The sequence below is a fragment of the Paenibacillus sp. TAB_01 genome (genome assembly GCF_043945595.1).
In the GTDB taxonomy this organism is placed as follows: domain Bacteria; phylum Bacillota; class Bacilli; order Paenibacillales; family NBRC-103111; genus Paenibacillus_S.
On record NZ_JBIFNP010000001.1, the window covers coordinates 6,322,844 to 6,380,514 of the forward strand.

Consider the following 57,671-nt stretch of genomic DNA (forward strand, 5'->3'; position numbering starts at 1 on the left):
AGACGCTAGGAGAACGAACCAGCTGACTGACGATTACCCGTTCGGCACCATTGATAATAAATGTCCCTGTTTCTGTCATTAACGGGAAGTCTCCCATAAATACTTCCTGCTCTTTAACTTCGCCAGTTTCTTTATTGATCAAGCGCACTTTCACACGAAGCGGAGCTGCGTAAGTGACATCGCGTTCTTTGGACTCATCGACAGAATACTTGGGCTCTCCCAAGCTATAATCGATAAACTCCAACACTAAGTTCCCCGTAAAATCCTGTATCGGGGAAATATCCTGAAACATTTCGCGCAATCCTTCTTCCAAAAACCACTCATAGGATTTTTGTTGGATTTCAATCAGGTTCGGTACCTCCAGAACCTCATCGATCCGAGCGTATGACCTGCGTTTGCGTCGACCAAATTGAACAAGATGACCCGCCAACTTTGATTCACCCCTCATGTCTACTCAATAGAACAAAATAAAAGCCTCTCCTGAAGCCTTCTCGAGTAAATACTGTTGAAGTGATACTTCTTATGGAAGCTTCCGAATACATTGACTTTCATGTTACCATAAATTTCTTCATACCTAGTATCGTTTACCTAAAATTTAAACATTATACGTCGAATGCTTAAATTTTATTCATACCGGCCAAAAAAATCTTCTTGACATTTTAGCAAACTAAAGACATATAACCCAATCTTAATGCTGACATTTTATTATGATATCACATACGAAATGTCAAGTCAAGAAATTTGTATTGCATTCCACTTATTTCTCTGCTTTAAGAATGCGGTAGCCTTTATCCTTTCCAAGCTCCTTCACTTTTGAAAACAAGGATTCCAGCTTGGCGAACGCGGAGGGCGCACCCTGCTTTTTCTGAATGATCACCCATAAGGAGCCACCCGGTTTCAATACCTCATATGCCTGCTCGAAGATACTGTGGACGACTTCCTTGCCCGCACGGATCGGCGGATTGGTCAGCACCACATCATATCGGCTTCCCATCACCTCGGCCAATCTGTCGCTTTGCTTGATTTCCACATTGGAGATTTGATTCCTCACCGCGTTCTGCTTAGCCAGTTCAACCGCTCTCTCATTAATATCCACCATGGTCACATGACCCTCGGGGACCAGCGCAGCAGCAGCTAAACCGATAGGACCATAGCCGCAGCCCACATCCAACACCCTGGCATCAACAGGAAGCTCCATAGCTTCAATCAGCACTTTCGATCCGTAATCCACCCCCTTTTTCGAGAATACTCCCGCATCGGTAACAAAGGTGAACTTACGCCCGCGCAGCTGTTCTTCAATTGTATGTAAATCATGCGCCACAGTCGGCTTTTGCGTATAGTAATGATTGCTCATTGGATTCACCTCCCACCTCGTTTCCGGCGATACTTTCCGTCCGTCACCTTCCGCTAAAATTACCCGATCAATAAACAAGGAAAACCCCCTGAAGTATAGGCTCCAAGGGGTCTTTGGGGTAATTAAAATTACTTCACTTCTACAACTGCGCCAGCTTCTTCAAGCTTAGCTTTAACTGCATCAGCGTCTTCTTTACCCACTTTTTCTTTGATCGGTTTTGGTGCGCCGTCTACCAAGTCTTTAGCTTCTTTCAAGCCAAGACCAGTGATTTCGCGAACAACTTTGATAACGTTGATTTTGGAAGCACCAGCGCTAGTCAAGATTACGTCGAACTCAGTTTGCTCAGCAACTTCTGCTGCGCCGCCGCCAGCTACAACAGCTACAGGAGCTGCAGCAGTTACGCCGAATTCTTCTTCGATTGCTTTAACCAGATCGTTCAGTTCCAAAACAGTCATACCTTTAATTGCTTCCAAGATTTGCTCTTTACTCATGGTATATAAACCTCCATTAATTTTAGTTGTATGGTCTTGCTAATCAATCTAAACGCAGACAAGATTAAGCTTCTTGTGCGCCGCCTTCTTGCTTCTCGGACACAGCTTTAACCGCAAGGGCGAAGTTGCGAACAGGAGCTTGAAGAACGCTGAGCAACATGGAAAGCAAACCTTCTCTGGAAGGAAGCTCAGCCAGTGCTTTGATTTGATCAAAGTCAACGACTTTACCTTCTACCACGCCTGCTTTAACGCTCAGATGTTCATTTTTCTTTGCGAAAGCCGTCAAGATTTTCGCTGGAGCAATGATATCATCTTTACTGAATGCGATGGCTGTAGGACCAGTCAAATGTTCATCCAGTGCAGTCAATTCAGCGCTCGCAGTTGCGCGTCTAGCCAAAGTGTTTTTCAATACTTGGAACTCTACGCCTGCTTCGCGAAGTTGTTTACGAAGCTCAGTTACTTGAGCCACATTCAAACCACGGTAGTCCGCAACGATAGTGCAGGAGCTGCCTTTCAGCTTCTCCGTTACTTCTGCAACCTGTTGAGATTTAAGCTCGATTGTTTTTGCGTTTGCCATTTTTGCACCTCCTATGTGCTTTCGCGCGGAAAGCATTTTACAAAACTAATTCAATTCCCTAACGGGAAGACAATACTCGATCGATCAACTTATCTCGTAAAGCGCTGCGAGGGTCTCCCATAAAAAGCAGAAATGCCTTCGCAGACACTGCGAAGGCATGATGATTTCACATAATCTTTGTACGTGCAAAGAAAAGGATCTATATCATAACACCTCGGCGGGATATTAAGCTCCAGTGGAGCACCTGCTGTCTACGGTAAGTCATATTCGTTTGTCAACTTAGATAGATTAGCATGCGTGACTGTAAAAGTCAACTGCCAAGCTTATCCTTATCTAAAGGTTTGTACGTTTACACGGGCAGCTGGACCCATCGTCGAGGAAACAGCGATGTTCTTCAGGTATACACCTTTAGCAGCCGCAGGTTTCGCACGGTTCAAAGCATCCACCAAAGCGCGGAAGTTGTCAGCCAGCTTCTCTGCATCAAAGGATACTTTACCGATAGGAGCATGGATTTGACCAGCCTTATCCAGACGGTATTCGATTTTACCAGCCTTAATCTCTTGAACTGCTTTTGTTACATCAAATGTAACAGTACCAGCTTTAGGATTCGGCATCAAACCTTTACCACCCAAAATACGGCCCAGTTTACCCACTTCACTCATCATGTCCGGTGTCGCTACGCACACGTCAAAGTCGAACCAACCTTGTTGGATCTTGTTGATCATGTCTTGATCGCCTACGAAATCAGCACCTGCCGCTTCCGCTTCTTTAGCTTTTTCGCCTTTAGCGAATACAAGGACACGCTTCGTTTTACCAGTACCGTGAGGCAATACAACAACGCCACGAACGGCTTGGTCTTGTTTACGAGGGTCTACACCCAAACGAACTGCTACTTCAACGGTTTCGTCGAATTTTGCAGTCGCTGCTTTTTTTACAAGCTCAATCGCTTCTGCCGGCTCATAAAGAGCTTCAGGATTGACAAGCTTAGCAGCTTCAAGATATTTCTTACCGTGTTTAGCCACTTCTTTCTTCCTCCTTTGTGGTATTAGCGGAATATCCTCCCACTGGTAGTGTAACCGTTGCATTATGCGAAGCAATGCCGGTTATCACTGGCAGCGCAACTATTACATTGTGCAGAGCAAATGTCAGTTATCGCTGAATATACAACCATCAATCAGGCATGGCCGGAATGGTTGCTATACAAAACAGACGTAATCGCAGAAATTAGTCCTCGATTACTACGCCCATGCTACGAGCTGTACCTTCGATCATACGCATTGCAGCCTCAACGGAAGCAGCGTTCAGGTCAGGCATTTTTTGTTCAGCGATTTCGCGAACAGTAGCACGTTTAACAGTTGCAACTTTCTTTTTGTTAGGCTCGCCGGAACCTTTCTCGATCTTAGCAGCAACACGCAGCAATACAGCAGCCGGTGGAGTTTTGGTAATGAACGTGAAAGAACGGTCCTCGAACACGGAGATTTCAACAGGGATAATCAAACCTGCTTGATCAGCTGTACGAGCGTTGAACTCTTTACAAAAAGCCATGATGTTAACACCTGCTTGACCCAAAGCCGGACCAATCGGAGGCGCCGGATTCGCTTTACCAGCAGGAACCTGTAGTTTAACAACCTTGATAACCTTTTTTGCCATTGTGTGACACCCCCTTGCATGTAGTGTGGGCTACGCGATTCTTAAAGTTTTTCCACCTGATGATAGTCCAACTCCAGAGGCGTCTCCCGGCCGAACATGTTCACGTGTACCTTCAGCTTGGCTTTGTCGACAAGAATTTCTTCTACCGAACCGACAAAATTCGCAAAAGGGCCCACTTTAACACGAACGGTTTCTTTCAGATCGAAGTCAATCTTCGGTTTAGGTTCTTCCATACCCATATGCTTGAGAATGGACTCCACTTCATCAGGGAGCAGTGCGGTCGGCTTGGAGCCAGAACCTGTCGATCCGACAAATCCCGTCACGCCCGGCGTATTGCGCACAACATACCACGAGTCATCGGTTTGAATCATTTCGACCAAAACATAACCCGGATATACTTTACGCATAACCGTCTTCTTCTTGCCGTCCTTATTCACCAGCTCCTCTTCCATAGGAACCAGAACGCGGAAGATCTTGTCCTTCATGTCCATTGATTCAACGCGCTTTTCCAAGTTCGCCTTGACCTTATTCTCATACCCGGAATAGGTATGCACGACGTACCATCTTTTTTCCATTTCCATATCAGCCACCTACACTCCCGCTTATTTGAAAACAAGACGAAGCAGCTCAGAAATACCCAAATCAAGTACGTAGAAGTAAATGGTCACGAAGGCAACCGTGAAGAGTACAACCAGCGTATAGCTGATGAGCTCTTTACGACTTGGCCATTTCACTTTCTTTAATTCGGACCAGCTGTCCGTAAAATAAGAAAATGTGTTGCCGAATCCCTGCTTCATCCTTGCCAAAAAGGACACAACTACACCTCCAAAAAGCTACCTAGTTTCGCGATGAGCGGTATGTTCATTGCAAAACCTGCAAAACTTCTTCAACTCCATGCGGTCTGGATGGTTGCGCTTATTTTTATTGGACGTATAGTTTCTTTGCTTGCAGTTCGTGCACGCTAACGTGATAATAACCCGCATGATGTACACCTCCTACGGACCAGCCTCAAATTTTTGAAAACCTTAAAGGTTCAGCAAAAAAACGCCTTACAGTTTTAAGGCTACCTGAATACTTTAGCATAACGCTAGTAGTGTGTCAAGGAGAACCTATGAATATAGCCCGCTCATCTATACGACCAGTATTAACCTAGAACTAGGCGAATAAACGTTTCGACAAAAAATAAAGCACCTCCGCATACCCGCGAAAAGGTGCCGTTCTTATGCATCTCTAACTTCCAAATACCGTTCGAGCTTTCGCTTGACCCGCTGAAGCGCATTGTCTATCGACTTCACATGCCGGTCCAAATCTACCGCAATCTCCTGATAGGAGCGTCCGTCCAAATAGAGCATGAGTACCCTTCGCTCCAAGTCGCTGAGAATCTCGCCCATTTTATCTTCCAGCCCGCTGAATTCCTCTTGATTGATAATCAGCTCTTCCGGATCGGTTACCCGGGAACCGCAGATGACATCAAGAAGCGTACGGTCGGAATCTTCATCGTAAATAGGCTTGTCCAGCGATACGTAGGAATTCAAAGGAATATGCTTTTGGCGGGTGGCGGTTTTAATGGCCGTAATGATCTGACGAGTGATGCAAAGCTCAGCAAAGGCTTTAAAGGAAGCCAGCTTATCGCCGCGAAAGTCCCGGATCGATTTATATAAACCTATCATTCCTTCTTGTACGATATCTTCCCTGTCGGCTCCTATCAGAAAATAGGAGCGTGCCTTGGCACGGACGAAGTTCTTGTACTTGTTAATCAAGTACTCCAGTGCGTCGCTATCCCCGTCGCGGACCGCTTCCACAATGTCTTCATCTGCCTTGAGGTCATATTCGTACATTCTCAACTCTTTGAGGTCGACACTCACCAACAATCCCTCCGGCCCGGCAAGACTACCTTCCTTGTGCATGGCTCTTCCCTGATACACGTTGAAAAGATACGATAAGTATACATTATGTAATCTATTATCGTCAACCAAATTCCAGCCGTCCAAAGCTTGCTAATCCATATATTACTGGCCTCTGCGCCACTTTTCGAACAGGCCCTTGACTTCGCCGGACAGCTTGCTGTCGAATGTGTTTCTGCGGCTTTCCGGCTTTTCCTCGATCTTGTGCTGAATGTCCCGCTTCACCTGACCAACCTTAACGAGCAGCTCTCCGGCCGGTACCCGGAAGGCGCCCTTGCCGAAGATAACATGCTGCTCGGTCATGTCGGAGGTCGCGACGTAAATCTGCTTACGCCGTCCGATATTTTCCGTAACCAGCCGCTCGATCAATTCGTCGGCGGTTTCTTTTTCCTTCGTGTAGTAGATGCGAAGCTTGTTCTGCACATATTTGCCGCCCAGCCCTGGGACGTAATAGGCGTCAAAAACGAGCAGCACCTTCGTTCCCGAGAAGGACTGATATTCAGCCAATTGCTGAATCAGTCTGTCCCTCGCTTCTTCCAAGCTAATATCTTTTAACTTCTGCAGTTCCGGCCAGGCACCGATAATATTATAACCGTCTACTATAAGAATTTCCTGGATCATCCGGTGGTCCGTCTATTTCGCGGCGATCCGTTGGCGTACTACCTCATACATAAGCACGGATGCCGCCACCGATGCGTTCAATGAATTGATTTGCCCGAACATCGGAAGCTTCAGCAGAAAGTCGCACTTCTCCTTGATTAAACGGCCCATCCCTTTGTTCTCATTGCCGATAACAATGGCCAGCGGCATATTCAGATTGGTTTGGAATACCGGCTGGCTTGCCGCCACATCGGTACCGGCCACCCAAACGCCCCGCTCCTTGAGCTGTTCGATCGTCTGCGCAAGATTGGTCACGCGGGCGACCGGGACGTATTCCACCGCGCCTGCCGACGTTTTGGATACGGTTGCCGTCAAACCGACGGATCGGCGCTTGGGGATAATAACCCCATGCACGCCGGTACAGTCGGCGGAACGTAAAATTGATCCCAAATTGTGCGGATCCTCAATCTCGTCCAGTATCAGAATGAAAGGCTCCTCCCCGCGGCTCTGGGCCCGTGCCAGGATGTCCTCCACTTCTACGTAATCATATGCAGCAACCTGCGCTACGACGCCCTGATGCTGCACGTTTTCAACCATCTGATCCAGCTTGCGCTTGTCCGCAAACTGGACGATAATACCGTTTTGCTTAGCTTCTGCAACGATAGGCTGCGTCAGCTGTTTTTGCGCATTTTCGGCAATCCAAATTTTATTAATCGTTCGTCCCGAACGTAAAGCCTCGAGCACCGAGTGCTTGCCGGCGATAAAATCTTCCATAGGTGTTTCTCTCCTTAGCCCTTATCCAGGGATAGCATTAGCAAATACTGCAATCGTTCCCACTGCTTCGTATAGTACAAATATCCAATCAAGCATTCAAAAGCCGTGCTGTGCCGATACTCCAAAATATCCGCATTTTTGGCCGAAGTGCCCGATTTTGCATTGCGGCCTCTTTTTACCATATCCGTTTCTTCTTCCGTAAGATAAGGAAGCCACACCTGAAGCGCCTTGGCCTGAGCCTTGGCCGATACATATTGTGTCGACAGCCGGTGCAAATGATTCGGGCGCTGGTTCGGAAGGGACACCACATATTGACGGATAAATACCTCGTAAATGGCGTCCCCTATATAAGCCAGCACGATAGGACTCAGCAGTCTCGGCTCTTTGGCCGGCGGAAAGCTGAACAAATTCAAATCGAGCGAAAACGAAGGCTGCTCTTCCATTATTTCCTCCGCCAGCGGATACCTTGAGCCGTATCCTCTAAAATAATGCCGCGCTCCGTTAACAAATCGCGGATCTCGTCGGCCCGGGCCCAGTTCTTCGCTTTACGCGCTTCGGTTCTTTCCACGATCAGCTGCTCGATCTCCTCGTCCAGCAGCCCTTCCTCCGCTTTGGCTAGTATGCCCAAGACATTATCCATCGTTTCAAAACGGGAAAGCAGCAGCTCCAGGGAGCTCAGTGTTACCGATTCCTGCTGCAGATATGGATTCGCTGCATTGACCAGCTCGAATACGGCTGTAATAGCATCAGGCGTATTAAAGTCATCGTTCATTTTCAGCTCAAACTGACGATGCACCTCTGCAACCGCATGTACAATTTCCTCCGCGGGCTCCCCAGGGACAGCAGTGGACAGCCGGTGTCTGATGCCGGCAATACAGTTCTCAATCCGGGCCAAGCCGTTTTTCGCCTGCTCGATCGCTTCCTCGCTGAAGTTCAACGGATTACGGTAATGCGCTGAGAGCATGAAATAACGAATGACCTGCGGCGGGATCGTCTTCAGCATTTGATTGACATTGATGCCGTTGCCCATCGATTTGGACATTTTCTCGTTATCGATGTTAATGTATCCGTTATGCATCCAGTAGTTTGCCATCGGATGACCGGTGAAGCATTCCGATTGGGCGATCTCGCATTCATGGTGAGGAAACTGCAGATCCTGGCCGCCGCCGTGAATATCGATGGTATCGCCAAGATATTTACGAGCCATTGCGGAGCATTCGATATGCCAGCCCGGACGCCCGGCGCCCCATGGACTTTCCCATGCGATCTCACCCGGTTTCGCGCCTTTCCACAGAACGAAGTCCTGTGGGTTCTCCTTCCGATCGTCTACCTCGACGCGGATGCCGAACTGCAGCTCTTCCAGATTTTGATGCGACAGCTTGCCGTATTCCGCAAAGCGGGTCGTACGGAAGTAAACGTCGCCGCCGCTTTCATAAGCATATCCTTTATCCACCAATCCTTGAATGAAATCAATAATCTCCTGGATATTTTCCGTTACGCGCGGGTTCAGCGTTGCCTTCCGCACGCCCAAGCCTTCCGTATCCTCGTAAAACTTCTGGATAAACAGCTCGGCGATTTCCGGAACAGTCGATTCCATCTGTGCCGCTTTGCGGATCAGCTTATCATCCACATCCGTAAAATTAACGACATAGGTTACATCGTAGCCAATGGATTCCATATATCTTCTCACGACATCAAAAAAGATAACCGGACGCGCGTTGCCGATATGAATGTAATCATATACGGTCGGACCGCAAACATACATTTTCACTTTACCCGGAGTGATCGGTTTGAACTCGTCCTTGGACCGGGTCATTGTATTGTAGATTTTAAGCGCCATACTGTTGGCACCCTCCATTCTTTGAGTTAAAAAGTGAGTTCACACTTTATTTTTACTTAAATCATCTACTTGCTGCTTCAGTTCTTCGATTTGCTGCTGCATCTGACGGAACATGTCGATAACCGGGTCTGGCAGATTGTTGTGATCCAGCTTTCCGATACGAACGCCATCCCGCTTCACGATTCGTCCCGGAATGCCGACCACGGTGCTGTTCTGCGGCACCTCGCTCAATACTACCGCATTCGCGCCGATTCGAGAATTGTCGCCTACGGTAAACGAGCCAAGCACCTTGGCGCCGGAAGCGATGACCACATTATTGCCTATGGTAGGATGGCGTTTGCCTTTCTCCTTCCCTGTTCCGCCCAGGGTCACTCCTTGATACAATACCACATCGTCCCCGATTTCGCAGGTTTCCCCAATAATGACGCCCATTCCATGATCGATGAAAAACCGGCGTCCGATAACCGCTCCCGGATGGATCTCGATCCCCGTCATAAAACGGCTGACCTGAGAAATAATCCGCGCAGTCGTAAACCAGCCGTTTTTATAAAACTTGTGGGCTACGCGGTGCGCCCAAAGAGCATGCAGTCCCGAATACGTAAAAGCTACCTCGAACCAGCTGCGTGCTGCCGGATCATTCTCAAATATGGTTTCGATATCTTCCCTCATCGACTTAAACAAGCTGTTCACCCGCTCCCCCTGATGCTTCCTCTGCCTAACATAAAAAGCCCCCGCAGCCCAATTGGCTGCAGAGGCGAAAATGTCGCGGTTCCACTCTGCTTGAGCATGCCAAAGCATACTCATCTCGTGCGTTCGTAACGTGAACGTAAACGGTATGACTACCTTGCCTATGACCCTAACAGGGAACGATAGGCCGCTCGTCGATACGGCTCCCAGGTGCATTTCCAACTGACGGCCATGGCGCAACTTTCAGCTCAAGCGGTCACCCGCCGGTTGCCCTCTCTGTGAAGCCCTGCTCCGTTGTACTCTCCTGCTCAACGCCTCGGTCATTTATTGTTAATTAGTATAACGCTAAATAAGGGGGTTTACAATAATTTGTTCAGCCGGTCTGCAACCTTTTGCTTGCCCAGCAAATACAAGGTCATATTCAAGTCCGGCCCATGCGTCTGACCTGTCAGCGCTACGCGAATCGGCATGAAGAGCTGCTTGCCTTTAAAGCCCGTCTCCTTCTGTACCGCCTTCAGCATCGGAGCCATATTCTCCGGCGCGAAGGACTCCGCCTGCTCTACTTCTGTCCAGAAAAGCCTTCAGCACGACGGGAACGGACTCCTCGTTCAGCACCGCCTTGGCCTCTTCGTTCTCGAATACTACATCCGCTTGGAAAAAGAGCTCGGACAGCGGTACGATCTCCGCAGCGTACTGCATCCTCTCTTGGTTCAGCCCAATCAGACGGGCCACCCATTCCTGCTGTTCTCCGCTCAGCGTTTCCGGAACGAAGCCGGCCTTTTGCAGATGCGGCAGCGACAGCTCGACCACGTGAGCCGGATCTGCCTTCTTCAAGTAATGGTTGTTCATCCAGTTCAGTTTATCCATATCGAACACGGCAGGGCTCTTCGACACCCGGTCCAAATCGAATTGAGCGATCAATTCTTCCTTGGAGAAAATCTCTTCTTCTCCTTTAGGCGACCATCCGAGCAGCACGATAAAGTTAAGCACCGCTTCCGGCAAATAGCCGAGCTCTTTATACTGCTCGATAAACTGAATGATCGATTCGTCCCGTTTGCTCATTTTTTTACGGTCCTGGTTCAAAATAAGCGACAGATGAGCGAATTGAGGCACCGGCAGGTTCAGCGCTTCATACATCATAATCTGCCTTGGCGTATTGGATAAGTGCTCCTCGCCGCGGATGACCAGCGTAATTTTCATGAGATGATCGTCCAGAATGACCGCAAAGTTGTAGGTCGGAATGCCGTCTGGACGCACGATAATGAAATCGCCGATACCGTTCGTCTCAAACTCTATGTGATCCCGCACCCGATCATCAAACGCGATGATCTTATCAGCTGGTACGCGGAACCGGATCGACGGCTTGCGTCCCTCCGCTTGAAACTGCGCAACCTGCTCCTCGGTCAAATGACGACAGCGGCCGGAATAGCGCGGCATTTCGCCTTTGGCTTCCTGCTCTGCCCGTTCCCGCTCAAGATCCGCTTCCGAGCAGTAGCAGTGGTATGCGTGTCCGTTCTCCAGCAGCTGCTCCACGTAGGGCTGATACAAGCCAAGACGCTCCATTTGCCGGTAAGGACCGTAAGGACCGCCGACATCGACGCTTTCGTCCCAATCCAGTCCGAGCCATTTCAAGCCGTTCAGCTGGTTGTCGATGCCAGACTCCACATGCCGAGTCTGGTCGGTATCCTCAAAACGAACGATAAATTGACCGTTGTTTTTACGTGCCAACAAATAATTAAGTAACGCCGTACGTGCACCGCCGATATGAAGATGCCCCGTCGGACTTGGCGCATAACGCACCCGAAAATGACCTGACATAAGCTGACGCCCCTCTCCTGTTAAACCGTGAACCGAATATTAGTTGTTATGATAGCACATCTTGAATCAGACAAACAACCGATTGTGCGGCAATTCCTTCGCCACGCCCCGGGAACCCTAGCTTTTCGGTTGTCGTTGCTTTAACGTTCACTTGAGACGCCTCCGCCTCCAGCGCTTCGGCAATCCGCTCGACCATGGCCGGAATATAAGGAGCCATCTTCGGCCTCTGGGCAATAATGGTCGAATCGATATTTCCCAGCTTATAGCCCGCTTCCTTGGCCAGCTTCCAGACATGCAGCAGCAGCTTATAGCTGTCCGCATCTTTGAATTCCGGGTCCGTATCCGGAAAATGCTTGCCGATATCTCCAAGCCCCAAAGCGCCTAATATTGCATCGCTGATGGCATGGAGCAGCACATCCGCGTCGGAATGTCCCAGCAGCCCCAGTTCATATGGAATCTCAACCCCACCTATAATGCACTTGCGGCCTTCCACCAATTGATGCACATCAAAACCTTGCCCCACACGAATCATGCTTTGCTCTCTCCCCTGACATTTTGAATAATCCATTCGGCCCAAGGTAAATCCTCCGGGGTCGTAATTTTAATGTTATAATAGTCCGATTCCACAACACAAACATTCGTTCCCATCCGTTCTACCAGCATCGCATCATCCGTCCCGGTAAATCCTTCCTGCTCCGCCTGCTCGTAAGCCTGCAGCAGCAAAGAAAAACGAAAAGCTTGTGGGGTCTGAATCGCCCACAAGCTGCGCCGGTCCGGTGTGGAAACGATCGTTCCTTCCGAATCGACTACTTTGATTGTGTCTTTCACCGGTACGGCAAGCACAGCAGCATCGGTCTCCATCGCCTTGTGCCAGCAAGCCGCAATCCGGTCGGCCGCAGCAAAGGGCCGGACACCGTCATGAACCATAATCCATTGTACCCGGTCCTTTAAAACGGTCAGGCCCTTGTGCACTGAATCCTGGCGTTCCTTGCCCCCGGCCACGATATGCTCTACCTTCGAAAGTTTGTAGCGCTCCACATAATCCCTGCAGCGTTCCACATCCTCCGGTCCGGTTACCAGCACAATCGTGTCCACCTGCTCCATCCTCTGAAACAGCAGTAATGTATGTACGAGAATCGGCTTTCCAGCCAATTGCAAATACTGTTTGCTTTCCTGTGTCCGCATCCGCGAGCCCTTGCCCGCGGCAACGACCACTACCCCTAACTGTTCCATACGCTCTCCACCTATAACTGTTCGCATGATAGCAAGTCCCTCGTACCGGCGGTTGCCCCATAAGCGGAGCACGCCTGGTACGGCTCCCTTTATCATATACGTTTTAGAGCGCTTTTTCCAATAATTTCGGCTTGGCAAAAATCATCCGGCCTGCAGACGTCTGCAGCACACTGGTTACCAATACATCCAAGGTGGTCCCGATAAACTCTCTGCCGCCTTCCACGACAATCATTGTGCCGTCGTCCAGGTAGGCCACACCTTGTCCATGCTCCTTGCCGTCCTTGATGACCTGCACCAGAATTTCCTCTCCAGGGAGCACAACCGGCTTCACCGCATTGGCAAGATCATTGATATTGAGCACGGAAACGCCTTGCAGCTCACATACCTTGTTCAGGTTGAAATCATTTGTAATGACCTTGCCCTGAAGCACCTTAGCCAGCTTCACCAGCTTGCTGTCCACCTCGGAAATTTCTTCAAAATCCCCTTCATAAATAAGGACGCGGACATCCAGTTCCTTTTGAATTTTATTCAAAATATCGAGCCCGCGGCGCCCGCGGTTTCTTTTCAACAAATCCGAGGAATCGGCGATATGCTGAAGCTCCTCCAACACGAATTCCGGGATGACCAGAGTCCCCTCAATAAATCCGGTTTTACAAATATCCGCTATGCGGCCATCGATAATGACGCTCGTATCTAAAATTTTGTGTTCCTCAAACCCTTTGACTTCCCCGGGACCGCCGCGCTCCTTGGACGCGCTTCGCTTGGAGAGCAGCGCAATAAATTCTTCCTTCTTGGCATATCCCATCCGGAATCCGGCTGCGCCCAGCATCATCGTTACGATAACCTGAAGCGCCGGCGGCAGCAAGCCTGCCTGTTCGAACGGGCTCAGCAGCATGACCGACAGCAGCAGCCCAACTACCATACCCATGGTACCCGCCACTAAATCGGCCATCGGCACCTGATTTACTCGTTCTTCCCCTGCCAGAAGCCATCGGGTCACATACGGAGCCAACCATGCTCCAACTCCGTAAAAAACGATTCCACCTAGCAGCATCACCCAAACGGCCCCGCCCTGAACACGTTCCAAACCGAAAACCGTTTCTATGAGAGTAAAAAATGGCCGTCCGACGGTATCACTCCATTCAAAACACAACACGCCTCCGATAACTGCAAATACATACTGGAACCATTTCTTGATCATAGAATCACCTCCAACCTCTTTTCATAAAAGTTTCTTCGTTACAATTATGAACCAAAAGTTTCCTGCCTAATCCTCCGGACCGCATAAAAAATAAAAAAAGCACTTACTTTCCTTGGAATCAAGGAAAATAAATGCTTTTCATTTTCACTATTTACATCGAACGGGTCTCCGAATTGACATCTTCCAGAGATTTCCCTTTTCTTCTGCGTTTTGGAAGAAGGCGTTCAACGTTTTTTTTTAGGCCGTACAGCGCATAGACCAGCAGCGGTACAAAGATCATCTTGGAAAGCGTGCCAGGGTACCTATAAGCTACGAACACGGCAATCGCGATAACGATTGGAGTAATCCAGATAGCTTTCTTCGGAATGCCGATCTTTTTGAAGTTGGGATATTTCACGGTGCTAACCATCAAATACGAAAGCAGCAGCGTGCTGAGCACGAGAATAATGCTGTTCAATTCATTATGGAACAATGCCAATGTACACAGGACACCGCCGGCCGCTGGAATCGGCAGCCCGATGAAATAACCCGGCACCCCTGCGACGACATTAAATCTGGCCAGCCGAAGCGCTCCGCAAATCGGGAAAATAGCGGTAATAATCCATGCAGCGGCCGCATTCATACCGGTAAAAGCAACAACGTACATAATAAAAGCAGGAGCTACCCCAAAAGAGATGACGTCAGACAGCGAGTCCAATTCTTTACCAAACTCACTCTGCGCGTTCAAAGCGCGTGCCACACGTCCGTCCAAGCCGTCGCACAGCATAGCGATTACGGACCATGATGGCAGCCAGTTCCGCTTTCTGATTAAACGCGAGGATAATAGAAATAAATCCTAAAAACAAGTTCCCTACTGTAAATAAATTGGGAAGAGATTTAGTTAACATTCGTTTTGTCCACCTCTGGTTATACTGTACCCTAATACAACTTATTATATTAGGGTACCCTCTGATTGTATGCAAGTTAAATATGTCTGTCAATGAGTACTTGATCTTGAATTCGTTTCAAGCCTTCTTTAATGGTTCGGGCGCGTACCTCCCCGATGCCGTCCACTTCATCCAGCTCGTCTATCGTGGCCATCATCAAATGAGGCAGCTGCTCAAAGCGTTCGACCAAATTTTGAATAATCACGGAAGGAAGCCGTGGGATCTTGTTCAGCACCCGGTAGCCTCTCGGGGATACGGTCTCCTCCGCACTGCTCTGGGCTACGGGGTAACCGAGCAGCTTCGCGATATGGTTATGATCCAGCAGCTCGTCGGCAGCAAGCTTGCGGAATGCATGGCCAAGATCCTTCAGTTTATCCTCATGCAATTCCTTTACGTAATCCTTCAGCAAAAGTTGCGCTTCCAGATCAACCATGCCCGCCAGCTCATCAAGCTGCATACTAATTAATCGGCCTTCGGTGCCTAATTCGTTAATGTATCTTTTGATTTCCGCTTTGATTTTAAGCACCATCTCGATACGTTGGATGACATTCGTCACATCATGCAGCGTCACCAGTTCTTCAAATTCCGACGCCCCCAGATTCGTCAAGGCCTGATCCAAGACGGACTTATACCTTTCCATCGTCTGAATAGCCTGATTGGCTCTAGTCAGAATGACGCCCATATCTTTCAGAGAGTACCGCAAATTGCCTTGATACAAAGTAATGACGTTACGACGCTGGGAGATGGACACCACGAGCTTGGAAGTTTGCTTGGCGACCCGCTCGGCCGTACGGTGGCGAATTCCCGTCTCCGACGAAGTAATTGAGGAATTGGGAATCAGCTGCGTGTTCGCGTACAAGATTCTTTTCAAATCCTCGCTTAAAATAATCGCTCCGTCCATCTTCGCGAGCTCGTACAAATAGTTGGGGGAGAAGTCGCAGTTGATGGAAAACCCTCCATCCACGATCTCCATTACTTCCGGGCTGTAGCCCACAACAATCAGGGCTCCTGTCTTCGCTCGCAAAACATTCTCCAAGCCATCGCGGAAAGCGGTTCCGGGCGCAACCATTTGTAATAGTTGGCTCATGACGTCTCTTTTTATTTCTTCCTTGCTCATGTTGTCCCTCCAGTCCGCAACTCTAATCCGTTCGCTTCCTTAACCTAATGCGGCCTTCAACGCTTCAGATACCGTGCTTACACCAATAATTTCGATTCCTGAGGGCGCTGTCCAGCCCTTTAAGCTTTTTTCCGGTAAAATGACGCGGCGGAAGCCCAGCTTCTCCGCTTCTTTCACTCTTTGATCGACACGGGAAACCCCGCGCACCTCGCCTGTCAGGCCTACCTCGCCGAAAACCACATCAAAAGGCTGGGTCGGCTGCTCACGCAAGCTCGATGCTATGCTGACGGCAATAGCCAGATCGACGGCCGGTTCATCCAGCTTCACCCCGCCGGCTACATTCACATAGGCATCCTGATTGGCCAGGAACATGCCCATGCGCTTCTCCAGCACCGCAATAATCAGCGACAGCCGGTTATGATCAATCCCTGTAGCCATTCGTCTCGGAGATGGGAAGTTCGTGGAGGAAACAAGTGCCTGCAGCTCTACCAGCACAGGACGGGTTCCTTCCATACTGGCGACGACCGTAGAACCGGATACGCCAAGCGGACGCTCGGAGAGGAACAATTCGGAAGGATTGCTCACCTCGACCAAGCCGCTCTCCTGCATTTCGAAAATACCGATTTCGTTGGTCGCTCCGAAACGGTTCTTAACCGCCCTTAACAGCCGGTATGAATGATGCCGTTCCCCTTCGAAATAAAGGACGCAGTCCACCATATGCTCAAGCAGTCTAGGTCCAGCAATGGCCCCTTCCTTAGTAACATGGCCTACCAGCACCGTGGCGATACCTTTAATTTTGGCAATGCGCATAAAATGCCCTGTACATTCCCTTACTTGAGATACGCTTCCCGGCGCAGAGGTGACTCCCGGATGGTAAACCGTCTGGATGGAGTCGATGACCAGAAAATCCGGCTGCACTTCATCAATCGCTGCTTCGATCTGTTCCAGATTCGTCTCGCACAGCACATACAGCAGCTCTGATGAAGCGTTTAACCGGTCCGCCCGAAGCTTCGTCTGACGTACGGATTCCTCACCGGAAACGTACAGTACCTTCTTGTCGCTTCCCGTTAAATCATGAGATGTTTGCAGCAGCAGGGTAGATTTGCCGATTCCCGGGTCTCCCCCTACTAACAACAGGGATCCGGGGACAAGTCCGCCGCCCAGCACGCGGTTTAATTCTTTATTGCGGGTAACAATACGCTGTTCTTCACTGCTTTTTATATTTATGATGGAAACCGGCTTTTCTTTCGTACGCAGTAAAGAAGAATGCACGCCCTGCGTCTTAGAAACGGTCTCCACTTCCTCCACAAAGCTGTTCCACGATTGGCAGCCCGGACATTTTCCCAGCCATTTCGGGGATTCATAGCCGCATTCCTGACAGCAGAATTTTGTTTTCGTTTTTACCATAACGTCTCTCCTAGCTGTTCCATCCGAACCCATAATTCTCATCTATCAAAGTTTACCATTTTGTAACAACAAAGAAAACCCTGCATCCTTCATAATACAAAAAAACATCCTGTACCCGATCAAAGGCACAGGATGCTGTTTATGGTTTCGTCTATTTACGTAGTTGTGACCCCTTGGGTCTTCTCGACCGTCAGTTCCCCATCCTTTTCATCGATGGTTAACGTGTCGCCCTTCGAGATCTGACCGCGAAGCAATTCTTCGGACAAACGGTCCTCGATATGCTTCTGAATGGCGCGACGCAATGGACGCGCACCGTACGTAGGGTCGAAGCCCTCTTTGGCCAGGAATGCCTTAGCTCTATCCGTAAGCACAAAATCGACTTCTTGTTCTTTCAGACGTTTGCGCAGATCGTCCGCCATCAGCGTCACGATTTGAGCAATGTGCTGCTCTTCGAGCGAGTGGAACACAATGATCTCGTCGATCCGGTTCAGGAATTCAGGGCGGAACGATTTTTTCAGCTCGCCCATCACTTTATCCTTCATGTTGGAATAATCTTTGCCTGCGTCTTGAGCCGCCGTGAAACCAAGCGATGAATTTTTCTTGATCGTATCGGCCCCTACGTTGGAGGTCATGATGATCAGCGTATTACGGAAGTCTACCGTACGTCCCTTGGAATCGGTCAGACGGCCATCCTCCAGCACTTGAAGCAGGATGTTGAACACTTCCGGGTGAGCCTTCTCAATTTCGTCCAACAGCACTACGGAGTAAGGCTTACGGCGTACCTTTTCGGTTAATTGTCCGCCTTCTTCATAACCCACATATCCTGGAGGCGCCCCAACGAGACGGGATGTCGAGTGCTTCTCCATATATTCCGACATGTCGATACGAATGACGGCATTCTCATCACCGAACAAGGATTCGGCCAATGCGCGGGCAAGCTCCGTTTTACCGACCCCGGTAGGTTCAAGGAAGATGAAGGAGCCCATAGGGCGCTTCGGATCTTTGAGGCCCGCTCTCGCGCGGCGGATAGCCCGGCTCACGGCTTTAACCGCTTCTTCCTGGCCGATCACGCGATCGTGAAGAATGTCTTCCATTTTGAGCAGACGCTGCGTTTCTTCCTCGGCCAGCTTCACCACAGGAATCCCCGTCCAGCTTGCTACGACTTGAGCGATATCATCCGGCGTTACCTCGGAATCCGTACGGCCTTGTTTTTCTTTCCATTCGTTTTTCGTCGAATCCAGCTCTTCGCGAAGCTTTTGTTCCGTATCGCGGAGGGAGGCGGCTTTCTCAAACTCTTGGCTTTGGACCGCGGCATCCTTCTCTTTACGGATATCCTCCAGCTTGCTTTCCAGCTTCTTCAGATCAGGCGGTACCGTATACGAGCGAAGCCTTACTTTGGAGCTGGCCTCGTCGATCAGGTCAATTGCCTTATCCGGCAGGAACCGGTCTGTAATGTAGCGGTCGGACAGTTTAACGGCTTGTTCAATCGCATCGTCCGTAATTTTCACACGGTGGTGGGCTTCGTAGCGGTCACGCAGGCCGTGCAAAATTTGAATCGCTTCTTCCGGAGACGGCTGATCCACCGTAATCGGTTGGAAGCGTCTTTCCAGCGCAGCGTCTTTCTCGATATATTTGCGGTACTCATCCAGGGTAGTAGCCCCGATGCACTGCAGTTCGCCACGAGCCAAGGCAGGCTTCAGGATGTTCGAGGCATCGATTGCTCCTTCTGCGCCTCCGGCTCCGATCAGCGTGTGCAGCTCATCAATGAACAAAATGATGTTACCGGCTTGACGGATTTCATCCATAATTTTTTTCAAACGGTCCTCGAATTCGCCGCGGTACTTCGTACCTGCAACGACAGAACCCATATCTAAAGTCATCACCCGTTTATCGCGAAGCGTTTCGGGAATTTCGTTGTTAATGATTTTTTGAGCTAAACCTTCGGCAATCGCCGTTTTACCAACCCCAGGCTCCCCGATAAGAACCGGATTGTTCTTGGTTCTGCGGCTCAGCACTTGAATAACGCGCTCAATTTCCTTGCTGCGTCCAATGACAGGGTCCAGGTTGCCGTCCTTGGCATAGGCCGTTAAATCACGAGCCAGCCCATCCAGGGTAGGTGTATTTACGTTCGCGGTGTTACCATGGTTCGTAGACACCACCTCGCTGCTGCCCAGAAGCTGCAGCACCTGCTGACGGGCCTTGTTCAGACTCACGCCCAGGTTGTTCAGGACACGGGCTGCAACGCCCTCGCCTTCGCGAATCAGACCCAGAAGGATATGCTCCGTACCGACATAGGTGTGGCCCAGCTTACGAGCCTCATCCATGGACAGCTCAATCACCTTCTTGGCTCTAGGAGTGTAAGCGATATTCGTCGGTTGTTCTTGCCCCCGGCCGATCAAAGCCTCCACTTCGTCTTGAATCTTCTCGAGACCCAAGCCCAGAGCAATGAGCGCTTTGGCGGCAATGCCGTCTCCTTCTCGGATCAGCCCCAACAAAATATGCTCTGTGCCAATATTATTATGACCTAAACGGACCGCTTCCTCTTGTGCTAAAGACAATACTTTTTGTGCGCGTTCTGTAAATCTTCCAAACATCATGCGTAACACCTCCATAATAAAGTAAGAATTAGGTGATTTTGCTTTTGAGGAAAGAGGAACTACCAGCTCGGAATTTATTCTTGGTTGAATTTCTCACGTATGAGCTGTGCCCTTCTTATGTCTCTTTCTTCAGCCGTCAGCTTTTCTCCTGCATATTGCTGTAAAAAACCCGGCTGCGTCATCACAAGCAGCTCGTTTAACACCTGTGGCTGGACATTTTTGATAATACCCAAATCCACCCCAAGGCGAACGTCGGACAGCCGCTGTGCTGCTTCCTTTGAATCCATAATTGCTGCATAGGACATAATTCCGAAGGAACGGCTGATTCTGTCAAGCAGCTTCGCCTTCGTTTCATACTGCAGCTTTTGGCGTGCAGCCCGTTCATGCTCAATAATTTGCCGGACGACGCCATATAAATTATCAATGATTTCCTGCTCCGATTGCCCCAAAGTAATCTGATTGGATATCTGGAACAGGTTGCCCAACGCCTCGCTGCCTTCGCCATATAACCCTCTCACGGCTAACCCTACCTGAGTAATCGCCGAAAGGATCCGGTTAATCTGCTGCGTCAGCACAAGCGCGGGCAGATGAATCATAACGGAAGCGCGAATGCCGGTTCCCACATTGGTCGGGCAGCTTGTTAAATAACCCCGCTTCTCGTCGAAAGCATAGTCGAGATGGCCTTCGAATAAATCGTCTATCTGGCTTGCCGTATCCCATGCTTCTTTAATTTGAAAGCCTGGGCACAAGCATTGTATTCGTAAATGGTCCTCTTCATTCACCATGATGCTGATGGACTCATTATTATTTAAAATAACTGCGCCGTTGCGCGATTCGTTCGCAAGCGCCGGACTGATCAAGTGCTTCTCGACCAATACCCGCTTCTGCAGCTCATCCAGCTCCGACAAAGACAGCATTGAAAACGGTCCGATTTTTTGCAGCTCTTCATCCTGAAGCACTTGAGATACCTGGTCCAAAACTTCTTTGGACTGCTGGTTGGTCGACAGCATCGGGAAAGGATACGACTGCAGGTTCCGTGCTATACGGATACGGCTGCTGATCACAATATCGGAGTCGGGGCCTTCCCCTTTCATCCAGTCACTTAATGCTTGCTCTGTAAAGCGATTTACTGTCATCATTATGCCTCCTTACCCATACGTTAGCTTTCCGCAACCTTCTTCTCCAATTCCCGGATCTCATCCCGAAGCTGCGCCGCTTTCTCAAATTCTTCGTTCTCAATGCGCAAAAGCAGTTCCTTCTTCAAGCTTTCGATTTCCCTCTTATGTTTTATTAACCCGCCGGAGCGTTTAGGAACCTTACCGGTATGAAGCGTACTGCCATGCACCCGTTTGAATAAAGGATCTAACTTCTCTCCAAAGTGCTTGTAGCACGAGCTGCAGCCAAAGCGTCCGATCTTGCTGAATTGACTGTAAGTCAGTCCGCAATGCTCACAGCGGCTGGGCGGAGCCTTGGGCGTTAAAGGATTATTCCCGGAACTCGGTTCAAAATCGAGCAAACCTGATAATAGGTTATGAATGGAAAATCCGTTTGGCGTTCCAGGAATCAGTTCTCCCTTCTCACGGGCACATGCTTCACAAATATGGAACTCGGTCTTTTCTCCATTCAAAATTTTCGTAAAATGCAGTGTCGCTTGCTTTTTACCACATTCCTGACATAGCATAATATACCCTCCTTATCGGCTCAACAAGGATATCAGCATCGCCTTTAAAATTTTGGCTCGGATTTCGTCGCGAAGGGGCAGTTTCAGAACCAGTACATCCCTTGATATCGCTGATCTCGCCATCGCGGCTTCCCTAGGAGTAAGATAGCCGTTCTCCTCCAGTTGGTACAACAGCCCTTCTGATGCGTTCTGATCGATGTGAGAACTGATGGTTTTCGAAATGTGATCCAATATAGAGCCGTGTGCATTCAGTTCAATCTTCTGTATCCGGATATATCCGCCGCCCCCGCGTTTACTTTCGACGACAAAACCCTTCTCTAAAGTAAATCGGGTGCTTATAACGTAATTAATCTGAGATGGGACACAGGCGAACTGGTCAGCCAGCTCGTTACGCTGGATTTCCACGATTCCATCCGTGCTTTGTTGTATGATCTGCTTCAAATACTGCTCAATCACTTCGGATACGTTCCGCATCAATTCAACCTCCTTACGAGAGTAAATTGACTTTGACTTTCTTTGACTTTAATTACATTATAACAGTTTTCAGATAATTTGCAACTCTTTGTGATGGGTCGATTTATTTTTTACTCCCCTACCTATTTTATGCCCATCCTGCAAGCAAAAAAGACCCTTGGAATTTAAACCAAAGGTCTTTCCTATTGTGCTTGGCGACGTCCTACTCTCCCGGAACCCTTCGGTTCAAGTACCATCGGCGCTGGAGGGCTTAACGGTCGTGTTCGAGATGGGAACGCGTGGTTCCCCTCCGCCATCATCACCAAACGATGTGTCATGTTTCTGCCAGGAAACATGAATACTTTAATTCAAGGCGACTTGCACCTTGAAAACTAGATACGAAACAAGCATACATCCTTCTCTTTGCTGTTCTCTTGGATAAGCCCTCGACCGATTAGTATTCGTCAGCTCCATACCTTACGGCACTTCCACCCCGAACCTATCTACCTCGTCGTCTTCAAGGGGTCTTACTTTACTGGGAAATCTCATCTTGAGGGGGGCTTCACGCTTAGATGCTTTCAGCGCTTATCCCGTCCGTACGTAGCTATCCAGCCGTGCTCCTGGCGGAACAACTGGTACACCAGCGGTACGTCCATCCCGGTCCTCTCGTACTAAGGACAGCTCCTCTCAAATTTCCTGCGCCCACGACAGATAGGGACCGAACTGTCTCACGACGTTCTGAACCCAGCTCGCGTACCGCTTTAATGGGCGAACAGCCCAACCCTTGGGACCTACTTCAGCCCCAGGATGCGATGAGCCGACATCGAGGTGCCAAACCTCCCCGTCGATGTGGACTCTTGGGGGAGATAAGCCTGTTATCCCCAGGGTAGCTTTTATCCGTTGAGCGATGGCCCTTCCATGCGGTACCACCGGATCACTAAGCCCGACTTTCGTCCCTGCTCGACCTGTTTGTCTCGCAGTCAAGCTCCCTTATGCCTTTGCACTCTTCGAATGATTTCCAACCATTCTGAGGGAACCTTGGGGCGCCTCCGTTACTTTTTAGGAGGCGACCGCCCCAGTCAAACTGCCCACCTGACACTGTCCCCATACCGGCTTACGGTACCAGGTTAGAACTCCGATACGATCAGGGTGGTATCCCAACGTCGCCTCCACCCAAGCTGGCGCTCAGGCTTCTCAGGCTCCCACCTATCCTGTACAGATCGTACCAAAGTCCAATATCAAGCTGCAGTAAAGCTCCATGGGGTCTTTCCGTCTTGTCGCGGGTAACCTGCATCTTCACAGGTATTAAAATTTCACCGGATCTCTCGTTGAGACAGCGCCCAAGTCGTTACGCCATTCGTGCGGGTCAGAATTTACCTGACAAGGAATTTCGCTACCTTAGGACCGTTATAGTTACGGCCGCCGTTTACTGGGGCTTCGGTTCATAGCTTCGGGGTAAACCCCTAACCACTCCCCTTAACCTTCCAGCACCGGGCAGGCGTCAGCCCGTATACTTCGCCTTGCGGCTTCGCACAGACCTGTGTTTTTGCTAAACAGTCGCTTGGGCCTTTTCACTGCGGCCCCCTCGGGCTATTCACCCTACCGAGGCACCCCTTCTCCCGAAGTTACGGGGTCATTTTGCCGAGTTCCTTAACGAGAGTTCTTCCGCGCGCCTTAGCATGCTCTGCTCGCCTACCTGTGTCGGTTTGCGGTACGGGCACCTTCTCCCTGGCTAGAGGCTTTTCTTGGCAGCCTGAACTCATGACCTTCGCTACTGCAATTTTCGCTCCCCATCACAGACCAGCCTTACGATGTGCGGATTTGCCTACACACCAGCCTCTCTGCTTGGACGGACATCCATCAGTCCGCGTCACTATCCTTCTGCGTCACCCCATTGCTCATAACGGTTCACGGTGGTACAGGAATTTCAACCTGTTGTCCTTCGACTACGCCTTTCGGCCTCGCCTTAGGTCCCGACTTACCCTGAGCGGACGAGCCTTCCTCAGGAACCCTTAGGCTTTCGGCGGATCAGATTCTCACTGATCTTTTCGTTACTCATACCGGCATTCTCACTTGTATGCTGTCCAGCGCTCCTTACGGTACACCTTCTACCTACATACAACGCTCCCCTACCCAAGTGCAAATCTTGTTTGCACGAGCCATAGCTTCGGTGGTGTGTTTAGCCCCGTTACATTTTCGGCGCAGAGTCACTCGACCAGTGAGCTATTACGCACTCTTTCAATGGTGGCTGCTTCTAAGCCAACATCCTGGTTGTCTTTGCAACTCCACATCCTTTCCCACTTAACACACACTTGGGGACCTTAGCTGATGATCTGGGCTGTTTCCCTCTTGACAATGGATCTTAGCACTCACTGTCTGACTCCCGGGATAAAGTATGTGGCATTCAGAGTTTGACTGGACTTGGTAACCCTTGGCGGGCCCCGCACCCAATCAGTGCTTTACCTCCACTACTCATCTCCCGAGGCTAGCCCTAAAGCTATTTCGGGGAGAACCAGCTATCTCCGAGTTCGATTGGAATTTCTCCGCTACCCCCACCTCATCCCCGAATTTTTCAACATTCGTGGGTTCGGGCCTCCAGTGCGTGTTACCGCACCTTCACCCTGGGCAGGGGTAGATCACACGGTTTCGGGTCTACGTCCACGTACTGCGATTTTTCGTAAGAAAATATCGATACGCCCTATTCAGACTCGCTTTCGCTGCGGCTCCGGCTCTTCACCTTAACCTTGCACGGGAACGTAACTCGCCGGTTCATTCTACAAAAGGCACGCCATCACTCATGAACGAGCTCTGACTTCTTGTAAGCACACGGTTTCAGGTTCTATTTCACTCCGCTCCCGCGGTTCTTTTCACCTTTCCCTCACGGTACTGCTTCACTATCGGTCGCTAGGGAGTATTTAGCCTTGGCAGATGGTCCTGCCTGCTTCCCACGAGGTTTCACGTGTCTCGCGGTACTCGGGATCCGTCTAGGATTTTCGCAAAATTTCGATTACAGGGCTGTTACCTTCTGTGGCCGGCCTTTCCAGACCGCTTCATCTACTCTGCTAAACCCACATTGACGTCCCACAACCCCAGAGAGCAAGCCCTCTGGTTTGGGCTGTTCCGCTTTCGCTCGCCGCTACTGACGGAATCACTCTTGTTTTCTTCTCCTGAGGGTACTTAGATGTTTCAGTTCCCCTCGTATGCCTCCTACTACCCTATGTATTCAGATAGCGGTAACTGAGAATTACCTCAGCTGGGTTCCCCCATTCGGACATCCCCGGATCAACGCCTGCTTACGGCTCCCCGAGGCGATTTCGTCGTTCGCCACGTCCTTCGTCGGCTCCTAGCGCCTAGGCATCCTCCGTGTGCTCTTATTAGCTTAACCCGTGTTCGATACGATCGAACGGCAGCTAAAGATGGTAAAGAGTAAGATCATAAGATCTACCTCTTTCAAGGATGATTCTATGCTTTTGTTTCGTTATCTAGTTTTCAAGGAACAAACATAATCTTGGTGGAGCCAAGCGGGATCGAACCGCTGACCTCCTGCTTGCAAGGCAGGCGCTCTCCCAGCTGAGCTATGGCCCCATAGCTTATTATTTAGTTATGGTGGGCCCTAGTGGACTCGAACCACCGACCTCACCCTTATCAGGGGTGCGCTCTAACCAGCTGAGCTAAGGGCCCGCAACATGACTTATATCCACCTGCATAATACAGGTTCGCTTGGCGACGTCCTACTCTCCCGGAACCCTTCGGTTCAAGTACCATCGGCGCTGGAGGGCTTAACGGTCGTGTTCGAGATGGGAACGTGTGGTTCCCCTCCGCCATCATCACCAAACGAATTAGGTTTGAAAGGATATTGCACCTCTCAAAACTGAGCAACGAGTGAATGAGTGTTTGCAGCTTGCGCTGCTTTATGTCCGATGACCTGCAGTCATCATGGACTCCATAGAAAGGAGGTGATCCAGCCGCACCTTCCGATACGGCTACCTTGTTACGACTTCACCCCAATCATCTACCCCACCTTCGGCGGCTGGCTCCCTTGCGGGTTACCCCACCGACTTCGGGTGTTGTAAACTCTCGTGGTGTGACGGGCGGTGTGTACAAGACCCGGGAACGTATTCACCGCGGCATGCTGATCCGCGATTACTAGCAATTCCGACTTCATGCAGGCGAGTTGCAGCCTGCAATCCGAACTGAGACCGGCTTCTAAAGATTCGCTCCAGATCGCTCCTTCGCTTCCCGTTGTACCGGCCATTGTAGTACGTGTGTAGCCCAGGTCATAAGGGGCATGATGATTTGACGTCATCCCCACCTTCCTCCGGTTTGTCACCGGCAGTCACTCTAGAGTGCCCAACTCAATGCTGGCAACTAAAGTCAAGGGTTGCGCTCGTTGCGGGACTTAACCCAACATCTCACGACACGAGCTGACGACAACCATGCACCACCTGTCTCCTCTGTCCCGAAGGAAAGGTACATCTCTGTACCGGTCAGAGGGATGTCAAGACCTGGTAAGGTTCTTCGCGTTGCTTCGAATTAAACCACATACTCCACTGCTTGTGCGGGTCCCCGTCAATTCCTTTGAGTTTCACTCTTGCGAGCGTACTCCCCAGGCGGAGTGCTTACTGTGTTTACTTCGGCACCAAGGGTATCGAAACCCCTAACACCTAGCACTCATCGTTTACGGCGTGGACTACCAGGGTATCTAATCCTGTTTGCTCCCCACGCTTTCGCGCCTCAGCGTCAGTTACGGTCCAGAAAGTCGCCTTCGCCACTGGTGTTCCTCCACATCTCTACGCATTTCACCGCTACACGTGGAATTCCACTTTCCTCTCCCGCACTCAAGTCATCCAGTTTTCAGTGCGATCCGGGGTTGAGCCCCGGGCTTAAACACCAAACTTAAATAACCGCCTGCGCGCGCTTTACGCCCAATAATTCCGGACAACGCTTGCCCCCTACGTATTACCGCGGCTGCTGGCACGTAGTTAGCCGGGGCTTTCTTCTCAGGTACCGTCACCTCAGGAGCAGTTACTCTCCCAAGCGTTCTTCCCTGGCAACAGAGCTTTACGATCCGAAAACCTTCATCACTCACGCGGCGTTGCTCCGTCAGACTTGCGTCCATTGCGGAAGATTCCCTACTGCTGCCTCCCGTAGGAGTCTGGGCCGTGTCTCAGTCCCAGTGTGGCCGATCACCCTCTCAGGTCGGCTACGCATCGTCGCCTTGGTGAGCCGTTACCTCACCAACTAGCTAATGCGCCGCAGGCCCATCTGTAAGCCACAGATTGCTCCGTGTTTCATGATTCCCTCATGCGAGAGAACCAGTTATCCGGTCTTAGCTATCGTTTCCGATAGTTATCCCGGTCTTACAGGCAGGTTGCCTACGTGTTACTCACCCGTCCGCCGCTAACTTCACCCGAAGGTGAAATCCGCTCGACTTGCATGTATTAGGCACGCCGCCAGCGTTCGTCCTGAGCCAGGATCAAACTCTCCATTAAAGTTGTATAACTTGTAACAGAGCTTGTCTTAAGCTCAAAATTTCTTGCTAGCGAGAATTTGCATTCTCTTTATTTCACTCACTCGTTGTTCAGTTTTCAAAGGGCAATTCATTTGTCATTTATTGTCGTCTTGTTTAGCGGCGACTTTTATAATATAACACATTCGCCTAGTCGATTGCAAGCTTTTTTTCAATAACATATGGTCATCTAATCAAAAGGCTTGAACAAACATGTCCTCAAAAGCGACAAAAAGTAATATACCAAAATGAAATCCAGATTGCAAATGTTTTTTCACCTTTAGGAATGTACTGGCTCGTATAAAGTAAGAAAGCACATCTGCGCCAGCAAATGTACGCTGGTGCAGATGTACTTTCTTGTTCAACATTATTCTCCCTGACGTTCACGCATCAATGGGAATAAGAGCACATCGCGAATGGATGGAGCGTTCGTCAAAAGCATAACCAAACGGTCGATACCGATACCTAACCCGCCAGTCGGTGGCATACCGTACTCTAACGCACGGATGAAGTCTTCATCCATTTCATGCGCTTCGTCGTTCCCCTGTTCGCGCTCCACCAATTGAGCTTCAAATCTCTCACGCTGGTCAATCGGGTCATTCAGCTCCGTAAAGGCATTAGCATGCTCGCGGGCAACGATAAACAGCTCAAAGCGATCCGTAAAACGTGGATCCTGCTCATTCTTTTTAGCCAACGGAGAAATAGCAACCGGATGCCCGTAAACAAACGTAGGCTGAATCAACGTTTCTTCAACAAAGGCTTCGAAGAACTGATTCACAATATGGCCGAAGGTCATCATCGGCTCAACAGGCACTTTGTGCTCCTTGGCCAGCTGATGCGCCTCTTCATCAGTCATTTGCTTGCTAAAGTCCACGCCGACAACTTCCTTGATCGCATCAACCATCGACACGCGTCTCCATTGCGGGGACAAATCAACTTCATGACCTTGATAATTGATTTTGGTCGTTCCAAGCACTTCCTGGGCGATATGAGCAACCATTTCTTCCGTCAGCTTCATAATATCCAGATAGTCGGCATACGCTTCGTACAGCTCAATCATCGTAAATTCAGGGTTATGTCGTGTCGAAATCCCTTCGTTCCGATATACCCGTCCGATTTCATATACTTTCTCCATGCCGCCGACAATCAATCGTTTCAAATGCAGCTCGATAGCAATCCGCATATATAACTGCATGTCCAGTGCATTGTGATGCGTAATGAAAGGACGTGCGGACGCTCCTCCGGCAATAGCATGCAGCGTTGGCGTCTCTACCTCAAGATATCCTCTGGAATCCAAATAACGGCGCATCGATTGAATGATTTTGGAGCGCAAAATAAACGTACCCTGCACTTCCTGATTCATAATCAGATCAACGTAGCGCTGACGGTAGCGAAGCTCTACGTCCTTCAGCCCATGATATTTCTCAGGCAGCGGCAGCAGCGACTTGGAGAGTACTTCTACGTTTTTCGCTTTAACGGAAAGCTCCCCGGTTTTGGTTTTGAACATAATGCCCTTCACGCCGATAATATCCCCGATATCCAGCATGTCAAAGGCTTGATATTTCGTCGAGCCTACCGCATCCTCACGAACATAAATTTGAATCTTGCCGGTGATATCCTGCAGATGCGCAAAGCCGGCTTTTCCCATACCGCGTTTTTGCATAATACGGCCTGCAATACTAACCTCAATGGCCTTCTCATCCAAATCCTCTTTGGAAAAATCATCGTACGCTTTCAACAGGTCAGCCGCGTGATGGGTCAGGTCATATTTTTGTCCGAACGGATCTACGCCCAGCGCGCGAAGCTCGTCCAATTTATTCCTTCTGATTTGCAGCAATTCGTTTAATTCTTGTTCTACCGTCATGCCTTCAGCTCCTTCGTCAAGTTCACTTGTATATACGTTAAAAAAGCTTCCAGAGGAAGCTTTGATCGAAAGTCATGGCTTGGAAATGGAACCAATTATTTCTTAATATCGATAATCTCGTACTGAATGACGCCCGCCGGAACGTTGACGTCGACTACGGAGCCTTTCGATTTGCCGAGAATGGCCTTACCTACCGGACTTTCGTTGGAAATTTTATTTTGGAACGGATCGGATTCCGCTGTGCCGACAATATTGTACTCCACAATGTCACCGAATTCCATATCCTTCAAGGTTACGATAGCTCCAACGCTAACCGTATCCGTATTCACATCATCGTTATTAATGATACGAGCATTGCGAAGCATTTTTTCCAGTGTCATAATACGACCCTCGATAAATGCCTGCTCATTCTTCGCGTCTTCGTACTCTGAGTTTTCACTGATATCGCCATAGCCGATCGCTACTTTGATTCTTTCCGCAACTTCGCGGCGCTTTACCGATTTAAGCTGCTCAAGCTCTTCTTCAAGCTTCTTTAAACCTTCCTGCGTCAGGATGACTTCCTTTTCACTCATTGCAACGATCTCCTGTCATGTGAAAGATTTTCATACTTCGAGCTGTTTCCTTCGACTATGAATTCACTTATAAATAATATATTAACGATCGAGATCCTGATGACTGATCCGTATAGGGGGTACGACTATTGCCTGATTATATTGCAAGCCCCTTCAAATGTCAATCTAAGCCAAATCGCCCTGGAGGCAGCAACATTTTAATGCACGGCTGTGGAAGTTTCCTCCGCATCCTCTGTTCCATTCCCCTCCATGGAGGCTACAAAATGCTCCAGCACCTCAGCCATAGCATCCCGCTTCGTTTGCTCCATGATCAAGTCCTTCACGCGTGCGGAGCCCTTCAGACCTTTCAAGTACCATGCCAGATGCTTGCGCATTTCCTTCACCGCCACATGCTCGCCCTTCAGGGCAACCAGCCGGTCCATATGAAGCAGGGCAATGCGGATCTTCTCCTGACCGGAAGGCTCCGGCAGCAGCTCTCCTGTCGTTAAATACTGAATCGTACGGTACAGCATCCATGGGTTGCCGAGCGCCGCACGGCCGATCATGACCCCGTCTACCCCCGTTTGATCCAGCATACGCTTCGCAGCCTCCGGTGTCGTCACATCTCCATTACCGATAACCGGGATGGATACGGAATCTTTAACCTCTTTAATAATATCCCAGTTGGCATGCCCGGTATACATTTGAACACGGGTACGGCCGTGAACCGATACTCCCGCTCCGCCGCCGTTCTCCACCGCTTTGGCATTTTGCACGGCATAAATATGATCTTCGTCCCATCCGATTCGCATTTTAACGGTAACAGGCTTGCTTACCGATTTGACGACGGTTTCGATCATTTGTTCGATCTTGGGCGGATCGAGCAGCCAGCGGGCTCCGGCGTCGCATTTTGTAATTTTCGGCACCGGACAGCCCATGTTGATATCTATAATATCGGCGTCCGTGTTCTGGTCGACATATTTCGCCGCCTCCACCAAAGTCTCCGTATCTCCGCCAAATATTTGCAAGCTCAGCGGCTTCTCCCGCTCGTCCACATACAGCATTTCCATTGTCCGATGGTTCCCATGCAAAATAGCTTTGTCGCTAACCATTTCCGCACAGACTAACCCGCACCCGAACTCCTTGGCGATAAGTCTGAAGGCAGGGTTGCACACACCGGCCATCGGGGCCAGCACCACTTGATTGGGCGCTTCAACATTTCCTATTTTCAACATCATGCTCACTCCTTTCCAATCCTATTACTTAGCGACAGGAAGCAATTCCTCGGGATCGATCCCGAGCACTTCCGAAATTTTGTGAATGATCTTGGCGTCAGGCTTGCGCGTGCCTCTTTCGATAGCCCCCAGAATGGCAATGGACACATCCAGCTGCTCTGCCAGCTGGTTCTGGGTCAGGCCTTTCAGTTTGCGGAACGCCCGTATACGCTGAGCCGTCATATTTTTTTCCATAGGGTAACGCCTTCCTTTCCATCCAGCCGATCTAGATGAGCAGCCATCGCAGCTGCCTGCTTCGACTTGCAAGCCTGCAGCACCTCAACCAGCGGAATCATCACAAAAGCGCGTTCCAGCATCCGAGGGTGAGGCAGAATGAGTGACGGGTCATCCTGCACGGCGTCTTCATACATCAACAAATCCAAATCTATCGTTCGCGGTCCCCAGCGCAGCTCGCGCGTCCGGCCAAGCTCCAATTCGATTCGCACCATCACATCAAAGAGAGCCTGCGGCGAGAGCGGAGTCTTCACTTCAATCACCATATTTAAAAAAGAAGCCTGGTCTACGACGCCGACCGGCTCTGTTTCGTAGATGCGGGACCTGCCGGTAACTGCGATGCCTTCGTGTTCAGCCAACTGTCTAATGGCTTCCAATAAAAAATGCTCCCGGTCTCCCATATTCGAGCCCAGGGCGATATACGCGTAAAATTGAGGCTTTAAAGCCATGAACTTATGCCCGCTTTCTGTGGATTTCAACCGATACACCATCAAAAAACATAGCAACCGGAGGGTGCGGTTTCAGTACGCGTACGGTAATTTCATTTATACCAGTATAAGTTTGCAGAAGCCGAAGTGCAATATGTTCAGCCAAAGCTTCGATAAGTTGAAACACTTGAAGCTCGACAATATCTTTAATCACCTGGTAAGCTTCCGCATAATTGATCGTATCGTCGATGGAATCCGTCGCTCCCGGCTTATCGAGCGGCATGTGCAGCTCCACATCTACTTCATAGCGGGCCCCCAGCTTGTTTTCTTCCGCAAAAACGCCGTGATATCCATAAAATTGCATCCCCTTCATCACGATTTTATCCATCCTTGACATCCCCCATCCCCATGGCTTTGCGAATTATACAGACAATCGGCGCTTAACAATAGCATCCGTCATAACAGCCACTCGTTTGATGGCTCTTACGTCATGCACCCGCATGATTTGACATCCTTGGACAATTCCCATCGTTACAGTAGCCGCGGTTCCTTCAACGACATCATCCGGGGGAAGCTGCAACGCGGTGCGAATCATGCTTTTACGCGAGGTCCCGAGCAGAACCGGATATCCAAGGGCAACAATCTGGTGCAGCTCATTCATCAGCTGCAGGTTGTGCTCATAGGTCTTGGCAAAGCCGATGCCCGGATCCAAAATAATTTGCTCGTCGCGAATTCCGGCTTCGTGGGCCAGTCGGATGCTCTTTTGCAAATCCTGGAGCACATCCGGAATAAAGTTATCATACACCGCCTCGGTGCGATTATGCATAACAACGATAGGACAGCCGTAATCGGCGGCGACTTTAGCCATTTCAGCGTCTCTTTGCAAGCCCCAGATGTCATTCAAAATATGAGCGCCCGCATCCAACGCTTGCCGCGCAACCTTCGACTTATAAGTATCAATAGAAAGAGGCACCGTAATTCCCGCTTCTTTCAAAGCTCGCACGGCAGGAATGACGCGGTTCAGTTCTTCTTCTAATGAAACCGCCGCGCCTCCCGGCCGCGTCGACTCCCCGCCGATATCAATGATCTCCGCACCCTCGGCAACCATGCGTCTTGCCTGCTCGACTGCAGCCTCCGGGTCAATATACCGTCCGCCGTCGGAGAAGGAATCCGGAGTTACATTTAAGATCCCCATAATTACGGTACCTTGGTTCAGGCTTAACGGAACTCCCCGGCAATCTATGATCTCGCGTCCTGACACCGGGATATGGCGCTCCATTGCGTGGGTTATTTCACTTAGTTGCTGCGACATGCGCATTCCCTCCTATGCTTTACAAAGATGTATGGTGTTCATAGATGTTCATCAGCTTTATCGTTGCCGCACCTGCGCAGCCTTGACTTGCCGGCACGCCATTCCCCTGCAGATCATACAGCATTGTAATCGGAACAATCTCCTGAATGGAATTGGTGATAAATATTTCTTCGGCCTGAAGCAAATCGTCCCAGGTATACAGCCCTTCTTCTGTATGTATCCCCATGCCGTTCGCCAGCTCCAGCACGAGCTCCCTTGTAACGCCCGCCAAAATACCGGTATCCAAAGAAGGGGTCCGCAGCGTTCCTTCTCGAATGAAAAACAAGTTGCTGACAATTCCCTCCGCCAGATATCCGCGGGAGTCGGTAAATAACCCCTCCGCTCCGGCGGCCCAAGGGTAGCCGCGCATCTCCTGCTTCGCCATAATATTGTTCATATAATGCAGCGACTTCAACCGGAAGGCTCCTTCCGGCGTATTGCGCGGCAGCTTAAGCAACTGGAGCGGCTTGCCGGTCCGGTACAGCTGCTCGTCCTTAGGAGGAATCGGTTTTACGTAAACGATAACCTGGGGTTGATTATACTCCCCTGAAGGCAGCCCGAGGATATCTTGCCCCGCTGTAACGGTAAAGCGGATATAAGCGTCCCGTCCAAGCAAATCGGATTCGTTCGCCTGGATTAGCTCCGCTATGATTCCTTCCCACTCTCCCGCTTGGGGACGGTAAGCGATGCCTAACTGTTCGCAGCCAGCGGCGAGCCTGCGCTGATGCCGGTCGAGTAAAAACGGCCGGCCGCCGTAAGTTCTGAATGTTTCAAACAATCCCATGCCGTAAAGAAAACCGTGGTCGTATACAGAGACCACGGCCTGCTTTTCTTCTATTAGGGTTCCGTTGCAATAAATCTTCACGGCTGTTTCACGACCGTTTCATTCAAAAAATTGCGCAGAATCGTCAATCCATGATCGGTAATAATCGATTCCGGATGGAATTGGACGCCTTCAATAGGATACTCTTTATGGCGAAGACCCATAATTTCCCCTTCTGCCGTCTCAGCGCTGATTTCCAGGCAGTCGGGCAGCGTTTCCCGCTTCACGATCAACGAATGATACCGGGTCGCGGTGAACGGAGACGGCAGATCCTTAAACACCGTTTTGCCGTCATGCAAGATCGGCGATGTCTTGCCGTGCATGAGACGCTCGGCGCGAATAACCTCTCCGCCAAAGACTTGTCCGATCGATTGATGGCCGAGACAAACGCCAAGAATAGGAACTTTGCCTTTGAAATGCTCGATCAGGCTTAAGCTGATTCCCGCCTCATTCGGCGTACAAGGCCCCGGCGATATCAAAATATGGTCAGGGTTCAAAGCCTCAATGCCCGCCAGGTCGATTTCATCGTTGCGGCGCACCTCTACCTGCTCCCCAAGCTCGCCCAAATATTGCACCAGATTGTACGTAAACGAATCATAGTTATCAATAACCAGAATCATCGAAACTCCCCCTAGACTAAGTTTTTCTCCCATGTCTCACTGTACTGGATCGCCTTCCACATAGCCTTTGCTTTGTTGACCGACTCCATATATTCCTTATCGGGGACGGAATCGATGACGATGCCCGCTCCCGCTTGAACATAGCCTATTCCATTAGCCGTCACTAAGGTACGTATAATGATATTAAATTCCATGTCCCCGTTATAGTCAATCCATCCCATTGATCCGGTATAAGGCCCCCGGCGCACCGGCTCCAGCTCCTCAATAATCTCCATTGTGCGAATTTTGGGAGCGCCGGTAATCGTACCGCCCGGGAACGCCGCAGCTATGACATCATAAGCCTGCTTGCCCGGCGCAAGCCGACCTTCGACCTCCGACACGATATGCATGACGTGCGAGTACTTTTCGATCACCATGAAATCTTTTACCTTCACAGTCCCGTAAGTCGAGATCCGCCCCAGATCGTTCCGTTCCAGATCCACGAGCATAATATGCTCGGCCCGCTCCTTCTCATGGTGAATCAGCTCGTCCGCCAGTCTCTGGTCTTCTGCTTCATCCTTGCCTCGAGGGCGTGTGCCTGCAATCGGTCTCGTCCGCACAATCCCTTTCTCCAGCTGTACCAAGAGCTCCGGCGAGCCCGACACCAGCTGAAAATCATCGAAACGCATGAACCCCATATATGGAGACGGATTGACGAGCCGGAGCCATTCATAAATGGTTTCCGGGTCCTGCTCCAAACGTTTGTGCTGTCTAACGGACAAATTAACCTGGAACACATCTCCTGCACTAATGTAGGATTGAATTCGCTCCACCGCACGAATGTACGACTCTTGGGGAAAGTCGGCTTGTATTCCGGCTATCGTACTCCAATCGACTTGAAGCCGGTCGGACTGCATCCTCTCCATCATTGCTTCCCGGCGGCGAATACAGGACTCCGAACGATTGACAGCAGTAATATCGTCCCACTTCCGCTTCATATCCTCCGTCTTCTCCGCCATGTCCCTGTATAGACGCTCCAGCGATGCTAACGAAGTGTGCGCTTGTTCCCAATAGGCATGCGCGGCGCAGTATAAGACCTGCTCGGCATGATCAATGATCCAGAGCTGCTCGAACCGTGCAAACGCATAGTCGGGCACCGGTACGTCATCCGCCGCTAAAGCGGGAAGCCGTTCTATGGAGCGAATGACATCGTAGCCCCAAAAACCGACGCAGCCTCCCAGCAGCTTCGGCAGCCCTTCTACCGAAGGAGACCGATACGGCTCCATCCACTGCCGGACGAGTTCAAGCGGCTTCCCCTTCACGGGAATGGCTGCTCCTTGCAGGTGTCGTATCGTGCCCTGGTTGTCCTTGCCGCGGATCGTCGACACCGGCTCAAGACCAAGCAGGCTGTACCTTCCGCCCTTACCGCTCTCCAGCACGAACGAGCCCGGCTGCGCCTGCTTCCATGCCCCCTCCCAGGAAAGAGGACGGTCCTGCTCCTCCTCCAAAGCGTACCTGCGTACGTACGGAAGCATCGTGTAGCGTTCTGCCCACTGCTGCCACTGCTCAAAGGTGATCAAAGTCACGCTGACGCCCCTCCTAGATTCATCTGACCGAAATAAGTTTGGACTTAGTATACTTGATATTGCTTATGAAAAAAAGCCCCTCAAGGAATTGAAGGGCTGTTTGCAGTATACCGATACTATTCTTCGAATTGGTACAATGGTGTGCTCAGGTATCTCTCGCCGTTACTTGGAACGATTGCAACGACCCGCTTGCCAGGCCCCAATTCTTTAGCGACTTTCAAAGCTGCAAAAATTGCCGCACCAGAGGAGATACCTCCCAGGATACCTTCTTCTTTCGCCACACGGCGGGATGTTTCGAATGCATCATCATTCTCCACTTGAATGACTTCATCGTAGATGTTCGTGTTCAGGATGTCAGGTACGAAGCCTGCGCCGATCCCTTGAATTTTATGCGGGCCCGGTTTACCGCCGGACAGGACAGGAGATGCGCTAGGTTCAACAGCGTAAATCTTAATATTCGGGAAGTTTTCTTTCAATACGCCGCCGGCGCCTGTAATGGTGCCGCCCGTTCCGATGCCTGCGATGAAAGCGTCCAATTGGCCGTCGTGCGAATTGATTGCTTCAACGATTTCAGGACCCGTCGTTTCACGGTGTACCTTTACGTTAGCCTGGTTTTTAAACTGCTGCGGGATGAAGTAGGACGGATTCTCGGCTTGCAGCTCTTCGGCACGCTTGATTGCGCCCTTCATGCCTTCCGCACCCGGCGTCAGAACTAGTTGAGCTCCATAAGCGCGAAGCAAGTTACGGCGCTCCAAGCTCATCGTCTCAGGCATAACGAGAATCGCTTTATAGCCTTTAGCAGCCGCTACCATTGCCAGACCAATCCCGGTGTTTCCGCTTGTCGGCTCGACGATCGTATCGCCAGGCTTCAGTTTACCTTCCGCTTCAGCTACCTCAATCATGCTGATCGCAATACGGTCTTTCACGCTTGCGCCCGGATTCTGGTATTCAAGCTTCACGTAAACCTCGGCACTGCCTTCCGGCACTACACGATTTAATTTAACAAGCGGTGTACCTCCGATTAATTCTGTTACGCTTTGAACTAATTTAGCCATCCTGACGTCCTCCTAAAAGATAAAGTTATGGATGATATCCGAGTAAATTGGTAGGTATTATAACAATATCTTATCAATCAGCAGGAAGGTTGTCAATATCGATTTTCCTTATAATGTTATTGCAACCTTCCACTTCTCACGAAGTGTCTTCATAACCTCTTTTAAGGGCGGAGCTTCACTCAATGCCAATTCCTTGCGAACCGTGTCCCGGATTGCTTCTTTATTCAAGGCAGGCTCTGCCTTCCGATCCTTCAGCTTCAAGATATAAAGATGGCCGCTTACTTCGATCGGCTTGGTTATATCGCCTGCTTTCAGCTGGCCTGCAGCCTTCATCAAAGAAGGATCGAGGAATGGGTCCCCTTCTTCAATCCAGCCAAGGTCGCCCCCGCTGTCGCGAGTCGCATCATCAAGGGAACGCTCCTTGGCTACCTGGGCAAAATCCATTCCCTTGCCAAGATCCGCAGTAACTTTCGTTGCCTGCGTTTTACTGCTAACCACGATTTGCTGCAAGCGCAGCTGCACCTTTGGTTTGAATTCCTCAGCATGAGCCTGAATATAGGCATCGATCTGTTCGTCGGAGACGTTGACGGCAGCCGTAGCTATTTTTTCAAGCATTAATTTATCCTTAACGTCCGCTTTTAACGCTTCCTCCGTCATACCAAGCTGTTCTTTCATTGAATCGTAAAACTGGGCTTCACTGTCATATCCCTGCTGCATCCGTTTCAGTTCTTTTTGAATTTCACTTTCTTCCACATTCGTGCCTCGCGCTTTGCCTTCCATGCGAATGACTTCATGATCCACCATTTGCGATAAGGTTTCGCGACCGTGCTTCTGCATTAACTGCTGCTCGAGATCCTTGCTGGTGATCGTTTTGTCTCCGATTGTTGCGACTACCTGAATAGAAGGGTTATTGTCCGTCTGCGGGTTCGATTCAACATTGGGCTGGTTAAAGAAATCGGCAAACAATACGGAGGAAAGGATGACCACGGCAATCAGCAGTACCGTAATGACTCCCCACAATATCTTCATGTTTCGCATGCCTAATCCCCTCGTATGGTCACTCACCTTAGTATGATTTGGAGCTTCTCCATCTATATCGTCTGTTTACAGGTCGCTTATGATGGTTCTCAAGTCCTCTTCTTCAAATAAATACCGCTCGTTGCAAAAGTGGCAGACAAGCTCGGCACGACCGTCATCCTCCAGAATCTGCTCCAGCTCGGAGCGTCCCAAAGAAATCAGCGTTTGTTCCACCCGCTCTCTCGAGCATTTGCAGCGGAAATGAACCTCCATCTCATCCAGCACCTCAACGTCCGGAAGCACATGGCTCAAAATCTGTTCCATGTTGAGCCCTTTCTCCAACAGCTTCGTTACAGGCTCAACCCGCGAGAGCAAAAGCTCGATCAATGTAATCTCATCATCCTTCAAGCCCGGCAGCAGCTGAATGACGAACCCTCCGGCAGCTTTGATGCTGTGGTCCACATCGACCAGCACGCCCAACGCTACGGCTGACGGCGTCTGTTCAGACTTCGCGAAATAAAAGGTAAAGTCTTCGGCCAGCTCGCCGGAAATAATCGGAACGCTGCCTCGGTACGGCTCCTTAAGACCCAAATCTTTAGTAATATTCAAAAAGCCGTCCGTGCCTACGGCACCGGCGACATCCAGCTTGCCTTCTTCATTCAGCGGAAGATCCACTTCCGGGTTGCTGACGTATCCGCGCACTTCGCCCTTCGCGTTCGCGTCGACGACGATTTGCCCGATCGGTCCGCCGCCCTTGATCATAATGGTCAGCTTCTCTTCGCCCTTCAGCATCGCGCCCATCATCAATCCCGCCGAAACCGTACGTCCCAGTGCGGCTGCTGACGTTGGAGTTGTTTGATGACGGCGGCTAAGCTCCTCTACTATTCCTGTAGAGCAAACGGCAAAAGCTCTGACCTTTCCTTCCATCGCTGTAGCTCTAATTAAATAATCACGCATGAGAGATACCCTTTCTTTGATGCAGTCTACGGACCAAGCCGTCCTTATTGATTACGTTCATAAATAATTTGCAGCCCCTGCAAAGTAAGCAGCGGATTGACGGCCTCAATCGTTCGCGATTCACTGGAAATCAGCTCGGCCAGTCCGCCCGTTGCGACCACCTTGGCATTGGGGGAGTACTCCTCGCGGATGCGTGATACAATCCCGTCAACTTGCCCAGCAAAGCCGAAAATGATGCCCGCCTGCATCGAAGTGACCGGATTGCGTCCTACAACGCTTTTGGGCTTAATCAGCTCAATGCGAGGCAGCTTGGCGGCACGTTGGTAGAGCGCCTCCGTGGATATGCCGATCCCCGGCGCGATAGCACCTCCGATATATTGACCTGATTCATCAATATAATCGAATGTCGTAGCCGTCCCGAAATCGACGACGATACAGGGAGAACCGTACTGTTCAATAGCAGCCACCGCATTCACAATGCGGTTCGCGCCTACCTCACGGGGATTTTCGTAACGAATGTTCAGCCCTGTTTTTAAACCCGGACCGACAATTAAAGGAGTTTTCTTTAAATATTTTGAGCAGAGCTGCTCTAAAACAAACATCAGAGGGGGCACGACGGAAGAAATAATAACGCCCTCCACCTGATTCAATGCAATCCCTGCATGCTGAAACAAATTATACATAGTCATGCCGTACTCATCGGCCGTACTGGAGCGGTTGGTGCTCAGGCGCCAATGGTGCAGCAGCCTCTTGCCTTCATAAATACCTAGTACGATATTGGTGTTACCCACATCAACGACCAGTATCATGCGCCGGCTCCTTTCCGGTCATTGAGGTCTAAGCTGATGTCCAACGCTTGAACCGAATAGGTTAAGCGTCCGACCGAGATGACGTCGACACCGGTTTCCGCAATGGAGCGGATCGTCTCTAAAGTGACCGAGCCCGATGCTTCTACCAGAATATGCGGAGCTTGAGATTTCATGCGTACAACCGCTTCACGCATTTGCTGCGGTGTCATATTGTCGAGCATGATAATATCGGGCTTGGCCGCCAACGCCTGCTCCAGCTGTTCCATAGACTCCACTTCGACTTCAATCTTCATCGTATGCGGGATTTGGGCACGCGCCGACTCAATAGCTTGAACGATCCCGCCCGAGCCCTTGATATGATTGTCCTTGATCATTACCGCATCGTAAAGCCCGAAGCGGTGATTGTGGCCGCCGCCGACCCGAACGGCATACTTCTCCAGCAGCCTGTGTCCCGGCGTTGTCTTGCGGGTATCGACCAGGCGTACCGGCAGCTCTTCGATCGCGTCGACATACTGTCTGGTGCGTGTAGCCACGCCGGACATCCGCTGCATTAGGTTCAGCGCCAAACGCTCTCCCAGCAAAATGCTGCGCGTACTCCCGCTGACTTCCGCTAACACGGTGCCGTAGCTTACGGCTTGTCCGTCTTGCGCTTTCGCCTCAAACCGAAGGGCAGGATCTATAAGTGCAAATACGGCCTGAGCTACAGGCAGTCCCGCAATAATCCCTTGATCCTTAACATGGATTACCCCTTTGGACTGCTGGTCGGCAGGGATTGTCGTCATTGTCGTGACATCGCCCATTCCGATGTCTTCCTCCAGCCATAGGCGGAGCCATTTATTTACCGTTTCTAAAGGCAGCTCATACATCGTCAATACGTCCCTCCGTAATGCCGTACTCACGACTGAATACGGTATGCTTTCTCCAGGCGAGGTCGTTCTTCTCGGGGAAATCTTCCCGATAGTGTCCCCCGCGGCTCTCTTCCCTAATCAGCGCAGCCTCCGTTGTCAATAAAGCGCAGGTCAGCAGATTGGCAAACTCGTATTCCTCACGTTTGGACAGGCAGGATTCAAAAATGGACAGCTGACGCTTCAGCTCCTCCCGGCCTCTTTCCAATCCTTTCGCGGACCGCTTCAAGCCTGCGTAACGCAGCATCACCTTTTGCAGCTTTAATTTCTTCTCAACCATCGGCTGCTTCACATGCTCCGTCCTTGCGCTCGTCAGAGGAATCTCAGGCGTCCGTTTCACCGGCTCCAGCTGGTGAATACGCTCAAGGATGCGCCGTCCGAACACAATCGCCTCGGACAGCGAATTACTCGCCAGCCGGTTCGCACCGTGTACCCCTGTAGAAGACACTTCGCCGCAGGCAAACAGCCTTTGGACCGCCGTCTCCCCGTACAAGTCGGTCTTCACACCGCCCATCATATAATGAGCCGCCGGCGCTACAGGGATCCAATCCGACGATAAATCCAAGCCGTAGTTCAGACAAAATTCATAAATCGTCGGGAAGCGCTGCTTCACGGCTTCCTCCGATTCATGCGTAAAATCAATATAGACGAAGGTCGACTTCGTCTTCTCCATCTCGTCGACGATCGCCCGAGCTACGATATCTCTTGGCGCGAGCTCCAACTGATGGTGATACCTCTCCATAAATCGTTCGCCATTGATGTTGCGCAGAATCGCTCCCTCGCCGCGAACCGCTTCCGAGATAAGAAATCTCGGCGCTCCCGGATAGCATAATGCCGTCGGGTGAAATTGAATAAATTCCATGTCTTGAATTAAAGCGCCGGCGCGATAAGCGATAGCGATACCGTCGGCCGTAGCAATTTCCGGATTGGTCGTATAGCGGAACAGCTGGCCTGCGCCGCCCGTACATAAAATCGTAGCGTTAGCTTTAACGAATATTTTTTGCCCCTCAGGATTCTGCACCAGCGCCCCGAAGCATTCCCCGTTCTCGGTAATTAAGTCGATCACAAAGTGGTCATCCCATAATTCAATGTTCGGATCCTGCTTCGTTTTCTCGGATAAGGCACGAACGATCTCCGCGCCTGTTGCGTCTCCGTTCGCATGTAGAATACGCCGCTGGCTGTGGGCGCCTTCCTTCGTCAATGCGAATTCGCCGTCTTCCAGATCAAATTGCGTCCCCATGCGGATCAGATCCTTCACCCCGTCGGGTCACTTCGTGCACAAGCACATCGACCGACGACGGAGAGCACAGTCCCGCACCGGCTATAAGCGTATCCTCACGATGATACTCCGGCGAGTCCTCATCCGAAATAACCGCCGCAATGCCTCCTTGGGCATAGCGCGTGTTGCTGTCGAGCAGCGACTTTTTGGTTATCATCAACACTTTATACCGTTCACTTGCTTTGATTGCGGTGAAAAGACCGGCGATGCCCGCACCGATCACAATAACGTCCGTATGTACTTGAGGCAGATGATGAAGATCAATATCAACTAAATAACGGGGTATCATGAGTCTGCTCACCTTTCTCTGACAAGAGAGTAGCGCATGCTACTTCACTTGTAGCATGCGCTCCAGGGATGCTCTAGCTTGATCCGCAACGTGCGGCGGAACGTAAATCTGCGGCTGCATCGTTTCAAGACAACGAACGACTTTTTTTAGATTGTTAACCTTCATGTTCGGGCAAACCAAATATTTGGTCGCGAAGTGGAATGTTTTGTTCGGGCTGTCCAGACGCAGCTGATAGCCGGTTCCGTCTTCTGTGCCGACGATAAATTCTTGGCAATCGGATTCTTTACAATACTTAATGATGGCGGTGGTGCTTCCTACAAAATCGCCGAGCTTCACGACTTCAGGGCGGCATTCGGGATGTACGACGAATTGCGCATTAGGATACTGCGCCTTCATTTCCTCTACATCTTTGACGGTTAGCATATCGTGAGTGTTGCAGTAGCCTTCCCAAATGATCATCTTTTTGTTTGTATTTTTGGCAACATAGTCACCCAGGTTTTTGTCAGGCACCCAAATAATTTCATCGGAATCGACCGATTCAATGACCTTAATTGCGTTTGCCGAGGTACAGCATATATCCGTTTCCGATTTCACATCAGCCGAGGTGTTAATGTAGGCTACAACCTTGGCATTGGGATGCTGCTTCTTCAAAGCGCGAAGTCCATCCACGTTAACCATGTCAGCCATGGGACAGCCGGCCCGCTCGTCAGGAATGAGTACAGTCTTGTTCGGCGCCAAAATCTTAGCGCTCTCCCCCATAAAATGAACCCCGCAAAACACGATAACCTCCGCATCGGTAGATGCTGCTTTTTGAGCCAGCAAAAACGAGTCTCCGCGAAAATCCGCTACTTCTTGAATTTCATCTCTTTGGTAATAATGAGCAAGAATAATGGCGTTACGTTCCTTCTTTAACTGCAAGATACGTTCCTTCAATTCGCGCTTCTGTTCCTCTTTGCGCTCCAAGGCTAATGCCTCCACGATTGCACCGTCCTCCCTTTCATTACCGCTGCCCCTTCAATGAACAAGCCTCGCTAGTGAAAATGTTCACATAATGTTTAAAGATTTACACCTAATTTACACAACATCCATCCGGGTGTCAATCCTCAAATAACTACAAAAATGGCGGATTCCCCTGCTAGGCTTGTAAGGGCTTCCGCTCCTTCTCTCTTAAGTCTTGTTTCTCGTCTAAGGGTCATTTTCCCACTGGACTTGGAGCCCAGTAATCCCTTAAGCTAAAAACAAAAAAAGACCGTACCCGCAGGTACAGTCTTCTGTTTCATTGATTTATTCTTTATCGCCTTTATCTTTTTCAGACTCTTGAGCAGGCTTGTCGAAATCCAACCGGTTGGCTTCAGCGGTTTGCTGCTGTCCAACGATGTTGACCTTCACTTCGGAGCTGCCGGCTTCGTCCAGCTTTCCGTTCTCAATCAACTGAGTAATTTGTTCTTTTTCCAGCGTTTCTTTCTCAAGCAGCGATTCGGCAATCAAGCGAACCTGATCCGCATATTTCTCAAGCGTTTCCTTCGCTCTAGCGTAGCAGCTGCGGATAATCGTCTGCATTTCCTGGTCGATCTCATAAGCGATCGCATCACTGTAGTTCTGCTCATGCCCCAAATCTCTGCCCAGGAATACTTGCCCTTGCACGTTACCGAACTGCATCGGTCCGAGCTTATCGCTCATCCCGTATTCCATAATCATTTTGCGGACAATGCTAGTCGCCCGCTGGAAGTCACTGTAAGCGCCGGTACCGATCTCGCCGATAAACAGCTCTTCGGATACGCGGCCGCCAAGCAAGCCGGTCACTTTATCCAACAGCTCGTTCTTGGTATTCATCATCCGGTCTTCGCCTTCCTTCGGCAGCATCATAACATAGCCGCCTGCACGTCCGCGCGGAATGATCGTAACCTTATGCACCATGTCGGCATTTTCCAAATAATAACCGATAATCGTATGACCCGCTTCATGGAAAGCAACCATGCGCTTCTCACGCTCGCTGATGACGCGGCCTTTCTTTTGCGTCCCGACGATAACACGGTCAAAGGCTTCGTCCAGTTCTTCCATAGAAATATCTTTCCGGTTGCGGCGCGCTGCGATCAGCGCTGCCTCGTTCAGCAGGTTTTCCAGATCGGCGCCTGTGAAACCGGTAGTGAATCTCGCCAAAGCATCCAGCTTGACATCCTTGTTCAAAGGCTTGTTGCGGGCATGTACTTTCAATACCGCCTCGCGGCCTTTTACATCCGGACGGTCAACGGTAATTTGACGGTCAAAACGTCCGGGACGCAGCAGGGCAGGGTCAGAATGTCCGGACGGTTCGTTGCGGCAACAATAATAATGCCTTCGTTGGCGCCGAAGCCATCCATCTCAACCAACAGCTGATTGAGCGTCTGCTCGCGTTCGTCATGGCCGCCGCCCAAACCGGCACCGCGCTGACGACCTACGGCATCAATCTCGTCTATAAAAATAATACAAGGAGCATTCTTCTTCGCATTCTCAAACAAGTCGCGGACACGGGATGCACCGACACCAACGAACATTTCCACGAAATCGGAACCGCTTATGCTAAAGAACGGCACGCCAGCTTCACCGGCGACAGCTCGGGCTAACAGCGTTTTACCCGTTCCCGGACGACCATTGAGCAAGACCCCTTTCGGGATTCTGGCACCCACGGCAGCAAATTTACGAGGATCCTTTAAGAACTCGACCACTTCGACAAGCTCCTGTTTCTCCTCATCTGCCCCCGCTACATCTTCAAAGGTGACCCGCTTCTTCTCTTCATTGTAGAGTCTGGCACGGCTTTTACCAAAGTTCATCACTTTACCGCCACCACCCTGCGCCTGATTTAACAGGAAGAAGAACAGGATGAAAATGATCACAAACGGAATAATGGAGGTAAGGAAGCTAATCCAGACATTGTCCCCTTCCATTTTCTCAATGACGATGTTAGGTACGCTCTTTTCGACAAGGTTCACAGTCTCTTGGTCATACGGCGCACGGGTTTCGAAGTTTTTCTTATCCGGCGTCGGCGGTGTTTTATATTTACCGCGAACCAAGTATGTTTGTCCGTCATATCTTAAACTGACCGAGTCCACATTGTTTTCAGTTAAGGCCTGTCGGAGCTTATCGTAGCTAATCACATCTTTCTGATCATTCTGTGTGCTGATAAAGTGAACGATACCGACGGTGACCAAAAAAATGAGCAAATAAAAGCCTGTATTGCGAATAATTCGATTCATCCCCTACCTCCTCTCAAAACGGCAACTTTGTTTATTGTACCACAGCAAGTCTTGGCATCACAAGAAATGCTAATGGGAGTACACCTCGGGCTTCAGAATGCCTACATACGGCAAATTACGGTACTTTTCGCCGTAATCCAACCCATACCCTACAACGAATGCGTCCGGAATAACATACCCTTTATAGTCTGCATCCAAATCCACCGTTCTACGCGCCGGCTTATCAAAAAGTGCCGCTACGGTGATGGATCGCGCATTGCGCCGCTCCAATACGTCAATCAAATAACTTAGGGTCAGCCCGCTATCAATAATGTCCTCAACAATAAGAATGTTGCGCCCTTCGACAGGAACGTCCAAATCCTTAATAATTTTGACCACACCTGATGATTTGGTGGATTGGCCGTAACTCGATACCGCCATAAAATCAATTTCTAGGGGGACTGTAATTTGTTTAACCAAATCCGCCATAAAAATAAACGCACCCTTTAGCACACAAATAACCAACGGATTGCGTCCTTCGAAATCACGGCTTAATAGCTGGCCCATCTCCTTTACCTTGTCTTGAATTTCCTTCTCGCTGTAAAGTACTTCTAGAATGTCGTTTTGCAAGAGAGAACCTCCTACTGGAATGAATTATACTGTAAAGCTGGTCTTGCTATCTTAACATGAGGAGAGCTAGCTTTCCTGCATGTGAAGGGTCATCTGCAGCAGCAGCCGGGTAGCTGCGGTTACGGGAGCGTGGGACGATCTTCTCACCCCGGGCAGCCATACGATATCGCCCTTATGATCCGTCACCACCGGCGTCCTCCGCCTGCGGCTGGGAGGAATTTTGGCGTCAATGAAAATATCTTTCACCTTTTTCGAGCCGTTTAGTCCGGCAAGACGCATTCGGTCTCCGTCCTCACGGCTGCGTATGCACAGAGGCAAAGACAGCGCATCGGCATCAAAATAAGCCGTGACCGCGCCGTGCTGCCGCATCGCTTGCGTCAGAAGCTCCCGCTCGGCGGGTATCCATCTGAATTCAAGCCGTGCTCCAATCTCTAGGATGTCCACATAAGGCTGATTCCAAGAAGCGAAATAACGATAAGGGAGAGGCGGTACCACATAATTATGTATCATAATCCCATCATATTCCCTTGTCAAAACCAAGCTTCCGCTTATGTGCAAACTCGCATTGGACGGCTCGCTTCCGAGGATCGTTTCCCGGATCTGCTCAAGCTTCAGGAAATCTATGGAATCTCCTTCTAAAGCAAGATAATTTAATATTAGTTTAATCAAACGCCTTTGTAAAGCAACATGTACCCCGGCAAACCATTTTCTTGACCATTTGGCGAAATCGCTTTCTTGGGTAACGCCCTGTGCCCAGAGCTCTTTGGCCTGCAACTCCATCCAATCATTCTCTGCCGCCATCATTCGGGACAGGCGGTTCAAGGACTGCGGCAGCTGGTCATTGAACCTTCTTAAATACGGCAGTACCTCCAGACGCACCTCATTGCGGAAATACTTCGTATCCAGATTGCTGCTGTCCGTATAGTAGACCAAGCCCGCCTCTTCACAGTAAGAGACGATTTCTGATTTATATATACGGAGCAGGGGACGCACAAGTTCCACTTTTTGTTCGGCGCGCTGTGCAGGAATTCCAGACAAGCCCGCAGGACCCGTTCCGCGCAGAAGCCGCATCAGCAGCGTTTCGGCCTGATCGTCGGCATGATGCGCCATCGCGATCTTGTGAGCCCCGAAGCGCACTGCCGCTTCATGCAGGAAGCCGTAGCGCAGCTCGCGCGCGGCGACTTGCGAATTTTTGCCCGTCTCCTCGATATACCGTGGCACATCCAGCCGGGCTATTTCGCACGGAAGCCCCAGCCGATTCGCCAAGTCGGCTACATAGGCCGCTTCCCGCTCCGATTCTTCCATGCGAAACTGGTGATTGACATGCGCAACCGACAGCTTCCAGTTCCAGCGTCCGGAAAGCAAAAAAAGGACATGCAGCAGCGCAACGGAATCCGGCCCGCCGGAAACCGCAACCACAATCCGGTCTCCAGGCTCAAGCAACCGCTGCTCGCTCACATCCGACTCAACTCTACCCACCAACTCCATCAAAAACAATCCCTTTCACCGGCACATACCGCAATTCCTTAAGGAAACGGCCAGAACAAATAAACGGTAAATCCGAACAGCAGCAGAGATGCCGCAAAACAAAGCTTCAGCCACGAGCCGCGAACCACGCGGGAGGCAAGAGCAGGCCGCGGATAGCTCTGGCGGCGCCAATCGGCAAGCGCTTCGCGAGAGGAACCGTACTGTCCGAGCAGCGCTTTGCGCAGCACCGTCTGCACATGGCTCAAATGCCGATTCTCCTGCAGCATATCGAGCAGCGTCTCCACTGTGCGGTTTTGCGGCAGCAGCTGCTTTAATCCCTGCTTACGCATCGCCGCCCGGTCCGTGCCGCCGATGAGCAGAATCGCAAAAGCAAACAGATCGTAGCCCTCGTCGGCCGAACGGGAGCCGCCTCCCCAATAGCCGCGGTCGTAAACTTCCGTGAACTGCTTTACCGACCGGCCCGCCGGCGTGACGCCGCCGAAATCGATCAGCTCCACGTCGCCATATCCGGAGACCAGCATATTTTCCGCCTTCAGATCTCCGAATATGTAGCCCTGCCCATGAAGCTCAACCAGCTTGCGCAGCAGGTTCATACCTATAAGATATATCCAATCCTCTCCCCGATGCATCACAAAGTCGGATAAGGTCTGCCCTTTGACATAGCGCATGACGCAAAACGGCAGGTCGCGCCCTTGGTAATGAAAGTCGTCCACATCGAGCAAATAGTGCTTGAACGACGTGCCCGACTTCGATAATGCCTTCAAGGCATTCACCTCGGACTGGTCGTCCGCCGTATCGAAGCCGATCTTCAGGGCAAACGACTGAGTTCCTTTGCGCACGAGGTATACTTTGCCGTTGGCTCCTTCACCGAGCAGCCTTTCCACACGATACTCCCGCTTATGCCACTTCCCTTGAATAATCGTGCCGGTCGGCACTCCTTGCTCAAACGACGTAGTCACTTAACATCCCATCCTTGACTTTAAGCGCGCCTTCCGGCACGGGACGCTCTGCTGCGGCGCCTTTCTTACTATATATATCGTCAACAGCACCGGTATCTGTAATGAATCGGATGACTTTTAGCAGGGCAGGCCCGGTAGGAGTCGTACCCTTCATGTTTAATTTATAAAACAAACGGTTCAGATTTGCAAGGTCAGCGGTCGAATCCAGGTTCGCATTTGAACCTCTTCCTGACCCGATACGGAGGCGGGAAAGTGAAAAACAGCCAGCCGGCTCATCCCGGCGCGGGCCTGAATGCTGAGCTGCAGGTCATAAATGGATTCTTTTACCGCTTGCAGCTTGGACTTCATGCTTGCACTCGCATCAATCAGAAGGACGATATCCAGCTCCGTCGTTTCGGACAAATCGTCCATGACTTGAACGACCTGAGACCGTTTGTCAGGCGGCAGGCTCTCCAGACGGGAATCCCCGAACAAATGCTGAAGCTCTTTCCCGACCGCTTTCTGTATGGTCTGTACAACAGTCTTGCGGGTCATCATCTGTACGGTTTGGGAAAGCTGATCCACCGTAACGAGCCGGCTCATGCCGCCCCCCGCTTCAGCGATTTCATTGACCTCTTCTATGCCATGCTCCCCCAGCACCGTCGTATCGATCAGCCCGATAACGTTAACTACAATACCCTCCGCCTTGGCATGGGCGGCTGCAATAACCGGACTTATGCCTACATTGGAGCAGCCATCGGTGATTAAAATAATTTGCTTCATCTGCCTCTCCGTCCTTTCGCGCTTGTTTTATTCCTAGTTTTTCCATATTCCACATATCCTAAACCGGACCCGCAGCTTGCCTTCGGTCCATATAGCGACATCTGGAAGATAGAAAACAGGAGGCACCAGCCAGCCAAAAGAAACGCGGAGGAGCGGAGCTCCTTGCTGCGATAGCACAAACAGGGCATTCCCGTCAGGAAATGCCCTTGCTCTGGTTTCACCTCCGCTCAACTGACCGTTTTGGGCCGCTCGATGCGCTGCATGCCCGGCCAACGGAAGGTAGCCCACTCCGGCTGGTATTTATCCACCCGGGCCACAACGACCGTCATATCGTCATAAATTTCCCCGTGGTGATAGCGGACCACCTTCTCCAGCAGCATGTCCGCATACTCCTGCGGCGAATCGGTATCGATTTCCGACAGCACCCGCTTCATCCACAGCTCCTTATTGACGGCATGTCCGGGCGCATCGTAGATGCCGTCGGTCATCATAATCAGAATGTCCCCGGGCTCCAGCGGCAGGCTGACGAGATCCACGTCAATATCGTGAAGAATGCCTACAGGCAGATTATTGGCCGAAATCGGAAATACTTCATTCCCCCTCTTAATAAAGCTTGGCGTCGAGCCAATCTTCAGAAATGTCGTATGCGCCGTGTACATATCGATCAAAGCTACGTCCACCGTAGCGTAAATTTCGTCTGAGGAGCGCAGCATGAGAACGGAGTTCACCGATTTGATCGCGAGCTTCTCATCCATTCCGGACTGCAGCAGCTGCTGTAAAATATTAAGCGCCGCGCTGCTCTCCGCACGCGCCCGTTCCCCATTGCCCATGCCGTCGCTCAGAGCTACGGCGAACTTGCCGTTCCCGAGCTCGATGGTGCTGAAGCTGTCTCCCGACAGCAGATCGCCGCCTTTGGCAGCACCGGCTATACCGGTCTCCACCTCGTATTCCTTGGCCGATCCGAAGACGACCGTGCTGTATCCCTCCTTGCGCTCGAGCATCTGCTCATTTTTGACCGCAATGTGTTCTCCTACGATTTCGGACAGCAGCGGAGCGATGATTTTGCGGCATTCGTCAAAGCCCTTCGTATATTGATGAATGATTTCAATTTCCACATTCCCTTCATCCAGGCTGATAATATCAATGCTGTGGATGGACAGCCCCAGCTCCTCCAATGCGCTGCGGATTTGTTCCTCCTGCAGGAACAGCTCCTGCCCTTCCCGTTTGATCTCCTTGGCCAGGTCCTCCATCACCTGGGATACGCCGAACAGCTGTTCTGCGACCAATTGGCGGCTTTCGGCGATTTGCTTTTTCCAATGCTGGTCATTCCTGTACAGGCCGTACTGCTGCTTCATCACCTCGAGCACCTGATCCGGCTTCACGCACTGCTTTTTCCATTGCGGCAATATATCTTTGCGCGTCACCTCTTTCTTGACCTCTACCTCCGTCATCATATCGGTCATAAACTTGTAGGTCTGATAAAACTTCTCATCCCAGCACTGGTTTCGCTTCCAGCACGTGGAGCACGACTTCTCGGCGACCGAGTTCATGAAATGGCCGACTTCCTCCTCCTTCTGCATCGGCTGCGCATCGGCCGTAATTTGCTTGAAGCTCCGGGATAGCTGACGGAACACCTCGGAGAACTGTTCCACCCGGTTAGCTGTAATATCCCGGACCCGCTTGGCATAATCGTGCTGGGATTTCAGATTCTCCTGCGTACCCGGCACATATTTGGCCAGCATTTGAATCATGGCCCGCGGGGTTAGCAGGAACAGCGCAACGGCTGCTGCCGACTCCCACGTCGAATTCATCACCTCCGCTTGATTGCCTATATAAATAGAGAGGATCGAGGAGCCGAGCAGCATCCCCAGCGATACCGCCCAACGGTTCCCTTCCTTCAGTAACCCTGCGAGCATTCCCGCAAATGCCAGCAGGCTCATTTGGTAGATAGCGCTGGAGTTGGCCAGGCTTAGAATCAGGCCCGAGACCACCCCCACGGAGGCTCCGAGCGGAGCGCCGCCTACCAGAGCAAACATAAGTATCAAATAGCGGGACAAGACATGTTCTACGGTCACCGGGCCCAGCGTCCAGCCTACCGTTCCCGTCATCACGGAAGCCAGAAGAATAATGAGGCAGATGACCTCTTCATTCTTTAAGCTGTAATTTTTACGGGACAGTGTAAAGACCGGCACCGCTTGTAAAAAGATATGGGTCAATATCAAGCTCAGCATCGATTCCACACCGGTCATCATGAAGGTGTACCAGCTCAGATCGGTTGAGACCAAATGAGCGAACAGCTGAACGAAGAAGGTCGATGTGAATACAATAATAGGTGCGAAGGAGATGTCCGACCGCTCGAAGCGTTCGATCCCTTTTTGAATAAGAATCATCACGAGAATTTCGGCGGCGATATACCCCGTATGCTGCGGTGCTGCCGAGAATAAGCTGCCTGCAATGAGGAACAGGCCTGTCCAAAACGTCAGCTCTCTTCGGAGGAAATACATGACCGCAAAGAAGGCTACGGCGAAAGGCGCCAGCTGGTCCAGAATCATAGCTCTCCCTAATAGAAAGGACATCATTAGAAGCAGGATCGACCATTTCTTGGCGACGACCGATTGAATCAGCCGGTTCTGCACCACCGCTTCGTCCATTCCTTCCTTTGTCTTCTGACTCCAACGACTCCAAACGGTTCCAACAGGATTCATTCCTAATTTTTTCAGCATATTTCCTATACACCACCCATAGACTATTAGTGGTTCTTAGTATAGAGGGTGTCCATCATAAAGTTTGTCAGAATGAGTGGGAGTGCCAAAAGTTTTTTCCGACAAAAAAAGCCCCGCCGCAAAACGGCTTGCTTCTATACATACAAACATTTGAAAACGCTATCAATAGTGGGCGGCCATTCAGAACCTAGCTTCCATCCGACGGAAACAGAAGTCGTCCCCGCACTGTTGCCGTTACATGCTGTCGATTTCCACGGCAACTTTTTAGAATACGACAAAAGTTCTTTTTGCCGCTGTCGGCCGCGACACGGTCAGGGGGAATTCTCCGCTTGGCCGAGCCTCCCGCCGTCGAATACCCGTGCTGGAGCCGCGCCTCTTGACAGCATACCGGAAAGGCGCGCTTGCCCCTGTCCTAATCTGTCGTTAAAAGCTGGTGCCCAGCAGCTAATACACCTGCCATCCTCTCTATGGAGAGTATGAAGAGACTTGACCCGCGCCGCTCGGATAGAAAATCTTCTGCCGGTTCCTTGCCAAATACAAAAAAACACCCCGTCGGATTCGTATCTCGACAGGGTGCTTTCTCTTATGTTCAATAGCGGCGAAGGGAATCGAACCCCCGACCTCACGGGTATGAACCGTACGCTCTAGCCAGCTGAGCTACACCGCCACAACAAGCATGAGTATATAACAGGCTTGCCCCGTTTGTCAAGCAGTTCATTTCCGTTTGCCGCCGTCATAGCCTGCTCCCTGAAGCAGCTTAGCTGAAAGCGCGTTTCGGCTTTCGCACGAAAGCTGTAATCCCCGTAATAATCAACAGCGCCGCAGGCAATGCGGCATAGCCGGCTTCCCCGTTAACAAAATGCGTGATGATAGCGCCGACCATAATCATGGCCAATAGGGATGCCGCATAACGGGAAAGCGCGGGAATGAACAGCGCGATCGCCGCTGCGATTTCTCCCATCCCGAGCAGGACACGAAACCAAATGGCATAGCCGTATTTTTCAAAGCTGGCTACAGTCTGATCCGCCCCCGTCACTTTAGAAAATCCCTGCATCAAGAACAATGCAGCTACCAGCACCAATACGATATATCCGAGTACCACGAAGCCTTTTCTCATCGTTCATCCTTCCTCCCGCAAATGATATTATAGTTATTAATTATTTGTTAGTATATATTAGTAAGTAACTTTAATCAAGTAGTAATGTAAAAAACTTCCCACGGAAGTCTAGGCACAAGCCGTATGAACAGCCGTCTTAACGTAAAAAAGCCGTAAGAGGCATCTCTGCTCTTACGGCTATTCATTCTATTATTAATCGCGTCGAGCTCCACGGCCTCCGCGTTTCCCTTCGGTGTTCTTCTTCAGGGAGGAGATCCGCTCTTCACTGTCTTTCAGGAAGCGCGACATTTTATCTTCAAAGGATAACTTGTTTGCTGGAGGCTTGCCTCCACGACCTCCACGATCACCGCCGCGGCCTCCAAAGCCGCCGCCCCGTGGTCCACGGTCTCCACCGCCGCCAAAGCCGCCGCCGGAACCGCCACTTGGTCTTTCAAAACGAGCGGGCCTCGTCGCTTCCACCGGTTTATCTACCGCTTGCTTAATGGATAAGCCGATTTTGCCGTCTTTGTCCACATTAATCACTTTGACGGTAACGATGTCATTCAGCTTCAAATGATCGTTGACATCTTTAACGTAGTTGTCTGCTATCTCCGAGATGTGCACAAGTCCGGTACCGCCCTCGGGTAGCTCTACAAATGCCCCAAAGTGAGTAATGCCCGTTACTTTCCCTTCCAGCTTGCTGCCCACTTCTATTGCCATAAAGTAAAATGTTCCTCCCTTAAATAATTAACAAAAACCCTGATAATGCAGATTATAACGTACTGGCTGCAACATGGTCAACAACAAGGTTTGAGAGCGATCTCCCAGACCTTATTACTTCTGCTCTTTAGGCACATAGAACAAGGTTTCTCCTTGTTTCACATAGTGCAGCTCTTTTCGAATTTTTTGTTCTACGTATTCGGGATCGTTCAATCTGGCAATTTCGCGTTGGGCATCTTCATGGTCTTGCTGGGTTTCTTTCAGCTTCTCTTCCAAAAGGGCTGCTTTCTCGCTTCTTGCGTTCAATTTACCGACTTGATTCCACAGTGTGACGCCCGCCCAGCACATGAAGCATGCAAGCACAATCAAGACCAAACGGCGTCTGCGAAAAGAGCCTTTGTTATGAGGTTTTGCATCCTTGCTTACGCTTGTCGTGGGTAAAGCTCGCATCTACTGTAAAATCCTCCTACGTCCGATCAAAAGAGCCGACGGATGAATGCCGCGATACTTTGACCTGATTTCTTCATCCAGCTCGGAATGCGGAACCGTCTGACCAAAGGCCTGACAAGCCATATCAGCAATTTCCAGACAGGATAGAGTAATTGTAACATAACTTTGTAAAGGAAAATAGCTATGGCCAGTAAAAATCCTAAAAACACGACGGTAGCCCTATAAAGCCAAATCACCGGCGTAATAACGAAAATTTCGACTGTTTTTTTTATTACCCTGATTGTGGCCTTGGTGAAACGGATCATCCATAAAATAATTTGAATGACGACCGGGCTGAAAAATAAGAAGTAGAGCAGCACGCCGGCCAGCAGTCCGATAAAAATAAACATCCGCACCTGGCCCAGGTTGCTCTCGTAGAGCAGCTTGAACACAAGCAGCGTACCGGCGATCCAGAAAAAGATGTCCAGGAGGTAGTAGGCATAACGGGGAGCCTTGAGCTGGCTGGCAAGCACCCGGTATAAGTCGAACAGTCCGCCTAAGGATAATCCTCCTAGAAACATCATGCCCAAGGTAACGAATTGTACCTGCAGCGTCACTTAAACAGCTTACCCAGAAATCCCTTGGACTTGCCTTGGGAGTTTGTATCGACATAGGCCAGCTCGTTGACCAATCCTTCTATCGCCACCAGGCCCTGCTCCAGACTCAGGTTCTTAATGTGAAGATTGGAGCCTTTGATCATAAGGAATCCGCATTCCGTCTCCAGTAAAAATTCTTCACTGTCGAAGCTTTCCACGTTCATTACGCCGGAAACCTCGAGCAGCTTTCGGTTGAGCATCTTGATTTCTTGTCGTTTGACTTTTCCCGGCTCGATTGGCATTGGTTGACCCTCCCTGGGCGCTTTGTCTTTATAGGTGCTTGGCCAAATAAGCTGGTGGCTCCAGGCAGTATAACGGCCTCCGGCTTCTGCTTATCGAGCAAAACAAACCATAAAGCCAAAGCTTGTTTACTTAAAAATATGGGGGGAGGACAAGGAATAGAACTACTAAAATCCATAACAAAAAAGAGACCAAAGCTTAGGCTTCAGTCTCCTTGGATTGCCAGAAATCATTTTTGGGGTGCATTTCTTCCTTCAGCAGCGTGTACATGTTCGCGGCGTCTTCCTTACGGGTCGATTCAGATAGCTGCTCCACCCGGACGGTTACGCTCTTTTGACCGAACTGAATTTTCAGCTCGTCGCCCACCTTTACGGCACTGCTCGGCTTGGCATCCTTCCCGTTAATCCAGACGCGTCCCTGATCGGATACGTCCTTGGCGACGGTACGCCGCTTGATCAACCGGGAAACCTTGAGGAATTTATCAAGGCGCATTATTTTACCGCTTCTTTAAGCTTGTTGCCTGCTTTAAAAGCCGGAACTTTGGATTCAGGAATGGAAATTTCTACACCGGTTTGAGGGTTGCGGCCCGTGCGACCGGAACGTTTACGAGTTTCGAACGTGCCGAAACCGATTAATTGTACTTTATCGCCAGCAGATAATGCATCCGTTACTTCACCCAAAAAGTTGTTCAAAACGGTTTCTACGTCTTTTTTCGTCATACCGCTTTTTTCAGAAATATTGTTGATTAAATCTGTTTTGTTCATGGATTCATTTCCTCCTCAAAATAACACTAATGCTATGTATTCTTTGTCCCTCAGGAAATTCCTGCTAGTCCTTGTCGATTTTTAAAACTTTTTTTGCTTCCTGCCACAAAGATTCCATCTCTTGTAAATCAGTTTGGTCAAAATTTTTACCGTTTAAACGCAGCTGCCGCTCGATATAACCAAAACGCTCAAAAAATTTGCGATTGGCCCCAGTCATGGCTTCTTCGGGCTCTATCTTCAAAAATCGTGCCAAATTCACTATGGAAAACAGCAGATCGCCGAGCTCTTCCTGCTGCTCTTTTTTAGTAAATTTATCCAAAGCTTCTTTCAATTCCGCCAGCTCGGATTCGACAATTTCCAACACTTCCTCCAGCCGGCTCCAATCAAAGCCGACCGCTGCCGCTTTTTTCTGAAGCTTATAAGCCTTCATCAGTCCAGGCAGCTCACGAGGCACGCCCGAAAGCAATGGCAGCTCATCAGGATCGATTCCCTTGCTCCGCTTCTCTTCCTGCTTGATCTCCTGCCAGTTGGCAAGCGCTTCATCCGCATCTCCCGCACTCTTGGTGCCGAAAACATGAGGGTGGCGGCGGATCAGCTTCTCATTGAGCCCTGCGATGACATCCAGCACCGTAAAGCCGCCCTCTTCCGCTTCGATCTGCGAATGCAGCATAATTTGCAGCATCAGGTCGCCGAGCTCCTCAGCCATATGGTCGGGGTCTTCCTCGTCGAACGTTTCCAGCACCTCGTAGGCTTCTTCGATCAAATTTTTGCGCAGCGATTGGTGGGTTTGCTCGCGGTCCCACGGGCAGCCCTCAGGGCTGCGCAATATCGCCACAATCTCATGCAGGCGGGCGAATGTCCTGTTGCGAACCCGGTCTTCATTCGACCGCGGAATCCATACAAGCGACAAATTGCCATAGTCCTGCAGGTGGTCCAGCTCATACAGCGGAATCCGATGGATTTTCTCCTCACCGGCTACCCCAAGCGCATGACCGACGACAACCTCAAAATCGTCCGGATACATCTCCATTAAAGTCAGCTTCACATCGGAAGCCGTTAAGCTGTCGTAGACCTGTCCGATTACCGTGTGCAGCAGCGGATTCAGGCTATAGACCGACAAGTCGGTGCCATCGAGCAGCTGAAAGCCTTCGA

Annotated in this window: 52 protein-coding genes, 3 tRNA genes, 4 rRNA genes, 5 pseudogenes and 1 other annotated feature (2 of these 65 running past the window's edge); all 64 genes and pseudogenes read right to left on the reverse strand. The window is 50.4% G+C overall.

Features of this window, described 5'->3' with window-relative positions:
- On the reverse strand, positions 1-430 hold the start of the coding sequence (gene rpoB, locus ACHHV8_RS30855) for a DNA-directed RNA polymerase subunit beta (protein ID WP_483874893.1). Its footprint begins 3,107 nt before the window's first position; the window shows 430 of its 3,537 coding nt (coding positions 1-430); its start codon is at positions 428-430; its stop codon lies beyond the left edge, outside the window.
- Positions 431-757: 327 nt separating this feature from the next.
- Complete coding sequence (locus tag ACHHV8_RS30860) at positions 758-1,354, reverse strand: class I SAM-dependent methyltransferase (protein WP_395163053.1); 597 nt, start codon at positions 1,352-1,354, stop codon at positions 758-760.
- A 128-nt stretch (positions 1,355-1,482) separates the two neighbouring features.
- Entirely contained in the window at positions 1,483-1,845 is a 363-nt protein-coding gene (gene rplL, locus ACHHV8_RS30865; RefSeq protein WP_395163054.1) for a 50S ribosomal protein L7/L12, read from the reverse strand.
- Positions 1,846-1,909: 64 nt separating this feature from the next.
- Entirely contained in the window at positions 1,910-2,422 is a 513-nt protein-coding gene (rplJ, locus tag ACHHV8_RS30870; protein WP_395163055.1) for a 50S ribosomal protein L10, read from the reverse strand.
- Positions 2,423-2,541: 119 nt separating this feature from the next.
- Positions 2,542-2,697 (reverse strand) — a sequence feature (ribosomal protein L10 leader region).
- A gap of 54 nt (positions 2,698-2,751) precedes the next feature.
- Positions 2,752-3,444, reverse strand: coding sequence for a 50S ribosomal protein L1 (gene rplA / locus ACHHV8_RS30875; RefSeq protein ID WP_395163056.1), 693 nt, complete (start codon positions 3,442-3,444; stop codon positions 2,752-2,754).
- A gap of 202 nt (positions 3,445-3,646) precedes the next feature.
- Positions 3,647-4,072 (reverse strand): 50S ribosomal protein L11, encoded by a 426-nt coding sequence (rplK, locus tag ACHHV8_RS30880; RefSeq protein WP_395163057.1) that lies wholly within the window; start codon positions 4,070-4,072, stop codon positions 3,647-3,649.
- A gap of 41 nt (positions 4,073-4,113) precedes the next feature.
- On the reverse strand, positions 4,114-4,647 hold the full coding sequence (gene nusG, locus ACHHV8_RS30885) for a transcription termination/antitermination protein NusG (RefSeq protein WP_094018084.1): 534 nt from the start codon (positions 4,645-4,647) through the stop codon (positions 4,114-4,116).
- A gap of 27 nt (positions 4,648-4,674) precedes the next feature.
- A complete protein-coding gene (gene secE / locus ACHHV8_RS30890; protein ID WP_395163058.1) occupies positions 4,675-4,887 on the reverse strand; it encodes a preprotein translocase subunit SecE in 213 nt (70 codons plus the stop codon).
- Between the two features lie 18 nt (positions 4,888-4,905).
- Positions 4,906-5,055, reverse strand: coding sequence for a 50S ribosomal protein L33 (gene rpmG / locus ACHHV8_RS30895; protein WP_395163059.1), 150 nt, complete (start codon positions 5,053-5,055; stop codon positions 4,906-4,908).
- Positions 5,056-5,292: 237 nt separating this feature from the next.
- Complete coding sequence (gene sigH, locus ACHHV8_RS30900; RefSeq protein WP_395163060.1) at positions 5,293-5,937, reverse strand: RNA polymerase sporulation sigma factor SigH; 645 nt, start codon at positions 5,935-5,937, stop codon at positions 5,293-5,295.
- A gap of 144 nt (positions 5,938-6,081) precedes the next feature.
- Positions 6,082-6,597: an NYN domain-containing protein gene (locus ACHHV8_RS30905; RefSeq protein ID WP_395163061.1), complete on the reverse strand. Its 516-nt coding sequence runs from the start codon at positions 6,595-6,597 to the stop codon at positions 6,082-6,084.
- Between the two features lie 12 nt (positions 6,598-6,609).
- Positions 6,610-7,350, reverse strand: coding sequence for a 23S rRNA (guanosine(2251)-2'-O)-methyltransferase RlmB (gene rlmB, locus ACHHV8_RS30910; protein WP_395163062.1), 741 nt, complete (start codon positions 7,348-7,350; stop codon positions 6,610-6,612).
- A 14-nt stretch (positions 7,351-7,364) separates the two neighbouring features.
- Positions 7,365-7,793 (reverse strand): Mini-ribonuclease 3, encoded by a 429-nt coding sequence (locus tag ACHHV8_RS30915; protein WP_395163063.1) that lies wholly within the window; start codon positions 7,791-7,793, stop codon positions 7,365-7,367.
- The gene (cysS, locus tag ACHHV8_RS30920; RefSeq protein ID WP_395163064.1) at positions 7,793-9,190 is read right to left on the reverse strand and encodes a cysteine--tRNA ligase; all 1,398 of its coding nucleotides are present in this window, start codon (positions 9,188-9,190) and stop codon (positions 7,793-7,795) included. The genes ACHHV8_RS30915 and cysS overlap by 1 nt, the downstream gene beginning before the upstream one ends.
- 39 nt (positions 9,191-9,229) lie before the next feature.
- Positions 9,230-9,859 carry a serine O-acetyltransferase gene (gene cysE / locus ACHHV8_RS30925; RefSeq protein WP_395163669.1) on the reverse strand — a complete coding sequence of 210 codons (630 nt, stop codon included), beginning with the start codon at positions 9,857-9,859 and terminating at the stop codon, positions 9,230-9,232.
- A 377-nt stretch (positions 9,860-10,236) separates the two neighbouring features.
- Positions 10,237-11,695 (reverse strand): annotated as a pseudogene (gene gltX / locus ACHHV8_RS30930) (glutamate--tRNA ligase).
- A 46-nt stretch (positions 11,696-11,741) separates the two neighbouring features.
- Positions 11,742-12,227: a 2-C-methyl-D-erythritol 2,4-cyclodiphosphate synthase gene (gene ispF, locus ACHHV8_RS30935; RefSeq protein ID WP_395163065.1), complete on the reverse strand. Its 486-nt coding sequence runs from the start codon at positions 12,225-12,227 to the stop codon at positions 11,742-11,744.
- Positions 12,224-12,928, reverse strand: a complete 705-nt coding sequence (gene ispD / locus ACHHV8_RS30940) for a 2-C-methyl-D-erythritol 4-phosphate cytidylyltransferase (protein WP_395163066.1) — start codon at positions 12,926-12,928, stop codon at positions 12,224-12,226. Before ispD ends, ispF begins: the two co-directional genes overlap by 4 nt.
- A gap of 103 nt (positions 12,929-13,031) precedes the next feature.
- On the reverse strand, positions 13,032-14,129 hold the full coding sequence (locus tag ACHHV8_RS30945) for a PIN/TRAM domain-containing protein (RefSeq protein WP_395163067.1): 1,098 nt from the start codon (positions 14,127-14,129) through the stop codon (positions 13,032-13,034).
- Positions 14,130-14,280: 151 nt separating this feature from the next.
- Positions 14,281-15,016 (reverse strand): annotated as a pseudogene (gene pssA / locus ACHHV8_RS30950) (CDP-diacylglycerol--serine O-phosphatidyltransferase).
- 76 nt (positions 15,017-15,092) lie between these two features.
- Positions 15,093-16,172: a DNA integrity scanning diadenylate cyclase DisA gene (disA, locus tag ACHHV8_RS30955; RefSeq protein WP_395163068.1), complete on the reverse strand. Its 1,080-nt coding sequence runs from the start codon at positions 16,170-16,172 to the stop codon at positions 15,093-15,095.
- A 39-nt stretch (positions 16,173-16,211) separates the two neighbouring features.
- Positions 16,212-17,579, reverse strand: a complete 1,368-nt coding sequence (gene radA, locus ACHHV8_RS30960; protein WP_395163069.1) for a DNA repair protein RadA — start codon at positions 17,577-17,579, stop codon at positions 16,212-16,214.
- Between the two features lie 155 nt (positions 17,580-17,734).
- Entirely contained in the window at positions 17,735-20,176 is a 2,442-nt protein-coding gene (gene clpC, locus ACHHV8_RS30965; protein ID WP_395163070.1) for an ATP-dependent protease ATP-binding subunit ClpC, read from the reverse strand.
- A gap of 74 nt (positions 20,177-20,250) precedes the next feature.
- The gene (gene mcsB, locus ACHHV8_RS30970; RefSeq protein WP_395163071.1) at positions 20,251-21,315 is read right to left on the reverse strand and encodes a protein-arginine kinase McsB; all 1,065 of its coding nucleotides are present in this window, start codon (positions 21,313-21,315) and stop codon (positions 20,251-20,253) included.
- A 20-nt stretch (positions 21,316-21,335) separates the two neighbouring features.
- On the reverse strand, positions 21,336-21,857 hold the full coding sequence (gene mcsA / locus ACHHV8_RS30975; RefSeq protein WP_395163072.1) for a protein-arginine kinase activator protein McsA: 522 nt from the start codon (positions 21,855-21,857) through the stop codon (positions 21,336-21,338).
- Between the two features lie 12 nt (positions 21,858-21,869).
- Entirely contained in the window at positions 21,870-22,331 is a 462-nt protein-coding gene (locus tag ACHHV8_RS30980; protein ID WP_395163073.1) for a CtsR family transcriptional regulator, read from the reverse strand.
- Positions 22,332-22,520: 189 nt separating this feature from the next.
- Positions 22,521-22,637, reverse strand: a 5S ribosomal RNA gene (rrf, locus tag ACHHV8_RS30985).
- 107 nt (positions 22,638-22,744) lie between these two features.
- Positions 22,745-25,695: ribosomal RNA gene (locus tag ACHHV8_RS30990) — 23S ribosomal RNA — on the reverse strand.
- 124 nt (positions 25,696-25,819) lie between these two features.
- Positions 25,820-25,895: transfer RNA gene (locus ACHHV8_RS30995), tRNA-Ala, on the reverse strand.
- Positions 25,896-25,914: 19 nt separating this feature from the next.
- A tRNA-Ile gene (locus ACHHV8_RS31000) sits at positions 25,915-25,991 on the reverse strand.
- A 37-nt stretch (positions 25,992-26,028) separates the two neighbouring features.
- Positions 26,029-26,145 (reverse strand): 5S ribosomal RNA (rrf, locus tag ACHHV8_RS31005).
- 114 nt (positions 26,146-26,259) lie between these two features.
- Positions 26,260-27,802: ribosomal RNA gene (locus tag ACHHV8_RS31010) — 16S ribosomal RNA — on the reverse strand.
- The 16S, 23S and 5S rRNA genes sit together here with 2 tRNA genes alongside, the layout of an rRNA operon.
- A gap of 384 nt (positions 27,803-28,186) precedes the next feature.
- Complete coding sequence (gene lysS / locus ACHHV8_RS31015; RefSeq protein WP_395163074.1) at positions 28,187-29,683, reverse strand: lysine--tRNA ligase; 1,497 nt, start codon at positions 29,681-29,683, stop codon at positions 28,187-28,189.
- A 95-nt stretch (positions 29,684-29,778) separates the two neighbouring features.
- A complete protein-coding gene (greA, locus tag ACHHV8_RS31020; RefSeq protein ID WP_395163075.1) occupies positions 29,779-30,255 on the reverse strand; it encodes a transcription elongation factor GreA in 477 nt (158 codons plus the stop codon).
- Between the two features lie 197 nt (positions 30,256-30,452).
- Positions 30,453-31,469 (reverse strand): tRNA dihydrouridine synthase DusB, encoded by a 1,017-nt coding sequence (gene dusB / locus ACHHV8_RS31025; protein ID WP_395163670.1) that lies wholly within the window; start codon positions 31,467-31,469, stop codon positions 30,453-30,455.
- Positions 31,470-31,493: 24 nt separating this feature from the next.
- On the reverse strand, positions 31,494-31,703 hold the full coding sequence (locus ACHHV8_RS31030) for a helix-turn-helix domain-containing protein (RefSeq protein ID WP_395163076.1): 210 nt from the start codon (positions 31,701-31,703) through the stop codon (positions 31,494-31,496).
- Positions 31,688-32,191: a 2-amino-4-hydroxy-6-hydroxymethyldihydropteridine diphosphokinase gene (gene folK / locus ACHHV8_RS31035; RefSeq protein WP_395163077.1), complete on the reverse strand. Its 504-nt coding sequence runs from the start codon at positions 32,189-32,191 to the stop codon at positions 31,688-31,690. The genes ACHHV8_RS31030 and folK overlap by 16 nt, the downstream gene beginning before the upstream one ends.
- A 4-nt stretch (positions 32,192-32,195) precedes the next feature.
- A complete protein-coding gene (gene folB, locus ACHHV8_RS31040; protein ID WP_395163078.1) occupies positions 32,196-32,558 on the reverse strand; it encodes a dihydroneopterin aldolase in 363 nt (120 codons plus the stop codon).
- 33 nt (positions 32,559-32,591) lie between these two features.
- Positions 32,592-33,449 (reverse strand): dihydropteroate synthase, encoded by an 858-nt coding sequence (gene folP, locus ACHHV8_RS31045; protein WP_395163671.1) that lies wholly within the window; start codon positions 33,447-33,449, stop codon positions 32,592-32,594.
- A gap of 52 nt (positions 33,450-33,501) precedes the next feature.
- Positions 33,502-34,386 carry an aminodeoxychorismate lyase gene (pabC, locus tag ACHHV8_RS31050; RefSeq protein WP_395163079.1) on the reverse strand — a complete coding sequence of 295 codons (885 nt, stop codon included), beginning with the start codon at positions 34,384-34,386 and terminating at the stop codon, positions 33,502-33,504.
- Complete coding sequence (gene pabA / locus ACHHV8_RS31055; protein WP_395163080.1) at positions 34,383-34,964, reverse strand: aminodeoxychorismate/anthranilate synthase component II; 582 nt, start codon at positions 34,962-34,964, stop codon at positions 34,383-34,385. The genes pabC and pabA overlap by 4 nt, the downstream gene beginning before the upstream one ends.
- Positions 34,965-34,975: 11 nt before the next feature.
- A complete protein-coding gene (locus ACHHV8_RS31060; protein WP_395163081.1) occupies positions 34,976-36,529 on the reverse strand; it encodes an anthranilate synthase component I family protein in 1,554 nt (517 codons plus the stop codon).
- A 116-nt stretch (positions 36,530-36,645) separates the two neighbouring features.
- Complete coding sequence (gene cysK / locus ACHHV8_RS31065) at positions 36,646-37,584, reverse strand: cysteine synthase A (RefSeq protein WP_395163082.1); 939 nt, start codon at positions 37,582-37,584, stop codon at positions 36,646-36,648.
- A gap of 108 nt (positions 37,585-37,692) precedes the next feature.
- The gene (locus ACHHV8_RS31070) at positions 37,693-38,622 is read right to left on the reverse strand and encodes a peptidylprolyl isomerase (RefSeq protein ID WP_395163083.1); all 930 of its coding nucleotides are present in this window, start codon (positions 38,620-38,622) and stop codon (positions 37,693-37,695) included.
- A 66-nt stretch (positions 38,623-38,688) separates the two neighbouring features.
- Positions 38,689-39,558, reverse strand: coding sequence for an Hsp33 family molecular chaperone HslO (hslO, locus tag ACHHV8_RS31075; protein WP_395163084.1), 870 nt, complete (start codon positions 39,556-39,558; stop codon positions 38,689-38,691).
- 44 nt (positions 39,559-39,602) lie between these two features.
- Positions 39,603-40,367, reverse strand: a complete 765-nt coding sequence (locus tag ACHHV8_RS31080; protein WP_395163085.1) for a type III pantothenate kinase — start codon at positions 40,365-40,367, stop codon at positions 39,603-39,605.
- Positions 40,364-41,233: a carboxylating nicotinate-nucleotide diphosphorylase gene (gene nadC, locus ACHHV8_RS31085; RefSeq protein ID WP_395163672.1), complete on the reverse strand. Its 870-nt coding sequence runs from the start codon at positions 41,231-41,233 to the stop codon at positions 40,364-40,366. The genes ACHHV8_RS31080 and nadC overlap by 4 nt, the downstream gene beginning before the upstream one ends.
- A pseudogene (gene nadB / locus ACHHV8_RS31090) lies at positions 41,226-42,840 on the reverse strand (L-aspartate oxidase). The gene nadC and the pseudogene nadB overlap by 8 nt, the downstream one beginning before the upstream one ends.
- A 39-nt stretch (positions 42,841-42,879) precedes the next feature.
- Complete coding sequence (nadA, locus tag ACHHV8_RS31095; protein ID WP_395163086.1) at positions 42,880-43,818, reverse strand: quinolinate synthase NadA; 939 nt, start codon at positions 43,816-43,818, stop codon at positions 42,880-42,882.
- A gap of 306 nt (positions 43,819-44,124) precedes the next feature.
- Positions 44,125-46,073 (reverse strand): annotated as a pseudogene (gene ftsH / locus ACHHV8_RS31100) (ATP-dependent zinc metalloprotease FtsH).
- 69 nt (positions 46,074-46,142) lie between these two features.
- Positions 46,143-46,682: a hypoxanthine phosphoribosyltransferase gene (gene hpt, locus ACHHV8_RS31105; protein WP_395163087.1), complete on the reverse strand. Its 540-nt coding sequence runs from the start codon at positions 46,680-46,682 to the stop codon at positions 46,143-46,145.
- Positions 46,683-46,748: 66 nt separating this feature from the next.
- Positions 46,749-48,170, reverse strand: coding sequence for a tRNA lysidine(34) synthetase TilS (gene tilS, locus ACHHV8_RS31110; RefSeq protein ID WP_395163088.1), 1,422 nt, complete (start codon positions 48,168-48,170; stop codon positions 46,749-46,751).
- A gap of 38 nt (positions 48,171-48,208) precedes the next feature.
- Positions 48,209-49,129, reverse strand: coding sequence for a protein kinase domain-containing protein (locus tag ACHHV8_RS31115; RefSeq protein WP_395163089.1), 921 nt, complete (start codon positions 49,127-49,129; stop codon positions 48,209-48,211).
- Positions 49,113-49,891: pseudogene (locus tag ACHHV8_RS31120) on the reverse strand (vWA domain-containing protein). Before ACHHV8_RS31120 ends, ACHHV8_RS31115 begins: the two are co-directional and overlap by 17 nt.
- A gap of 227 nt (positions 49,892-50,118) precedes the next feature.
- Positions 50,119-52,614 (reverse strand): stage II sporulation protein E, encoded by a 2,496-nt coding sequence (spoIIE, locus tag ACHHV8_RS31125; RefSeq protein ID WP_395163090.1) that lies wholly within the window; start codon positions 52,612-52,614, stop codon positions 50,119-50,121.
- A 593-nt stretch (positions 52,615-53,207) separates the two neighbouring features.
- Positions 53,208-53,281 (reverse strand) — tRNA-Met (locus ACHHV8_RS31130).
- Positions 53,282-53,371: 90 nt separating this feature from the next.
- Complete coding sequence (locus ACHHV8_RS31135; RefSeq protein WP_395163091.1) at positions 53,372-53,731, reverse strand: DoxX family protein; 360 nt, start codon at positions 53,729-53,731, stop codon at positions 53,372-53,374.
- A 192-nt stretch (positions 53,732-53,923) separates the two neighbouring features.
- The gene (locus ACHHV8_RS31140) at positions 53,924-54,430 is read right to left on the reverse strand and encodes a S1 domain-containing RNA-binding protein (RefSeq protein WP_395163092.1); all 507 of its coding nucleotides are present in this window, start codon (positions 54,428-54,430) and stop codon (positions 53,924-53,926) included.
- A gap of 114 nt (positions 54,431-54,544) precedes the next feature.
- On the reverse strand, positions 54,545-54,880 hold the full coding sequence (locus tag ACHHV8_RS31145; RefSeq protein ID WP_395163093.1) for an FtsB family cell division protein: 336 nt from the start codon (positions 54,878-54,880) through the stop codon (positions 54,545-54,547).
- A gap of 26 nt (positions 54,881-54,906) precedes the next feature.
- Positions 54,907-55,476 carry a spore cortex biosynthesis protein YabQ gene (gene yabQ / locus ACHHV8_RS31150; protein WP_395163094.1) on the reverse strand — a complete coding sequence of 190 codons (570 nt, stop codon included), beginning with the start codon at positions 55,474-55,476 and terminating at the stop codon, positions 54,907-54,909.
- On the reverse strand, positions 55,473-55,757 hold the full coding sequence (gene yabP / locus ACHHV8_RS31155) for a sporulation protein YabP (RefSeq protein ID WP_395163095.1): 285 nt from the start codon (positions 55,755-55,757) through the stop codon (positions 55,473-55,475). Before yabP ends, yabQ begins: the two co-directional genes overlap by 4 nt.
- Positions 55,758-55,953: 196 nt before the next feature.
- Entirely contained in the window at positions 55,954-56,247 is a 294-nt protein-coding gene (locus ACHHV8_RS31160; protein WP_395163096.1) for an RNA-binding S4 domain-containing protein, read from the reverse strand.
- A complete protein-coding gene (locus tag ACHHV8_RS31165; protein WP_395163097.1) occupies positions 56,247-56,519 on the reverse strand; it encodes an HU family DNA-binding protein in 273 nt (90 codons plus the stop codon). Before ACHHV8_RS31165 ends, ACHHV8_RS31160 begins: the two co-directional genes overlap by 1 nt.
- Before the next feature lie 64 nt (positions 56,520-56,583).
- On the reverse strand, positions 56,584-57,671 hold the 3' portion of the coding sequence (gene yabN / locus ACHHV8_RS31170) for a bifunctional methyltransferase/pyrophosphohydrolase YabN (protein WP_395163673.1). Its footprint extends 412 nt past the window's final position; 1,088 of the gene's 1,500 nt are visible here — the last part of the coding sequence; its start codon lies beyond the right edge, outside the window; its stop codon occupies positions 56,584-56,586.

Coding starts and splice junctions, on each gene's coding strand:
- nadC (WP_395163672.1), bottom strand. CDS start 41,233: ATGTATGAGCTGCCTTTAGAAACGGTAAATAAATGGCTCCGCCTATGG.
- rplK (WP_395163057.1), bottom strand. CDS start 4,072: ATGGCAAAAAAGGTTATCAAGGTTGTTAAACTACAGGTTCCTGCTGGT.
- folP (WP_395163671.1), bottom strand. CDS start 33,449: ATGGAGCGCCATATCCCGGTGTCAGGACGCGAGATCATAGATTGCCGG.
- ACHHV8_RS30945 (WP_395163067.1), bottom strand. CDS start 14,129: ATGATCAAGAAATGGTTCCAGTATGTATTTGCAGTTATCGGAGGCGTG.
- ACHHV8_RS31145 (WP_395163093.1), bottom strand. CDS start 54,880: ATGCGAGCTTTACCCACGACAAGCGTAAGCAAGGATGCAAAACCTCAT.
- tilS (WP_395163088.1), bottom strand. CDS start 48,170: ATGGAGTTGGTGGGTAGAGTTGAGTCGGATGTGAGCGAGCAGCGGTTG.
- pabA (WP_395163080.1), bottom strand. CDS start 34,964: ATGATTCTGGTTATTGATAACTATGATTCGTTTACGTACAATCTGGTG.
- ACHHV8_RS31135 (WP_395163091.1), bottom strand. CDS start 53,731: ATGAGAAAAGGCTTCGTGGTACTCGGATATATCGTATTGGTGCTGGTA.
- greA (WP_395163075.1), bottom strand. CDS start 30,255: ATGAGTGAAAAGGAAGTCATCCTGACGCAGGAAGGTTTAAAGAAGCTT.
- disA (WP_395163068.1), bottom strand. CDS start 16,172: ATGAGCAAGGAAGAAATAAAAAGAGACGTCATGAGCCAACTATTACAA.
- hslO (WP_395163084.1), bottom strand. CDS start 39,558: ATGCGTGATTATTTAATTAGAGCTACAGCGATGGAAGGAAAGGTCAGA.
- spoIIE (WP_395163090.1), bottom strand. CDS start 52,614: ATGCTGAAAAAATTAGGAATGAATCCTGTTGGAACCGTTTGGAGTCGT.
- ACHHV8_RS30980 (WP_395163073.1), bottom strand. CDS start 22,331: ATGCGGAACGTATCCGAAGTGATTGAGCAGTATTTGAAGCAGATCATA.
- cysS (WP_395163064.1), bottom strand. CDS start 9,190: ATGGCGCTTAAAATCTACAATACAATGACCCGGTCCAAGGACGAGTTC.
- ispD (WP_395163066.1), bottom strand. CDS start 12,928: ATGGAACAGTTAGGGGTAGTGGTCGTTGCCGCGGGCAAGGGCTCGCGG.
- ACHHV8_RS31080 (WP_395163085.1), bottom strand. CDS start 40,367: ATGATACTGGTCGTTGATGTGGGTAACACCAATATCGTACTAGGTATT.
- ACHHV8_RS31160 (WP_395163096.1), bottom strand. CDS start 56,247: ATGCGCCTTGATAAATTCCTCAAGGTTTCCCGGTTGATCAAGCGGCGT.
- dusB (WP_395163670.1), bottom strand. CDS start 31,469: ATGTTGAAAATAGGAAATGTTGAAGCGCCCAATCAAGTGGTGCTGGCC.
- nusG (WP_094018084.1), bottom strand. CDS start 4,647: ATGGAAAAAAGATGGTACGTCGTGCATACCTATTCCGGGTATGAGAAT.
- clpC (WP_395163070.1), bottom strand. CDS start 20,176: ATGATGTTTGGAAGATTTACAGAACGCGCACAAAAAGTATTGTCTTTA.
- ispF (WP_395163065.1), bottom strand. CDS start 12,227: ATGATTCGTGTGGGGCAAGGTTTTGATGTGCATCAATTGGTGGAAGGC.
- folK (WP_395163077.1), bottom strand. CDS start 32,191: ATGGCTTTAAAGCCTCAATTTTACGCGTATATCGCCCTGGGCTCGAAT.
- mcsB (WP_395163071.1), bottom strand. CDS start 21,315: ATGATGACAGTAAATCGCTTTACAGAGCAAGCATTAAGTGACTGGATG.
- ACHHV8_RS31165 (WP_395163097.1), bottom strand. CDS start 56,519: ATGAACAAAACAGATTTAATCAACAATATTTCTGAAAAAAGCGGTATG.
- ACHHV8_RS31070 (WP_395163083.1), bottom strand. CDS start 38,622: ATGCGAAACATGAAGATATTGTGGGGAGTCATTACGGTACTGCTGATT.
- yabP (WP_395163095.1), bottom strand. CDS start 55,757: ATGCCAATCGAGCCGGGAAAAGTCAAACGACAAGAAATCAAGATGCTC.
- mcsA (WP_395163072.1), bottom strand. CDS start 21,857: ATGCTATGTCAGGAATGTGGTAAAAAGCAAGCGACACTGCATTTTACG.
- cysK (WP_395163082.1), bottom strand. CDS start 37,584: ATGGCTAAATTAGTTCAAAGCGTAACAGAATTAATCGGAGGTACACCG.
- ACHHV8_RS31030 (WP_395163076.1), bottom strand. CDS start 31,703: ATGGAAAAAAATATGACGGCTCAGCGTATACGGGCGTTCCGCAAACTG.
- lysS (WP_395163074.1), bottom strand. CDS start 29,683: ATGACGGTAGAACAAGAATTAAACGAATTGCTGCAAATCAGAAGGAAT.
- radA (WP_395163069.1), bottom strand. CDS start 17,579: ATGGTAAAAACGAAAACAAAATTCTGCTGTCAGGAATGCGGCTATGAA.
- rpmG (WP_395163059.1), bottom strand. CDS start 5,055: ATGCGGGTTATTATCACGTTAGCGTGCACGAACTGCAAGCAAAGAAAC.
- ACHHV8_RS31140 (WP_395163092.1), bottom strand. CDS start 54,430: ATGGCAATAGAAGTGGGCAGCAAGCTGGAAGGGAAAGTAACGGGCATT.
- folB (WP_395163078.1), bottom strand. CDS start 32,558: ATGGATAAAATCGTGATGAAGGGGATGCAATTTTATGGATATCACGGC.
- rlmB (WP_395163062.1), bottom strand. CDS start 7,350: ATGGAAGATTTTATCGCCGGCAAGCACTCGGTGCTCGAGGCTTTACGT.
- ACHHV8_RS30905 (WP_395163061.1), bottom strand. CDS start 6,597: ATGATCCAGGAAATTCTTATAGTAGACGGTTATAATATTATCGGTGCC.
- ACHHV8_RS30860 (WP_395163053.1), bottom strand. CDS start 1,354: ATGAGCAATCATTACTATACGCAAAAGCCGACTGTGGCGCATGATTTA.
- rplL (WP_395163054.1), bottom strand. CDS start 1,845: ATGAGTAAAGAGCAAATCTTGGAAGCAATTAAAGGTATGACTGTTTTG.
- ACHHV8_RS30915 (WP_395163063.1), bottom strand. CDS start 7,793: ATGGAAGAGCAGCCTTCGTTTTCGCTCGATTTGAATTTGTTCAGCTTT.
- rplJ (WP_395163055.1), bottom strand. CDS start 2,422: ATGGCAAACGCAAAAACAATCGAGCTTAAATCTCAACAGGTTGCAGAA.
- cysE (WP_395163669.1), bottom strand. CDS start 9,859: ATGAGGGAAGATATCGAAACCATATTTGAGAATGATCCGGCAGCACGC.